Genomic DNA, 56,345 nt, shown 5'->3' with positions numbered 1-56,345 from the left:
CGGCAAGGTCAATGGCAAGCACGTGCTCGACGACCTGCGTCACCTGCTCAAGCTGTCCAACATCGGCTAGGAGCCTGCCATGGCCAGACCCGGATTCCGCATCGCTGTGTTCGCCACGCTGCTGGCACTGCTGGTCGTGCTGCTCGGTGCCTATACCCGCCTGACCCACGCCGGGCTAGGTTGTCCTGATTGGCCCGGCTGCTATGGCTTCATCAGCGTGCCTAACAGCGAAGCGCAGCTGGCCCATGCCGAGCTGCACTTCCCCGACCACCCGGTGGAAGAGGCCAAGGGCTGGGCCGAGATGGTCCACCGCTACTTCGCTGGCACCCTCGCCGTGGTGATCGCCCTGCTCGCCTTGCAGGCGCTGCGCCGGCATGCCCGCGATGGCCAGCCTTATCGCCTGCCCTTGCTGTTGCTGGGCGTGGTGCTGGCTCAGGCAGCGTTTGGCATGTGGACGGTCACCCTCAAGCTGTGGCCGCAAGTGGTCACTGCGCACCTGCTCGGCGGTTTTACCACCCTGAGCCTGCTGTTCCTGCTATCCCTGCGTCTATCGCGGGCCTTTGCGCCCTTGCCGAAACTGCCGCTCAGCCTACGGCGGATAGCCGCGCTGGCCTTGCTGGTAGTGATCGGTCAGATCGCCCTGGGTGGCTGGGTCAGTGCCAACTATGCGGCGGTCGCCTGCATCGACCTGCCCACCTGCCATGGCCAGTGGTGGCCGGCGGCAGACTTCAGCAACGGCTTCCACTTGACCCAGCATGTCGGCCCCAACTACCTCGGTGGGCAACTGGACAGCGATGCGCGCACGGCCATTCACATCAGCCATCGCCTGGGTGCACTGTTGGTGACCTGCGTGCTGTTGATGCTCAGCTGGAAGCTGCACCGCTGTGGCCTGACCGGCCTGGCTCGATGGGTATTGCTGGCGCTGGCGCTGCAGGTCGGCCTGGGCATCAGTAACGTGCTGTTCCACCTGCCGCTGGCCGTGGCCGTCGCGCATAACGCTGGCGGGGCGTTGCTGCTGCTGAGCATGGTGCTGGTGAACTACCGCATCCGTGTGGTCGACAAGGTCCGCGTCGGCGTCGGCCAGGGTTGGCGCCTGCGGCCTGTAGCCGGGGTAAGCATCAGCCATCACATGAGGAACGATTCGTGGCGACGCTTCTGAGCGCACGGCGTGCCGGCTGGCGCGATTACCTGGAGCTGACCAAGCCCAAGGTGGTGGTGCTGATGCTGATCACTTCGCTGGCGGGCATGTTCCTGGCGACCCGCGCCGGGGTCAGCGCAAGCGTGCTGCTGTTCGGCAACCTGGGTATCGCCCTGTGCGCGGGCAGCGCGGCAGTGGTCAACCACGTGGTGGACCGGCGCATCGACGCGCTGATGGCGCGCACCCACAAGCGCCCATTGGCCCAGGGCCGGGTCGAGCCGTTGCCGGCGTTGCTGTTCGCCCTGGCCCTGGCGCTGCTTGGCATGGCCCTGTTGCTGGTGTTCACCAACGCCCTCACCGCCTGGCTGACCCTGGCCTCCTTGCTCGGCTACGCGGTGCTCTACACCGGCTTTCTCAAGCGTGCCACACCGCAGAACATCGTTATTGGCGGCCTGGCCGGCGCCGCACCGCCGCTGCTTGGCTGGGTCGCCGTGAGCGGCCATGTCAGCGCCGAGCCACTGCTGCTGGTGCTGATCATCTTCGCCTGGACGCCACCGCACTTCTGGGCCTTGGCCATCCACCGCAAGGAAGAGTACGCCAAGGCCGATATCCCGATGCTGCCGGTCACCCATGGCGAGCGATACACCAAGCTGCATATCCTGCTGTACAGCCTGATATTGCTGGCGGTGAGCCTGCTGCCGTTTGCCATCCACATGAGTGGCCTGTTGTACCTGGCCTGCGCCCTGGTACTGGGCCTGCGCTTCCTGCATTGGGCCTGGGTGTTGTACCGTGGCAGCCAGCCGCACGCGGCGATCGGCACCTTCAAGTACTCCATAGGCTACCTGTTCGCGCTGTTCATCGCGTTGCTCGTCGACCACTACCTGTTGCTGAATCTATGACCCGAACCCAGAAAACCGTCTTCATCCTCGTCGCCCTGGTCGCGTTGATCCTGGGCCTTACCGTCAACAAGGTGCTCAATGGCCGTGGTCAGCTCAACCCGGCCGAGCTGATCGACGCCGGCATCATTCTGTTGCCGCAGAGCCGCGCGGTGGCCGACGTGACCATGACCAACCAGGATGGCCAGCCGGTGCAGCTGGACGACCTGAAGGGCAAATGGTCACTGTTGTTCTTCGGCTACACCTACTGCCCGGACATCTGCCCAACCACCCTGGCCCAGTTGCGCCAGGTGAAGAGCGAGCTGCCCAAGGAGGCAGTGGACCGGTTGCAGGTGGTGTTGGTGAGCGTGGACCCGAACCGTGATACGCCCAACCAGCTGAAGCAGTACCTGGGCTATTTCGACAAGGATTTCGTCGGCGTGGCGGGGTCGATCGACGATACCCAGAAGCTGGCCAATGCCTTGAGCATTCCGTTCATTCCGGCGGATACCAGCAAGCCGGGGTATACCGTGGATCACAGCGGCAACCTGGCGATCGTCGGGCCGGATGGCCGTCAGCGGGGGTTCATTCGGGCGCCGTTCAACAACCAGAAGCTGGTGGCGCAGTTGCCCGGCCTGGTAAAGCGGGATTGATGATGGCCTGTCAGGGCCTCATCGCTGGCCAAAGGGCCGCAGAGCGGCCCCGTGGGTTTCGGATCAGAACGCCGGAACCACAGCGCCTTTGTACTTCTCGTTGATGAACTGCTTCACCTCAGGCGAGTGCAGCGCTGCTGCCAGCTTCTTCATCGCGTCCGAGTCCTTGTTGTCCGGGCGGGCAACCAGGATGTTCACGTATGGCGAGTCGCTGCCTTCGATGGCCAGGGCGTCTTTTTCCGGGTTCAGCTTGGCTTCCAGCGCGTAGTTGGTGTTGATCAGGGCGATATCGACCTGGGTCAGCACGCGCGGGATGGTGGCCGCTTCCAGCTCACGGAATTTCACGCTTTTCGGGTTTTCGGCAACGTCCTTCACGGTCGACAGGATGTTGGTGTTGTCCTTCAGCTTGATCACACCGGCCTTGTCCAGCAGCAGCAAGGCGCGGCCGCCGTTGGTGGCGTCGTTGGGGATGACCACGGTGGCGCCGGAGGACAGCTCATCGAGCTTCTTGATCTTGGCCGAGTACACGCCCAGCGGCTCGATGTGCACGCCGGCTACGCTGACCAGGTGGGTGCCCTTGGCTTTGTTGAACTCATCCAGGTACGGCTGGTGCTGGAAGAAGTTGGCGTCCAGGCGCTTTTCGGCGACTTGTACGTTCGGCTGGATGTAGTCGGTGAATTCCTTGACCTTCAGCTCCACGCCCTCTTTCGCCAGCTGAGGTTTGACGAAGTTGAGGATCTCGGCATGCGGCACCGGGGTGGCGGCGACGGTGAGGGTTTCGGCGGCATTGGCCGAGAAGGCCGCGACAGCGGCGACAACAGCAAGCAGCTTCTTCATCAATCACTCCTTGTGAGGGCCGCGACGGCCCCCGAACGGGTCGGCCGGGCCGACCCCATTGGGGTTACTTACGGGAAAAATGCACGACCAGTTTGTCGCCCACGCTCTGCAGGACTTGAACCAGCACCAGCAACAGCACCACGGTCACCACCATCACGTCGGTCTGGAAACGCTGGTAACCGAAGCGGATGGCCAGGTCGCCCAGGCCGCCAGCGCCGACCACGCCGGCCATGGCGGTGTACGACACCAGGGTGATGGCGGTGACGGTAATGGCCGCGAAGATGCCCGGGCGGGCTTCCGGCAGCAGCGCGCTGGTGATGATCTGGCGGGTGGTGGCGCCCATCGACTGGGTGGCCTCGATGATGCCGCGGTCCACCTCACGCAGGGCGGTTTCTACCAGACGCGCGAAGAACGGCGTGGCCCCCACCACCAGCGGCGGGATGGCACCGGCGACACCCAGCGAGGTGCCGGTGATCAGTACGGTGAACGGGATCATCACGATCAGCAGGATGATGAACGGCAGCGAGCGCAGGATGTTGACCACCAGCGACAGCAGCGCATACACGCCCTTCTGCTCGAACATCTGCTTCGGCCCGCAGAGGAACAGCAGCACCCCCAGTGGCAGGCCGAGCAGCACGGTGAAGAACAGCGAGCCGAACAGCATGATCATGGTATCGACGGTGGCCAGCCAGATTTCGCTCCAGTCGACATTGGCGAAGAAATTCAGGGCGTCCATCAACGCAGTACCTCCATATGTACGTCAGCTGCCTTGAAGCGGGCGAACGCCGCTTCCATGTCACCGCCGATCAGGGCGAGGGTGAGCTGGCCATAGGGGACATCCTTGATGCGGTCGATACGCCCGGCGAGGATGCTGTAGTCCACACCGGTTTCGCGGGCTACGGTGCCCAGCAGCGGGGCGTAGGTGGCGTCGCCCTGGAAGGTCAGGCGCACGATACGGCCTGGCACGTGGGCGAAGTCGTCGCGCTGCTCGCCTTCGTCGACCTGTTCGTCTTCCTGGACGAAGCGCTTGGTGGTCGGGTGTTGCGGGTGCAGGAACACCTCGGCCACCGAGCCTTGCTCGACGATCTGGCCGGCATCCATTACTGCCACACGGTCGCAGACCCGGCGGATCACGTCCATTTCATGGGTGATCAGCACGATGGTCAGCTTCAGCTCACGGTTGATCTCGGCCAGCAGCTGCAGCACCGAAGCGGTGGTCTGCGGGTCGAGGGCGCTGGTGGCTTCGTCGCACAGCAGGATCTTCGGGTTGGTCGACAGGGCGCGGGCGATACCGACGCGCTGCTTCTGGCCGCCGGAAAGCTGCGCTGGGTACTTCTTGGCGTGGTCCGAAAGGCCGACACGGGCCAGCAGCTCGGTGACGCGCTTGTCGATTGCGCTGCGAGACAGCTCGCCGGCCAGGGTCAGTGGCAGGGCGACGTTGTCGGCGACAGTCTTGGAGGCCAGCAGGTTGAAGTGCTGGAAAATCATGCCGACCTGCTGGCGGAAGCCGCGCAGCTGGCTGGCGTTGAATGCGGTGACATCCTCGCCGTCGACGATGATCGTGCCGCCCGAAGGCTCTTCGAGGCGGTTGATCAGGCGCAGCATGGTGCTCTTGCCGGCGCCGGAATGGCCGATCAGGCCGAACACCTGGCCATCTTCGATGGTCAGGCTGGTCGGATTCAGTGCGGGGATTTCCTTACCGGCGACGCGGTAGGTCTTGTGTACCTGTTGGAACTCGATCACGTAGCGAACCTTGTGGGGCGCATGGAATTTGGGGCAGCGGTTAGCTGGGGTCGCGTATTTTAGCCTTTTCCCATAGCTGTTCTTAGCATTTATTTCGTAATGCACCAATCCCTAGGGCATATCGCGACAACCGGTAATCCTGATTGAACGCTCGGCAAAGCTCTCCAGTCACTACTTGCACAAGCCCGACACGGGCACGCCTGAAGACTGATAAGGAGAGCCGTGATGCCCAGCAAGAAACCGGATTCGCCGAAACAGAGCCAGCTCGCCGGTACCGACACCCCCGACCGGGCCAATACCAACAGCAAACTGCAGGCCCTGGAGGCGGCGCGTAGCGATGCCACCGGCCAGGCCTTGCGGACCAACCAGGGCGTGCGCATCGCCGACAACCAGAACACGCTCAAGGCCGGCCCCCGCGGGCCGTCGCTGCTCGAAGACTTCATCATGCGCGAGAAGATCACCCACTTTGACCACGAGCGCATCCCTGAACGTATCGTGCATGCCCGTGGCACCGGCGCGCATGGCTTCTTCCAGAGCTACGGCAATCACGCCGAGCTGACCAAGGCGGGCTTCCTTCAGGACCCTGAGAAGATCACCCCGGTGTTCGTGCGTTTTTCCACCGTGCAAGGGCCACGCGGGTCGGGCGACACGGTGCGCGACGTGCGCGGGTTCGCCGTGAAGTTCTATACCGATGAAGGCAACTTCGACCTGGTGGGTAACAACATGCCGGTCTTCTTCATCCAGGACGCGATCAAGTTCCCGGACTTCGTGCACGCGGTAAAGCCGGAGCCACACAATGAAATCCCCACCGGTGGATCGGCCCACGACACGTTCTGGGACTTCGTCTCGCTGGTGCCCGAATCCGCCCACATGGTCATCTGGGCCATGTCCGATCGCGCCATTCCGCGCAGCCTGCGGATGATGGAAGGCTTTGGCGTGCATACCTTCCGCCTTATCAATGTCCAGGGCGTGGCGAGTTTCGTCAAGTTCCACTGGAAGCCGCGCCAGGGCGTGCACTCCCTTTTGTGGGACGAGGCCCAAAAACTTGCAGGCAAAGACACCGACTTCCAGCGCCGGGACCTGTGGGAAGCCATCGAGACCGGCGATTATCCGGAATGGGAACTGGGCGTGCAGATCGTGCCAGAGGCGGATGAACACAAGTTCGACTTCGACCTGCTCGACCCGACCAAGATCATTCCCGAAGAGCTGGTGCCGGTTACGCCACTGGGCAAGATGGTGCTCAACCGCAATCCGGACAATTTCTTCGCCGAGGTTGAGCAGGTTGCTTTCTGCCCTGGCCATATCGTGCCGGGGATCGATTTCACCAATGACCCGTTGCTGCAGGGCCGCCTGTTCTCCTACACCGACACGCAGATCAGCCGCCTTGGCGGGCCGAATTTCCACCAGATCCCGATCAACCGGCCCGTTGCGCCAAACCACAACAATCAGCGCGATGCGCTGCACCAGCATGTGGTGCACAAGGGGCGAGCTTCCTATGAGCCTAATTCGATCGACGGCGGCTGGCCGAAAGAAACGCCACCGGCTGCTCAGGATGGGGGCTTCGAGAGCTACCAGGAGCGCATCGACGCGCACAAGATCCGCCAGCGCAGCGAGTCGTTCGGCGATCACTTCTCCCAGGCGCGGCTGTTCTTCCAGAGCATGAGCCCGACCGAGCAACAGCACATCATCAAGGCCTACAGCTTTGAGCTGGGTAAGGTGGAGCGGGAGCACATTCGCGCGCGCCAGGTGAATGAGATTCTTGCCAACATCGACCTGAAGCTGGCCGCTGCAGTCGCTGCCAACCTTGGCTTGCCGGCACCCAAGGCCGGTACGGTGCAGGTCAAGGGTAGCCAGCTGGCAAAATCGCCGGCCTTGAGCCAAATGAACCACCCTGGCGTGGTCGGCATCAAGGGACGCAAGATCGCGGTGCTGTTAGCCGATGGCGTAGACGGCGCGAGCGTCGACAAACTGGTCAAGGCGCTGGAAGCCGAAAGCGCCAGGCCGATGCTGCTGGGGCCGACTTCGGCGCCGGTGAAGGCGGCGGATGGCAAGGCATTGGCGGTGGATGCGTCGATGGAGGGGATGCCGTCGATCATGTTCGACGGGATTGTCGTGCCCAAGGGGGTGGACAAGGCCTTGGCTTCAAGCGGGCTGGCGAAGCACTTCTTGCTCGAAGGCTACAAGCATCTGAAGGCAATGGTGTTGACCAAGGACTTGTTGAACAGTCTTGGGCTCAAGGAGGATAAGGGATTGCTGCTGGGGGATGAGCAAAAGGCTGTGGATGCCTTTGTCAAAGCGGTCGAGGGGCATCGGGTTTGGGAGCGGGAAGCAGCTGCCGAGGCTGTGCCAGCCTAGGGGCTACTTTGTATAGGGGGCTGCAAGGCAGCCCCCGGCTTCTCAGCGCTGATGCGGGACGAGGACCACCTGAGCCGGCATCGACCGCTGAATCTCATGCTTCTGTTTCAGCTTGAACCCGCTGTCGATCTTGTGAACGCGCTTCTGAAGCAGATTCTTGAGCCAGGGCGCATCTTGGGTGCGCGGCACCTGGAACACCACCTCGCACTGATAATTGACCACGTCCTTGGCAATCTCGTCGAGCTGGCGGCGCATCGCATTGATGTCGGTGGTCTTCAGCGCGATCACGGTGCTCGGCGCCGTTGGGTCGATCACCCGCGCCTGGGGCTTGGCCTCGGCAGCCTTCAGGGCCGCTTCGGCCTTCTCCAGCTCGGCCTTGCGCGCCTGGGTCACGGCGTCGCCGCCGGTCACCGCCGGTGCCTGCGGCATCAGCGCCCGGGCCCGCGCCAGCGCGGTGGCAGCCGCATTGACGTCGCCCTTCTGCAGCTCGATCTGGCTGCGTTTCAGATAGGCCTCGGCCAGCTGGCGCTGGTTTTGCTCCAGGCGAGCGTCATCAGGCGACTGCGCCTGCAGGGCAGCCAGCTGGTCTTCGGCGGTGGCCAGCTCGTTGCTGGCGATACTCTGTTGCAGCTGCTGCCAGGCATCGGCTTGGGCAGGTGCATCGGCCTGCTCGACCGGCGCGCTGGAACACGCGGCCAGGAACAGGGAAAACGCGGCAACAAGCAGATAACGGGATGCGAACGGCTTCATTCCTGCGACTCTCTATTTGCGCAAAAAGCGAGCAAGTCTACACCCAGGTGCGCACGCTCGAAAATAAGTCTTACAGACCCTTTACCCGCGGAAAGGTTGCAGGGTGCACCTGTGTGCACCCCGTTTTTCAGCGTTTTGGCAGGGCCAGGCTCAGCAAGAATAGCACCGCCGCGCAGACCACGATCGATGGCCCGGCCGGGGTGTCCTTGAACCAGGACATGGCCAGGCCACCGCACACCGAGGTGATGCCGATCAGGGTTGCGGCCAGCGCCATCTGTTCTGGCGAGCGGGCGTGCCGCTGTGCCGCGGCAGCGGGAATGATCAGCAGCGAGGTGATCAGCAACACACCGACGATCTTCATGGCCACGGCAATGACCACCGCGATCAGCAGCATCAGGGCCATGCGCAGGCCCGCCACTGGCAGGCCCTCGACCATGGCCAGTTCTTCGTGCACGGTGATTGCCAGCAATGGCCGCCACAGCACGGCGAGCAGCAGCAGGACCAGCGCGCTGCCGCCCAGGATCCAGGCCAGGTCGGTGGTGCTGATGGCCAGCAGGTCGCCGAACAGATAGGCCATCAAGTCGATGCGCACGTCATGCATGAAACTCAGCACCACCAGGCCCAGCGACAGGGTGCTGGGGGCGAGGATGCCGAGCAGGGTGTCGGAGGCCAGCGGCTGGCGTTGCTGCAAGGTCACCAGCAAAATCGCCAGCAACAGGCAGCCCACGGTCACCGCCAGGGCCGGGCTGACATCCAGCACGAAGCCCATGGCCACGCCCAACAGGGCGGCGTGGGACAGGGTGTCGCCGAAGTACGCCATGCGCCGCCACACCACGAACGAGCCAAGCGGGCCTGCCACCACTGCCAGGGACAAACCCGCAAGCAAGGCGTAAAGAAGAAAATCAGCCATGCTTGCAGTGCTCTCCGTGAACATGGGCGCCAGGGGCGACGACCGAGCCGTGCAGGTCGTGGCTGTGGTCGTGATGGTGGTGGTAGACAGCCAGGCTCGGGGCGTTCTGGCCGAACAGCTCGACAAAGGCCGGGTCGTTGCTGACTTGCTCGGGGTGGCCCGAGCAGCACACGTGGCGGTTCAGGCAGACCACCTGGTCGGTGGCGCTCATGACCAGGTGCAGGTCATGGGAGACCATCAGCACACCGCAGCCGTGGCGGTCGCGCAAACGGGTGATGAGGTTGTACAGCTCGGTCTGGCCGACCACGTCGACACCTTGTACCGGCTCGTCGAGCACCAGCAGCTGTGGCTCGCGCAGCAGCGCCCGGGCCAGCAGCACGCGCTGCATCTCGCCGCCGGAAATGGTCTGGATCGGGCTGTCGATGACCTGTTCGGCACCCACTTCCTGCAGTGCCGACAAGGCAGCCGCGCGGTCTACCCCGGGCACCAGGCGCAAGAAGCGCAGCACCGACAGCGGCAGGGTGGCGTCCACCTGGATTTTTTGCGGCATGTAGCCGATGCGCAGCTTCGGCTTGCGCCAGACCTTGCCTCGGTGCGGCTTGAGCAGCCCGAGCACGGCGCGCACCAGGGTGGTCTTGCCGGCGCCGTTGGGGCCGATCAGGGTGACGATCTGGCCGGGCGCCACCGACAGGTCGATATTGTCGAGCACCGCCTCGCCGGCGAAGCTGACACCGACCTGCTCCAGGCGGATCAGGGCGTCGCTCATGCTGCGCTCCGGCAGTTGGCGCACAGGCCGACGATTTCCACCGTCTGGGTTTCGACGCTGAAGCCCACGCCCTTGGCGCTGTGGATGATGGCGTCGCTGATGCTGTCCTGCTCCAGTTCGATGGCCACATGGCATACACGGCAGATCAGGAACTGGCCCTGATGCGCGTGCTCTGGGTGGCTGCAACCGATGAAGGCGTTGAGCGAGGCGATGCGGTGCACCAGGCCGTTTTCCAGCAGGAAGTCCAGGGCGCGGTACACGGTCGGCGGCGCGGCGCGGCGGCCATCCTGCTCGCTGAGCACGGCAAGGATGTCGTAGGCGCCCAGCGGCTTGTGGCTCTGCCACACCAGCTCCAGCACACGCCGGCGCAGTGCGGTCAGGCGCAGGCCCTGGCGCGTGCACAGGGCATCGGCTTCGGACAAGGCGCTGTGCACGCAATGGGAATGATCGTGGGGACGGTGAGCCAGCGGCGTGATGGACATGGGCAGCGACGGTTCTGGATGGAGACGTTATTATGTTACCTGTTTATCACGAGTCGAGTATTCATCGTGTCCCGATTCCTAGTGCTTTTTGTCGCTTTCATCGCCTGCTCGGCACAGGCTGACGTGCGTGTACTGACCAGTATCAAACCGCTGCAGCAGATTGCCGCTGCCGTGCAGGATGGCGTGGGCAACCCGGACGTGCTGTTGCCGCCGGGCGCTTCACCGCACCACTACGCCCTGCGCCCGTCCGACGTGCGCAAGGTGGGTGATGCCGACCTGCTGTACTGGATCGGCCCGGACATGGAGAACTTCCTGCCGCGGGTGCTGGGCAGCCGCAGCAAGCCGACGGTGGCCGTGCAGTCGCTTTCAGGCATGAAGCTGCGTCACTTTGGTGAGGACAGCCACTCCCATGAGGAGGCGGACCAGGACGACCACGACCACGATCACCGCCCGGGTAGCCTGGATGCGCACCTGTGGCTGTCTTCGGTCAACGCCCGGGTCATCGCGACGAAGATGGCGGCGGACCTGGCGGCGGCCGACCCGGCCAATGCGGCGCGCTACCAGAGCAACCTGAAGGCCTTCATCGAGCGCCTGGATGCGTTGGATGCGCGGATCAAGGCGCGGGTAGCCGGGATCGCCAGCAAGCCCTATTTCGTGTTCCACGAGGCGTTCGACTACTTCGAGTCGGCCTATGGCCTGCAGCACACCGGCGTGTTCAGCGTGGCGTCCGAAGTACAGCCCGGCGCGCAGCATGTGGCGGCGATGCGCAAGCGCTTGCAGGAAGTGGGCAAGACCTGTGTGTTCAGCGAGCCACCGTTGCGGCCGCGTCTGGCCGAGACCCTGACGGCCGGGTTGCCGGTGCGCCTGGCGGAGCTGGATGCCCTGGGTGGCACCGACCCGGTGGATGCCAAGGGCTATGAGCGCCTGCTCGAGAAGCTGGGTGGTGACCTGGCTGGGTGCCTGGAGCAGTTGTAAGCCTGTACCGGATTCTTCGCGGGCTTGCCCGCGAAGAATCAGAACAGGAACTAGAGGGCGAACGGCAAGTGCAACGCCACTTGCTGGCGCTGCGCCAGGCGCACTTCGAACTCGCTCGGGTCGTGGATCATCACATCCATCCCGGCAAACGATTCCGCCGCAATCAGGCGCGACAGCCAGAAGCGCACGCAGCCTACCCGCAACATCTCCGGCCACAGCTCGGCTTCGGCTGCGGTAAACGGCCGCAACGCCGCATAGGCCGCCAGCAGTGCCTGAGCGCGCGGCACATCGATCGCGCCGTGCTCATTCAGGCACCAGTCGTTCACGGTGATGGCGATGTCATACAGCATCGGCCCGGAGCAGGCGTTGTAGAAGTCGATCACACCGGTCAGGTGGGTACCTTCGAACATCACGTTGTCGCGGAACAGGTCGGCATGCAGGTTGGCCCGTGGCAAGGCCAGGATCTGCGCCTTGTGCGCGGTGATCTCGTCCAGCGCAGGCTGCAACAGTGTGACCTGCTCGGCGCTCAGGCGCGGCAGCAGCTCTGCACCGGATGCCAGCATCCAGTCCAGGCCGCGGTCGGTGCGGCGCTCGATGATGTGCTCGCGGGTGGCCAGGTGAATGTGCGCCAGCAGTTCGCCGACCTGGGCGCAGTGCTGGGCGTTCGGCGCCTTGATGTGCTTGCCCGACAGCCGCGGTTGCAGCAAGGCCGGCTTGCCGCACAGCTCGCGCAGGGCATTGCCGTCACGGTCACGCAGGGCATAGGGCACCGGCATGTCGGCAGCGTGCAGCACGTCCAGCAACTCGATGAAGAACGGCATGTCCTCGACCGGGCCGCGCTCGACCAGCGTCAGGACGAACTCACCCTGTTCGAGGCTGACGAAGAAGTTGCTGTTCTCGGTACCGGCGGCAATGCCCTGGAAGTCGAGCAGACGGCCCAGCTCGTACGGTGCCAGAAAGGTTTCCAGCTCAGGCCGGGTCACGGGGGTGAAGACTGACATGATGAAAAAAAGCCCATACGGGCACTTCCGCCGGGAAGTGCCGGGTTGATGTGAACGGTGCGCGCGTCAGCTTACCACTCGAAAATCTTCCAGGACGGGATCAGCATGTCCGGCTGGTCGGAACGAATGAAATTGGCATCGGTGCCATCGGCGCGTACCAGGAAATACGGCTTGCCGTGTTTCGGCGTGATCTTGATCGCATACAGGAAGCCATTTTGACGGTATTCCTGGATGGTTTTATCGCCTTCCGTGCGAATGGTCACCTCGGGATCGGCCGAGGGGGCGTCTTCCGCCGCCAGGGTGACGACCGGCATGGTTGCCAACAGGCCGAGCAGTAACAGGCGATTGAGTTTACGCATGATAACCTAGTCCCTTTGTCGTCATTGATCCGGCTATTCTAGCTCCGGACCCGCCGAAAAGGTTGATTCTGCTCATGAGCCAAGCGCCCCTCGTCCTGGTGGACGGTTCCTCCTACCTGTACCGCGCCTTCCATGCGCTGCCGCCGCTGACCACTTCCAAGGGCATGCCGACCGGGGCGGTCAAGGGTGTGCTGAACATGCTCAAGAGCCTGCGCAAGCAATACCCCGACAGCCTGTTCGCGGTGGTCTTCGACGCCAAGGGCGGGACCTTCCGCGATGCCATGTTCGCCGAATACAAGGCCAACCGCCCGAGCATGCCCGACGACCTGCGGGTGCAGGTCGAGCCGCTGCACGCCAGCGTCCGGGCACTGGGGTACCCGCTGCTATGCGTAGAAGGCGTCGAGGCCGATGACGTGATCGGCACCCTCGCCCGCAGCAGCGCGACCCGGGGCCGCCCGGTGATCATCTCGACCGGCGACAAGGACATGGCACAGCTGGTGGACGGCCACGTGACCTTGGTCAACACCATGACCGGCAGTGTGCTGGACGTGGCCGGTGTGCACGAAAAGTTCGGCGTTGGCCCGGAACACATTATCGACTTCCTCGCCCTGATGGGCGACAAGGTCGACAACATCCCGGGCGTGCCTGGCGTCGGTGAGAAAACCGCTGTTGGCCTGCTGACCGGAATCGGCGGTGGCCTCAGCGACCTGTACGCCAACCTCGACAAGGTCCCGGCCCTGGCCATCCGTGGCGCCAAGACCTTGCCCGCCAAGCTCGAGGAGCACCGCGATGCAGCGTTCCTGTCCTATGAGCTGGCCACCATCAAGTGCGATGTACCGCTGGATGTGGAAGTCGAAGCGCTGGTCTGCGGCGAGCCTGACCGCGAAGCGCTGCTGGCGCTGTACACCGAGATGGAGTTCAAGAGCTGGATTGCCGATGTGCAGCGCGATGCGGCCAGGGCCGGCGATGTTGTCGCAGCGGTCGAAGTGCCGGCCGCCACGGTCGAGCCCAAGTACGAGACCATCCTCGATCAAGCCCGCTTCGACGCCTGGCTGGAGAAGCTGCGCCAGGCGCCGCTGTTCGCCTTCGACACCGAGACCACCAGCCTGGACGCCCAGCAGGCGCAGCTGGTTGGCCTGTCGTTCGCGGTCGAGCCCCATGAAGCCGCTTATGTGCCGCTGGCTCACGACTATGAAGGCGCACCGGCCCAGCTGGACCGCGAGGCTGTGTTGCTGGCGCTGAAGCCGCTGCTGGAAGACCCGGCCAAGGCCAAGGTCGGGCAAAACGCCAAGTACGACATCAACATCCTTGCCAACAACTCGCCAGCCATCGAGATGCGCGGTGTGGCCTACGACACCATGCTCGAATCGTACGTGCTCAATTCCACTGCCACCCGGCATGACATGGACAGCCTGGCGCTGAAGTACCTCGACCACACCACCATCGCCTTCGAGGACATCGCCGGCAAGGGTGCCAAGCAGCTGACCTTCAACCAGATCAACCTGGACAAGGCCGGCCCTTACGCCGCCGAGGACGCCGACATCACCCTGCGCCTGCACCACGCGCTGCAGGCGCGCCTGGCGCAGACGCCAAGCGTGCAGCCGGTGCTGATGGACATCGAGATGCCGCTGGTGCCGGTGCTGGCCAAGATCGAGCGCCAGGGCGCGCTGGTCGATGCTGCGTTGTTGCAGGTACAAAGCGGCGAGCTGGGCGTGAAGATGGTTGACCTGGAGCAGCGCGCCTACGCGCTGGCCGGCGAGGAATTCAACCTCGGTTCGCCAAAGCAGCTAGGCGCGATCCTCTATGACAAGCTGGGCATGCCGGTGCTGAGCAAGACCGCCAAGGGCCAGCCGTCCACTGCCGAAGCGGTGCTCGACGAACTTGCCGAGCAAGGCTACCCGCTGCCTGAGGTGCTGATGCAGTACCGCAGCCTGAGCAAGCTCAAGAGCACCTACACCGACAAGCTGCCAGGGCAGATCAACCCGCGCACCGGGCGTATTCACACGTCCTACCAGCAGGCAGTGGCCGCCACCGGGCGCCTGTCGTCGAGCGACCCGAACCTGCAGAACATCCCGATCCGCACCGCCGAGGGCCGACGCATTCGTCAGGCGTTCATTGCCAGCCCCGGCTACAAGCTGCTGGCGGCGGACTATTCGCAGATCGAACTGCGCATCATGGCCCACCTGGCCAAGGACGAAGGCCTGTTGCATGCCTTCCGCAACGATCTGGACGTGCACCGCGCGACGGCGGCGGAAGTGTTCAACGTAGCGCTGGAAGACGTCACCACCGACCAGCGCCGCAGCGCCAAGGCCATCAACTTCGGCCTGATCTACGGCATGAGTGCGTTTGGCCTGGCCAAGCAGATTGGCGTCGACCGCAAGCAGTCGCAGGACTACATCGACCGCTACTTCGCCCGCTACCCGGGCGTGTTGGCCTACATGGAGCGCACTCGCGCCCAGGCCGCCGAGCAGGGCTTCGTCGAAACCCTGTTCGGCCGTCGCCTGTACCTGCCGGACATCAACGCCAAGAACCCGGCCCTGCGCAAGGGCGCCGAGCGCACGGCGATCAACGCGCCGATGCAGGGCACAGCCGCCGACATCATCAAGCGCGCCATGGTCAACGTCGACAACTGGCTGAACGAGAGCGGCCTGGACGCACGGGTGATCCTGCAGGTGCACGACGAACTGGTGCTTGAGGTGCGTGAAGACCTGGTCGAGCAAGTGAAAGATGAAATTCGCACGCACATGAGCAACGCCGCGCAGCTGGATGTTCCGTTGGTGGTCGAGGCAGGTGTTGGTTCGAATTGGGACGAAGCTCACTGATTGAGCGGGGAAAGGTGTGTAGGATCTGCGACGTAGTGACGCGGATCCTGGCATGGCTCGATGCCATTAGTTCAGGAGTTGCATGAAACTATCGCAAATAGTTTTGAGCGCTCCGGAACTAAACCGGTGAAGCGGAACTCAGAGTAACTGAATGGCTGGTGAAGCCTTTCGATGCTCCTATGTTGTGTTAAGTGTTGGCAGATACCTGGACCCCGCCCTAGCGGTCCAGACTTGAACCCCGAACTTCCCCCTCCCCATACGAAGTCCGGGGTTTTTTTTGCCCGAAATTCGAGTATCGGTCCCTGCGGGCTGCCCACAGGGACCGGTATCTACAGATCAGGCAACCGGCTTGTCTTCCAGTTTCATCCAGTCAGCCAGCACCCGGTAGGCTTCTTCCAGGCCCAGGCGCTTGGGCGCCGAGAACAGCTGGATGGTCGCCGTGTCACCCCACCCTTTACGGATTTCCGACTGCACCTTGAGCAAGGTGTTCTTGCCAGCGCCGTGGGTGAGCTTGTCGGCTTTGGTCAGCAGAATATGCATCGGCATGCCACTGGCTCTGGCCCAGTCGAGCATCATCTTGTCGAAGTCGGTCATCGGGTGACGCACATCCATCATCAAGATGATGCCTTTCAGGCAGTCACGGCTGCCCAGGTAGGCTTCCAGGTGCTTCTGCCAGTGCTGCTTGAGCGGAATCGGGACTTTTGCATATCCGTAGCCCGGCAGGTCGACCAAACGCCGTTCATCGTCCAGACTGAAGAAATTCAACAGCTGGGTGCGCCCCGGGGTTTTCGAGGTACGCGCCAGGCTGGCATGAGTCAGGGTATTGAGGGCGCTGGATTTGCCGGCGTTGGAGCGGCCGGCGAAAGCCACCTCGTAACCCTGGTCGTCCGGGCATTGTTCGACCTTGGCAGCGCTGAGGGCGAATGTGGCTTTCTGGCAGAGGCCGAGGATGGGGTTCTTGACTTGCATGGGATATCCGATGTGGGTGTTGCCAAAGCCGAGGCTGGCAAGCGGTGTCGTTTCCGTTTGGATGGCGGAAGTATATAATGCCCCAGTTTTTGTGTGCTCATTCTCTCAGCGAAGGGGAATGTGCATGGGGTGTCGAACAATAGCTCGCGCATCAGAACGCAGCGCGTCCCCCAACCCTGTCAGGTCGTTTCGCTTGGCGAAATGGCTGCTAGCTGTCGGTATGTTCCTGCCGTTTTTCAGCGCACAGGCTACACAGGATCCCGAGGCGTTGTACAACCGCACGTGTGCGGCCTGTCACGCCGGGCAGTTGCCACAGGCGCCCCAGAAGGGTGACCCGGCAGCTTGGGAGCCAAGGCTGGCGCAAGGCATGGAGCAGCTGGTGGTGCATGTTACCCAGGGTTTCAAGGCTATGCCGCCGCGTGGATTGTGCATGGACTGCAGTGCCGAGGACTACCGTTTGGTCATCCTTTGGATGAGCGGCAGTCCCGATACATAACATTTCACCCTTAGCCGTGTTGGATTAGCTGATGAACAAACTAGTCGTGAGTCTGCTGTTGACCCTGGGTGTCGCAGGTGCGGCCACTGCTGCGCAACCTATCAAAGGCGATGCCGCCGCTGGCCAGGCCAAGACGGCCGTCTGTGGTGCTTGCCACAACCCGGACGGCAACAGCCTGGCGCCGAACTTCCCGAAACTGGCTGGCCAGGGCCAGCGCTATCTGGAAAAGCAACTGCACGACATCAAGTCGGGCAAGCGCACCGTGCTGGAAATGACCGGCATGCTGGCCAATTTCAGTGACCAGGACCTGGCCGATATCGCCGCCTGGTTCTCCAGCCAGAAAGGCAGCGTCGGTGCTGCCGATCCCAAGTTGGTCGAGCGTGGCCGGGCGCTGTTCAATGGTGGCAACCTGGAAAAAGGCATGCCTGCCTGTACCGGCTGCCACTCGCCCAACGGCGCGGGTATCGCCCTCGCCGGCTTCCCGCACCTGGGCGGCCAGCATTCGCAATACGTGACCAAGCAGCTCACTGACTTCCGCGAAGGCAACCGCACCAACGACGGCGATGCGATGACCATGCGCACCATCGCCGGCAAGCTGAGCAATCATGAGATCGAAGCGCTGGCCAGCTACATCCAGGGCCTGCATTAACATTCGGTTAATGCTGCAACGCTAAAGATGAAAGGGCGGCGCGGGCCGCCCTTTTTTCTGTCCGCAGCCGTTACACTACAGAACTCGGGCCCTTCGCCACCGGTCACAGCACAGGTCGCGTCGAGGCGACCAATGAATGCTCAGGAGTAAAGCATGCGTAAACTGATTCTCAGCGCCGCGCTGGTCGCTGCCAGCGTCTTCGGGATGACTGCCGTCCAGGCTGCAGAGCCTGCCACTGCCGGCAAGGAATACATCGAGCTGAGCAACCCTGTTCCGGTATCCCAGCCAGGCAAGATCGAAGTGGTCGAGCTGTTCTGGTATGGCTGCCCACACTGCTACCACTTCGAGCCGACTATCAACCCATGGGTCGAGAAGCTGCCCAAGGACGTCAACTTCAAGCGCGTACCGGCCATGTTCGGCGGCCCGTGGGACGCCCACGGCCAGATGTTCCTGACCCTCGAAGCCATGGGCGTCGAGCAGAAGGTTCATGCCGCAGTCTTCGACGCCATCCAGAACCAGCGCAAGCGCCTGACCGACCCGCAAGACATGGCCGACTTCCTCGCCACCCAGGGCGTCGACAAGGACAAGTTCCTCGCTACCTTCAACTCGTTCGCCATCAAGGGCCAGGTCAACCAGGCCAAGGAACTGGCGAAGAAGTACGAAATCACCGGCGTACCGAGCATGGTGGTGAACGGCAAGTACCGCTTCGACCTGGGTACCGCAGGCGGTCCGGACGGCGTGCTGAACGTCGCCGACCAACTGATCGCCAAGGAGCGCGCCGCTAAGTAAGCGGCGTACCCCATGCGCCGCTTCAGAACCGCGCGTGGCATTGGCCTGCACCAGCCGCAGGTCAACGAGCATCACCTGCAGGCCACAGGCCTGCCCGAGGATGGTCGTCTGCGGCTGCTGAGCTTCAACATCCAGGTCGGCATCAGCACCGAGCGCTACCGGCATTACCTGACCCGCAGTTGGCAGCACCTGCTGCCGCACACCGGGCGGGCCGGTAACCTGCAGAAAATCGGTCAGTTGCTCAACGACTTCGACCTGGTGGCCCTGCAGGAGGCCGATGGCGGCAGCCTGCGCTCTGGCTACGTCAACCAGGTGGAGCACCTGGCCCAACTGGGTTCCTTCCCTTACTGGTACCAGCAGCTCAATCGCAACCTCGGGCGTTTTGCCCAGCACAGCAATGGCGTGCTCAGCCGCCTGAAGCCGCAGCTCCTCGAAGATCACCCGCTGCCCGGCCCGGCCGGCCGGGGTGCGATCCTGGTGCGTTTTGGTGAGGGTGAGGATGCGCTGATCGTGGTCATGATGCACCTGGCCCTGGGTGCCAAGACGCGCGCCCTGCAATTGGGCTACATCCGTGAGCTGATTGGCGGCTACCGCCATCAGGTCCTGATGGGGGACATGAATACCCACGCAACCGACCTGCTCGAGCATTCGCCCCTGCGCGATCTGGGCCTGATCGCACCCCAGGTCGAAGCCACCTTCCCCAGCTGGCGCCCGCAGCGCTGCCTGGACCACATCCTGCTCAGCCCGAGCCTGACCCTGGAGCGGGTCGAGGTGCTGGCGCAGCCGATTTCCGACCATCTTCCCGTTGCGGTGGAGATCCGATTGCCTGATGCACTGACTGTGGATACGCTGCCGGTCTTGAGCTAGATCAGCTAAAGCGCGGCAAGCCCTCAAGTGTTCGCTGGGCGCGCCGACAGCGTGTAATTACACAGCCCACAGATGCATTACCCGTCGCGGATCCAGGCATGACCGAAGAAGCCGAGCGCTGGAAAGAAAAATACCTTAAAAGCATCGAACAGCAGGAAAAGCTCGAACGCCGCTGGGACGCGCGTCTCGACCTGCTGCGCCGTGGCCTGGTGCGCAGTACCCTGGCGGCCGAAGGCAGCGACAAGGTCGTCGACCAGTGCATGAAGGAAATGCGCGAGGTCATCCGCAGCGACAACATGGACGCCGGCCTTGCCGGGTTGATTCCGCGTCTGGAAAAGGCGGTGCTGGACTCCGAGCAGCGCCGGGAAACCCGCATGAATCAGGTCAGTGATGCCCTGAACGCGCTGGTTACCCAGCTGCAAGCTTTGCCACTGCCCGGTGAAGTTGCCCGGCCACTGAAAAAGCTGGCGAAGAAGCTCGATGGCGGGGTCGCCCAGTCACGCGAGTTACCGCCACTGCTGGGTGAACTCAGTGGCCTGCAAGGGCGTGCCCTTTCGTCGCTGAGCAAGCCGGATGACGAGGCCCGGCCGGGCTTCTTGCAGCGCCTGTTCGGTAACCGAGACAACGAGCCTCAGGCAGAGGCTGGTCAGTCTGCACAAGCTGCGCCTGAAATCGCGCCGGCCGAAGCCCAACCGCAGCCGGACGGGCCTGTACTGGTCGACTTGCCGCCGCGTGATGCGGACGAGCTGCAACCTCTGGCTGCCGCCGCGCCTGCCCCGGAGCCTGAGGAGGCTGCCCTTGTCGCCCAGCCGGAGCAGCTTGTAGAGCCTCACGGCGTTGAACAACCGGTAGTGGCCCAGCCTGAAGCTGAGCCGCAGGCCGATCATGCGCCCGAGGTGCAGGAACAGCCTGAGCCCCCGGCAGCCGCGGTGCCTGCGCCGCTCGAAGAAATCTTCGGTGAGGACGGCCCCTATTCCCTTCCCGATGCGGTGGAACCCCCTTACAGCCAGGTCGCTGCGCACATCGAGCAGACGCTGATCGGCCTGCTGGATGACCTCAGCCTCCCCGAGCGCCACAAGGCTCAGGCCCTGGTAATGCGCGAGCGGGTAGCACGCGGGCTGAACTGGTATGAACTGATCCCGGTCCTCGATGACCTGGCCGTGCTCATGCTGGCGATCACCGACAGCGGCCAGCACGAATTCGAAACCTACCTGCAGCAGCTCAATGAGCGCCTCGACAGCTTCCAGAGCCACCTGCACGAAGCCAGCGCCGGCCATGCCGACAACAGTTCCGCCGCGCGCGAACTCGACAGCCAGCTGCGTGAACAGGTCGATGGCTTGCAAAGCAGCGTGCAGGGCGCAGTGGATGTGGACAGCCTCAAGCACATCCTGGAAAACCGCCTGGAAACACTGCTGGGCACCATGGACGAGCACCAGCATGAACGTGACCGCCGTGAGCAGGAACTTGCCGGGCGCCTGCAGGGCCTGGCCGAGCGGGTGGCGAGCATGGAGCAGGAAGCGCTTGGCTATCGCGAACACCTGGAAGAACAACGGCAGAAGGCGCTGATCGATCCACTGACCGGCTTGCCCAACCGTGCAGCCTGGACCGAGCAGGTCGAGCGCGAAATGCTCGACTGGCAGGAAAGCGGCGGTCACCTGGCCATGGCAATCCTCGACCTGGACCACTTCAAGCGCATCAACGACAGTTACGGCCACCTGGCCGGCGACAAGGTGCTGAAGATCGTTGCCGACCAATTGCGCAAACGCCTGCGCCCACGTGATTTCATTGCCCGGTTCGGTGGCGAAGAGTTCGTGCTGTTGCTGCCGCAGACCTCGCCCGCCGCCGCTGTTCAAGTGGCCGAAGCGCTGCGCGCGGCGATCGAGGCCTGCCCGTTCCATTTCAAGGGTGAGCGCGTGGTCATCACCACATCCATCGGTTTGAGCGCCTTCCGTTCCGGCGAACGTGGCGACCAGGTGCTCAAGCGCGCCGATACCGCGTTGTACCGGGCCAAGGATCTAGGCCGTAACCGCGTGGAACAAAGCTGAACGGGTGGCACGCCCGCGCATACGTTATGCTATTGCGTTACTGCCTGATTAGCTTGGCTTCCCACATGAAAGCGTTTATTTCCGCATTGCTGATGCTCGTACTCGCCGGTTGCTCGACCGGCCTGCGCATCGACCGCAGCCACCCTTCCGCCAACCAGGACAACCGTATCCAGTTCGTCGTCCTGCACTACACCAACGCCTCGCTGGAGCGTTCGCTGGCATTGCTGACCCATGGCGAGGTCAGCGCCCATTACCTGATCGGCGACGGCCCAGGCACGGTCTACCAGCTGGTCGACGAAAACCGCCGCGCCTGGCATGCCGGTGACAGCCAGTGGCAGGGGCGCACCTGGCTGAATTCCAGCTCCATCGGCATCGAGATCGTCAACCCGGGGTTCGATGACACTGCCAATGGCCGCGTCTGGTACCCCTACAGCGAGGCGCAGATCCAGTCGTTGATCGCCTTGCTCAAGGACATCGTCAAGCGCAACAACATCGAGCCGCGTCACATCATCGGTCACAGCGATATTGCCCCATCGCGCAAGCTCGACCCAGGCCCGTTGTTCCCCTGGAAGCGCCTGGCAGATGCAGGCCTCGGCGTCTGGCCTGAGCCCAATGCCGTGGCCCGCCAGCAGGCTTATTTCAACGTCAATCCACCGACCATCGGCTGGTACCAGCAGGAGCTGGCGCGCTTCGGCTATGCCATCGAGCAGACCGGGCAGCTGGATGTCACCACGCAGCATGTGATCGCCGCCTTCCAGATGCACTTCCGCCCGCAGCGTTTCGACGGCATGCCGGACGCGCAGACCGCAGCCATGCTTTCGGTGCTCAATCGCATGCGCTAAGGCGAATTGCATTCGGGCGCCAAACGGCAGAGCCGATTCTCACTCCAGTTGCTATACCTTGTTAATCAACTGGATGCTGCCCATGTCTGCCCTGATTTCTGCGTTGCGCCAATTTTTTTACCGCCCCTGGATGCTGGCCTCCCTGGCAGCGTTGGCCAGCGCCGCAGTATTGCTGACCGCCAGCATCGGTATCGCGCTGCAGCAGATGAAGGAAAGCGAGAGCGCGCAGATGAACGCCCAGGGCGAGCGCTTTCTCGAACGCCTGGAGCAGGTGTTCGGCCAACTGCGCGAGGGCGTCGACGAACTGCAGGCGCAGTCGCTGCGCGGCTGCAGCCCGGCGATGATTTCGGTGTTGCAGCAGGTCGGCTTGGGCTCGCGCTTCATTTATGAAGCAGCTTATGTGGATGCCAATGTCGCTTGCTCCAACCGGGGCGGGGCAAGGGCATTCGTGCCAACGCGCGCGCCGGATATTCAGGGCCCGACCTACAGCTACTGGCTCAATACCACCACTGAACCCAACGAAAACCTCGCTGCCTTGATGCTGGCGCGGGGTAATTTCCTGGTTTCCACTTCACGCGGGCACCTGACCGACGTGGTCGACCTGCCACCAGGCGGCAGCTTGCTGGTGGTGCTGGACAACGGCACCCGTGCAATCCCTGTGCTGGGCCCGCCCCAGGCCTGGCCGCCGACCAGTGGCTGGCCACCGCCCAGCCAGAAGTCTTTGTTCGAGCTGCGCGATCGGCTGGTCTATCGCATGCCGACCAAGTCGCCGGACTACCAACTGGTGCTGATTGCACCGCGGGCCAGCCTGCCGTTACGCATGAACGGCATGCTCTGGCTGCTGTTCCCTGGCAGTGTGCTGGCGGCCTGCTGCATCGGCTGGCTGGTGCTGCAGCTGATCCTGCAGCGGCGCTCGATGAGTTCCGAACTGCAAAATGCCCTGCGCCGGGGTGAGCTGCAGGTGCTGTATCAGCCGATCATCGAGCTCGACAGCCGTCGCTGTGTCGGTGCCGAGGCCTTGGTGCGCTGGCGTCGTCCGGACGGCTCGTTGACCAGCCCGGACTTGTTCATTCCACTGGCGGAAAACACCGGGCAGATCCGCCAGATCACCGACTTCGTGCTGCAACGCGTGTTGGAGCAGCTGGGCCAGTTGCTGCGCTCGCATCGCAATCTTTATATCTCGGTGAACCTGGCGGCCTGCGATGTGATGGTACCGCGCATTGGCCGGGTGGCAGCGCGGCTGCTGGCGTTGCACCGCGTCGCGGCCAGCCAGATTGCCTTTGAAGTCACCGAGCGCGGGCTGATCGACGTGGTGGTAGCGCGGGATAACTTGCAGGCCCTGCGTGCGGTCGGGCATCAGGTGCTGATCGACGATTTTGGCACGGGCTATTGCAGCCTGGCCTACCTGCAGACCTTGCCGGTGGACTGCCTGAAGATCGACAAGGCGTTCATCGATGCCCTGGGGCACGACGCCGCCAGCAGCGGTGTGGCGCCGCACATCATTCGCATGGCCCATGACCTGCATCTGCGGGTGATTGCCGAGGGCATCGAGTGTGAGGCGCAGGCAGTGCTGCTCAACAGCGAGGGGGTAAATTACGGGCAGGGCTGGCTGTTTGCCCATCCGCTCAATGCCCGGCAGTTCGCCGAGCTGGTGACCCGCGGCCGGCAGCCACGGCGGGCGCGGATCGATGATGAGCCCTGAGCGCTGGCAAGGTCAGACTGGCAAGGCCATATAGAATTGAGTGCCCTGGCCTGGTCGGGAAAACACCCCCATGCGCCCGCCATGCAACTGCACGATCTCCTTGCACAGTGCCAGCCCCAACCCGGCGCCGCCTTTCTTGCGCCCGACCTGTACGAACGGTTCGAAGATCCTCCCCTGTTGCCCGTAGGCAATGCCTTCTCCATTGTCCTCGACACTGATGATCACCCGCTCCGCGTGGCGCCGGGCAAGCAGGCGGATGCGCCCACCATTGGCGGTATGGCGGATGGCGTTGTGCAGCAGGTTGTCCAGCACCCGGTCGAGTTGCGCCACGTCGGCCTGAATGCGCGGCAGCGGAGGCTCCAGGGCTTTGATCAGCTCGATCTGCTTGTTGGCGGCCTGGTCGCTGAAGCGTGCTTGCGCCCTGTCGAGCAGTTCGTCGATGGCGCATGGGGCAAGCTCGAGCTTCTGCAAGCCGCTCTGGTAGCGCGAGAAGTTGAGCAGGTCGTTGATCAGCTGGGTCAGGCGCTGCATTTCCTCGCCGATGGTCTCCAGCAGATCGCTCTCGCGAGCCTCGGGCGGGAATTTCAACCGCTCGCGCAGCAGGCCAAATGCCATGTGCATGCCGGTGACCGGGGTGCGCAATTCATGGGAAGCACGTAGCACGAACTCACTGCGCACGCGCTCGAAAGCGCGTTGCTCGGTGACATCGTGCAACACCATCACCGCACCCAGAATCGGCCCTTGCGGATGGCTGACCGGGGTAAGGCTGTAGGTCAGCAGGCGGGTTTCTTCGTCGACCTCGATGCTCAGGTCTTCCGGTGGCCGATCCAGGCTGCCGCCACGCAATACCTGGCGCAGCTGTTGTTCCAGCTCCGGGCGCTGCAGGGCGTCGGCCAGGCCGCTGCCGACCCGGCTGTCGCTCCAGCCCAGCTGCCGCTGGGCGACCGGGTTGAGGTGTTCGAGATGCCCTTGGCGGTCGATGATCAGCAAGCCATCGTCGATGCTGTCGAGCACGGCCTGCAGCCGCTGCTGGCCGGCCAACAGTTCATCGACATTGGTTGCCTGGTGCTTGCGCAGGGCATCGGCCATCAGCCCGAAGCGGCGGGTCAGCTGGTTGAGCTCGATGGCCTGGGTGACCGGCAAGGTGATGTCGAAATCCCCTTGGCCTAGCTGGTCGGCAGCCTTGGCCAGCGCTTCGATCGGCTGGCCGAAGCGGCGGGCGATGTTGTGCGCGGTGACGAAACCGAGCACCACCACTACCAGGCCCATCAGGCCGAGTACCCCGCTGACCAGCAAGGCGCGGTCACGGGTGTGCTCTTCGCTGCGGGTGATGTAGTCGAGGGCTTGCTTGTGCGAATCGATCAGGTCGGTGCGCACCTGGTTGAATGCCGCGCCCAGTGGCTGCTCTACACCCATGCTGCGGGCCGGTGCCGGGCTGTCGCGGTAAGCCTGCAGGAAGGCTTGGTAGTTGCTGCTGGCCTTGCTGAAACCGGTGCGTTCGCCGCCTAGCGCCAGCCCTTGGTTGAGCAGCTCCTGGAAATTGTCCTGCAGGGGGCGCAGGCTGTCCGGTGCGGTGTCCTCGTCCAGCAGCAGTGTCAATTGCTCGCCGAGGTTCTGCCGCAGTTTCAAGCCCACTTCCAGCGCATGGGTGGTTTCGCGCACCGACTGTTGCTGCACCGTGGCCATCTGCAGCACGCTCACCAACCCCAGCAACAAGCCCAGCAGGGCCACGGTCACCAGGGCCGAGATGCTGAGGAAGAGCCGCGTGCGCAGCTTCATCGGCAGCTTCACAGGTTGTACTGCTTGCGTTTGCGGTAGAGCGTGGAGGCGTCGATGCCGAGGGTCTTGGCAGCCTGGTCGAGGGTGTCGCTGGCAGCCAGCACTGCGCCGATGTGCGCGCGCTCCAGCTCATCCAGGCTCATGGCTGCGCCTACCCGAGGCGCATTGCCTGCCGGTTGTTCGCCCATCCCCAGGTGGATGATCTCCACGCGTTCCTGAGGGCAGATGATGCTGGCGCGTTCAATCACGTTGCGCAGTTCGCGGATATTGCCCGGCCAACGGTAGTTGAGCAGCGCGCTGCGCGCCTCGTCGCTGAAACCACGGGCCGGACGGGAGTATTCCTTGACGAAGCGGGCCAGGAAGCGGTCGGCCAGGGTCAGGATGTCCTCGCTGCGCTCGCGCAGCGGCGGCAGGTGCAGGGTAATGACGTTGAGGCGGTACAGCAGGTCTTCGCGGAAACGGTTCTCGCGCACCATGTCGTCAAGGTTGAGGTTGGTCGCTGCGAGGATGCGCACGTCGGCGCGGCGGGTGACCGGGTCGCCCACCCGCTCGTATTCCTTGTCCTGGATGAAGCGCAGCAGCTTGGGCTGCAAGGTCAGGGGGAAATCGCCGATTTCATCGAGGAACAGCGTGCCGCCGTCCGCCTGGTTGACGCGACCCAGGGTGCTTTCGCTGGCGCCGGTAAACGCCCCGCGGGTATGGCCGAACAATTCGCTTTCCATCAGTTCGGCATTCAGCGACGGGCAGTTGATGGTCACGCAGGCCTTGCGTGCTCGCTTGCTCCAGCCGTGGATGGCGCGGGCCAGTTCGCCCTTGCCGGTGCCCGACTCGCCGAGAATGAGGATGTTGGCATCGGTGCTGGCCACCTGGCGGGCGGTTTCCAGCACGGCCATCATCGCCGGGCTGTGCGAGTCGAGGCCGTCCTTGGGTTTGCGCACTTCGCCTTCGAGGGCCTCCAGGCGCGCCGAGAGTTGACGGACTTCCAGCTGCTTGGCGGTGGCCAGGCGCAACTGATCGGGGCTGCAGGGCTTGACCAGGTAATCGGCGGCGCCGGCCTGGATGGCATCGACTGCGGTGTCGATCGCTGAATGCGCGGTGACGATCACCACCCGCATCCACGGCGCCTGAATGCGCATCTGCGCCAGCACATCCAGGCCGTTGTCCTCGCCCAGGCGCAGGTCGAGGAAGCACAGGTCGAACACCTGGCGCTGCAGCAAGGCGTCAGCCTGTGCGGCGCTGTTGGCCGTGGCCACGCTGTATCCCTCGTCTTCCAGGCAGTAGCGGAAGGTGCGCAGGATCGCGGACTCGTCATCCACCAGCAGAATGCGGCCTTGGTTGTCCTGGGCTGGTTCCATTTCCTGCGCTCCTTCGGGTAGATCTTCAATTAGTGTGGGAAAAATCGGGCAAGTTGCACGGTCAATTGTGAAGGAATCTGTCCTTTGCATGCTAGCCAATGGCCAAACCGTGCCGTGACGCCGGATATCTCGATGATTTTCTTAGAGCAGCGCGCTGGCACATTGGTTGCGATGATTTTCTGCTTTTGCCAACTTAAAGGAGGTACACCCGTGTCCCCTACCATCCGAATGGCCGTGTTGGCGGCCACCCTGCTGTCCGTTTGCACACCTGCGTCCGCCGACCCTGTTCAGGACGCTCGCCTGGAGGGTTCGCTGCAAACTGCGCTGGCCCTCAACCGGATGCTCAACCCGTTTCGCATCAAGGCCGAGGTCGATGGCCCGCGGGCTCGCCTGTCCGGTGAAGTCGAGAATAGCGTCGAGCGCGAGTTGGCCGCGCAGGTGGCCTTGGCCACACGGGGTATCGAGCAGGTCGACAACCAGTTGCGGGTCAACCCTGAACTGGTCGAGCGCCCGCTGGAGCTGCGCGCCTACGCCCAGCGGCTGGAGGATGTGACCTTGGCGGCGGTGATCCGCGCGCGCTTGCTGTGGAGCCGGACCACGGAGAAAGCCCCGATCGAAGTGCAAAGCAGCGATGGCGTGGTGACCCTGCGTGGCAAGGTCGACACTGCCGAGGCCAAGGAACTGGCGGGCGTGGTGGCGCGCACCACCGCCGGCGTACACCTGGTCAACAACCTGGTCAGCCTGGATACCGCCGCAATGGCCAAGGCCAGGGAGAACCCTGCGGGCGCTGCGAGCGGGCCGCAGCCAAGCGATAGCTGGGTGGTCGACAAGATTCAGACCAGCTTGCGCTTCAGCCGCAATCTGGACGGCCTGAATATCAAGGTGGCCAGCGAACAAGGCATGGTCCGGCTGACCGGTGAGGTGGTCAGCAGCGAGCAGAAGACCATCGCCGTGGCTATCGCCCGGCAGATCATCGGGGTGCGGGGTGTCGACGCTGATCTGCTCAAAGTGGCGACCAAGGTCGAGGGTTGAATCGTGCAATTCGCACGACGCCAGCAGGGGCATCGTGCAGGATACGTCCTCAATGGCATTGTACGATAATCATAACTAATTGATTTTAAAGGATTTTAATTGATTAGATGGGCTGGCATGCAGGCTGCAATTACTTGTTCAGGTTTGAACAGAAAAATTACAGTAGGAGAAGCCGGCATGAACCGCCCATCCGTCAAACGCTCGCTGAATGTCGCACTCCCCGTGCGCCAGTTCCTGTTCCTCGGGATGGCATTGCTGCTGACTTTGGCCGCCGGCCTCTTCTATTACAGCTGGCAGACCGCGCGCCTGGCTGATCAGGTGGCAGCGCAAACCGCGCTGCTGACGCAGATTCAGGCAAGCCGCGCCAACACCCTGGTAAAAGCCGCCGAACCTGCCGGGCAGCGGCCTGCCGCCAATACTTCACCGGCCACTGTGGATAACGTCGCGCCCCAGCAGCGCTGGGTGTTCTGAGACGCTGGCCGGACCGATTTCAAAAAAAGAAAGGAGAAGCATCATGCTTAGCTGGGCTATCACTTTCCTCATCATCGCCATTGTCGCCGCTGTGCTTGGCTTCGGTGGTATCGCTGGCGCCGCTACGGGTATCGCGAAGATCCTGTTTATTGTCTTCCTGGTCCTGTTCGTAGCCTCCTTCTTCTTTGGACGTGGACGAGGTTGAAGATGAGCAGGAAGCTATGCGCAGCCCTGGCTGCTGCTGCCTGGCTGTCGGGCGGTAGTGCAACGGTGCTGGCGGCCAACGATGGCCAGGTCCGGGTCGAGCAGTTGCTCGGCTCGGACCCCGAATACCGGGAAACCTGGCAAGACACGATCAAAGGCGAGGAACGCTTGCCCGATTGGGTGATCAACCTGAGTGGCAGCGGCCAGGAGCAGATGTCTGCGGTGACCGAAGACGGCGACAAGTATCTGGTCGGCCCGCTGTGCGAGTCGCCGCAGAACTGCACCTACAAGCGCCTGATCGTGGCGTTCAGCTGGGACAAGGACGATGCCTACGGAATGCTTGTGGAAGTGCCCGAAGGCTTGCCGAGTGACAAGTCGCCCACCCGCCATGCGCAGTACCGCTGGCTGGGTAAACCGGACGACGGCATGAAGGCTATGTTGCAGGAGCAACTCAAGCGCGATCCGAAGTGGTACTGACCAGCGGTCGCGCGCTGTCATGCAATAGAAGCGGAACCTTTCTATCTTTCTCGCTTCTATGATGCGCCGCCCCGAGGAGGGGTAGCGCATGACCAGGGGGCCGGGCTGTTCTGATTGTTGCAGGATCGGAGTGGCCTAGGGGTACAGGGAGTACCTCCAGCATTGGGCCGGGTCAGGAAAAGGCAGAATCGGAAGCTTCAGGCCGGGGGTGTCTGACAAACACCGCAACCGGGCCTGGCTTCCGAGGCGCCATGTCCCCTTTTGCTGATTCCTTTCAGGTTTTGACCTACAAGACACATTTTGTCTTGACCGTACATCCATTTTTTTTCGTCCGATACGGTGGTCGCGCAAGTGGCATTTCGGCCATTCGGTTTGTCGAACAAGCCGTTTTTATCCCCGCCAACACACCGCCAAAACTGCCGAATTATGGCGGTTTGGTCTTGTTCGGATTTCCGAACGTTATAAATCAATGACTTACGTGTGCTGGGATTTGACTCGTTTTGTTATGCCGAATCTGCATGGGGTATGCGTTTCCGGCATTAGATTTCGGCCTTCCCCATCGCAATAGTTGCCGCCTTTTTCGCTGGCCCGAGCGCCCTGTCGCTCGCTCGCGGTGTCCTTACACGAGGTCCCCGGACGGAAGCCAAAAGCTCACCGTGACGTTGCCAACGGCTCTGTTACGCGCTTTTCCGGTCGGTACCCGTGACCACTACAACAAAGGGTAAAGACATGAAGAAGGCAAAACTGAGCCTCGCCTGGCAGATCGTCATCGGTCTGCTCCTGGGCGTTGCTGTCGGCGCGCTGCTGAACCACTTCAGCGCGGAAAAGGCCTGGTGGATCAGTAACGTCCTCCAGCCTGCCGGTGACATCTTCATTCGCCTGATCAAGATGATCGTCGTCCCGATCGTGATTTCGTCGCTGATCGTGGGCATCGCCGGGGTTGGCGATGCGAAGAAACTGGGCAGCATCGGCCTGAAGACCATCCTCTACTTCGAGGTGGTGACCACCATCGCCATCGTAGTCGGCCTGGTGTTGGCCAACCTGTTCCACCCAGGCGCCGGCATCGACATGAGCACCCTGGGTACCGTCGACATCTCCAAGTACCAGGCCACCGCGGCCGAGGTGCAGCATGAGCACGCGTTTATCGAGACCCTGCTCAACCTGATTCCGTCGAACATCTTCGCAGCGCTGATGCGTGGCGAAATGCTGCCGATCATCTTCTTCTCGGTGATGTTCGGCCTTGGCCTGTCGAGCCTGCAGGCCGACCTGCGCGAGCCGCTGGTACGTACCTTCCAGGCCGTGTCGGAGACCATGTTCAAGGTCACCCACATGATCATGAACTACGCCCCGATCGGCGTGTTCGCCCTGATTGCCGTGACCGTTGCCAACTTCGGCTTCAGCTCGCTGCTGCCGCTGGCCAAGCTGGTAGTGCTGGTGTACTTCGCCATCGCCTTCTTCGCCTTCATGGTGCTGGGCCTGGTGGCGCGCCTGTTCGGCTTCTCGGTGATCAAGATCATGCGCATCATGAAAGATGAGCTGATCCTCGCCTACTCCACCTCCAGCTCCGAAACCGTGCTGCCGCGCGTGATCGAGAAGATGGAGAAGTACGGTGCGCCGAAGTCGATCTGCTCGTTCGTGGTACCGACCGGCTACTCGTTCAACCTCGACGGTTCGACCTTGTACCAGAGCATCGCGGCCATCTTCATCGCCCAGCTGTACGGCATCGACCTGTCCTGGAGCCAGCAGCTGCTGCTGGTGCTGACCCTGATGGTCACCTCCAAGGGCATCGCCGGTGTACCGGGCGTTTCCTTCGTGGTGCTGCTGGCGACCCTGGGCAGCGTAGGCATCCCGCTGGAGGGCCTGGCCTTCATCGCCGGTGTCGACCGCATCATGGACATGGCGCGTACCGCCCTGAACGTGATCGGCAACGCCTTGGCAGCCCTGGTGATCGCCCGTTGGGAAGGCATGTACGACGCCGCCAAGGGCGAGCAGTACTACGCCTCGCTGATGGCGGACAAACAGCAGGCTGCGGTTATTGGCGAAGCGGCCAAGCGCTGAGCCTGACCTGCTGAACCACAAAGCCCCGACTTGTCGGGGCTTTTTGTTGGCTGTGAGTTTACCGCGGTCTGCAGGGGATCTCGGTCGCCAGTGATAGGCCCCGATACGCTATCATTCGGGCAATTTTCAGGGGGAACACACGGATGCTCAACGGCCTTTGGCTCGGCTTTTTCCTGGTGGCGGCCGTCTCCGCCCTGGCCCAATGGCTGGTCGGTGGCAATGCCGGCATCTTCGCCGCAATGGTCGAGAGCATCTTCGCCATGGCCAAGCTGTCGGTGGAGGTCATGGTCCTGCTGTTCGGCACCCTGACCCTGTGGCTGGGCTTCCTCAAGATCGCTGAAAAGGCCGGCATCGTCGAATGGCTGGCCAAAGTACTCGGGCCGCTGTTCGCCCGCCTGATGCCGGAAGTGCCGCCTGGCCACCCGGCGCTGGGCCTGATCACCATGAACTTCGCCGCCAACGGCCTGGGTCTGGATAACGCCGCCACGCCGATCGGCCTCAAGGCCATGCGCGCGCTGCAGGAGCTCAACCCCAGCAGTACCACGGCGAGCAACGCGCAGATCCTGTTCCTGGTGCTCAACGCCTCGTCGCTGACCCTGCTGCCGGTGACCATCTTCATGTACCGCGCCCAGCAAGGCGCCACCGACCCAACCCTGGTGTTCCTGCCGATCCTGCTGGCGACCAGTGCCTCGACCCTGGTCGGCCTGCTGTCGGTGGCGGTGATGCAGCGTCTGCGCCTGTGGGACCCGGTGGTGCTCGCCTACCTGATCCCCGGTGCGCTGCTGCTGGGCGGCTTCATGGCCTTCCTGGGCACCCTGTCGGCGGCAGCGCTGGCCAGCCTGTCGTCAATCCTTGGCAACCTGACCTTGTTCGGGGTGATCACCCTGTTCCTGGTGATTGGCGCACTGAAGCGGGTGCAGGTGTACGAAACCTTCGTCGAGGGCGCCAAGGAAGGTTTCGACGTGGCCAAGAGCCTGTTGCCCTACCTGGTAGCCATGCTGGTCGCCGTGGGAGTGCTGCGGGCGTCGGGCGCACTCGAGCTGGCCTTGGACGGCATTCGCCACGCGGTCAACTGGATGGGCCTGGATACCCGCTTTGTCGAGGGCCTGCCGACGGCGCTGGTCAAGCCGTTCTCCGGCAGCGCGGCGCGGGCCATGCTGATCGAGACCATGCAGACCCACGGCGTCGATAGCTTCCCGGCCTTGGTGGCAGCGACCATTCAAGGCAGCACCGAAACCACCTTCTACGTGGTGGCGGTGTATTTCGGCGCAGTCGGTATCCAGCGTGTGCGCCACGCCGTCGGCTGTGCCCTGCTGGCCGAGCTGGCCGGTGTGATCGCAGCCATCTGCGTCTGCTACTGGTTCTTCGCCTGAGCCTGATTCTGGGCCTGGCCGCTTTGCGCTACGGTCCAGTTCACCACCAGCCCGGCCAGTTGATCGCTGGCCGCGCCAAAGCCGGCGACTACGGCTGACACCTGGGTATCAGCCAGGGGCTGGCGCACTTCGAAGCGCTTGCTGCTGAGGATGCGCTGGCTGCGCCCTTGCACCAGGCGTGCGTCGTAACGGATCACCACTTCCACCTTGCCCCCCGGCTGATACTCGCTCTGGAACGCCTGCAGCTCACCGCTGAGCTCGTAGTCGGCCTGCAGGTTGCTGTCGTCAGCGCTCAGCCGCTGCACCCGGCCGTCGCGCTGGAAACCATCGAGCAGGCGGTTGCGCACCAGCAGCGGCACCGGGTCGCTCCAGCGGGCGCCCTTGTAGCTGCTGATCACATCGCCTTGAGGCAGCACGGCGATGCGTGGCCCGGCCAGCACTTCGCTGGCCAGCGGCTTGTTCAGGCGCAGCGACCAGTCCACCGGGCTGGCGCTGTGGCTGGCCTGGTTGACCGGCAGGCGGTAGATATCCACCGGCTCGCTCTGCGGCAGGATCGAGCAGGCGCTGGCCAGGCTCAGGGTGGCTGCGAGGGCCAGCAGGCGCAGCGATGGGGTCATGGCTGGAACTCCTTGTTGTTGTCACGGCCAAGCAGGTAGCCGCTCGGGTCGGCCTCCAGGCGCCGGGAAATACCCTTGAGCGAGTTGAGGGTTTCGCGCAGCTCGCGGATGGCCGGGCTCAGCTGGTTGAGCCCTTGGGCGCCGTCGTCGATGGACTGGCGGTTGTCCTGCAGCAGGCTGTTGAGGGTCGCGGCGCTTTCGGCCAGCGACTGCATGGCCTGCTCGGCGCTGCCGATGGCTTGCTTGCCTTGGCTACCGAGCAGGCCGTTGGCGTTGCGCATCAGTGCCTGGGTTTCGGCCAGGGTGGCATTGGCCTGTTTGCCGACCTGGGCCAGCTGGGCGATCGCCTCGCTGATGCCGCCGTTCTGGTTGGCGAAGGCGCCCGTGGTCTGGTCGAGGTTGGCCAGAGTGTTGCTCAGGTGCTCGATGTTGCTGTCCGAGAACATCTGCGTGGCGTTGTGCAGCAGCATGTTGATGTTGGTCACCAGGTCACTGCTGTCGTTGAGCAGGCGGGAGATCGGTGACGGCGAGGCGACGATCACCGGCAGCTTGCCGTCCTTGCCCTTGAGCTCCGGGCTGTGTGGCGTGCCGCCGCTGAGCTGGATGAACGAGTTGCCGGTGACCCCGGCCAGGGTCAGCTTGGCCTGGGTGTCTTCCTTGACCGGGGTGTCACCGCTCAGGCGCACCCGGGCCAGCACCCGGCGCGGGTCTTTCGGGTCCAGGCGCAGGCTGGTGACATCGCCGACCTTGATGCCGTTGTATTGCACCGGGCTGCCACGGGACAGGCCCGAGACCGCTTCGTTGAAGATCACTTCGTAGTCCTTGAAGGCATCGTCGACACTGGACTTGGTCAGCCACAGGCCGAACAGCATGGCGCCGGCCACCACCAGGACGGTGACCAGGCCAATCAGGACGTGATGAGCTCGGGTTTCCATTGTTCAGCGCTCCTGCCTGGCACTGGCGGCGGCGTGTTCGGCCGCGCGCCCGCGTGGGCCGTGAAAGTATTCGTGGATCCAGGGGTCGTTGGTCTGCTCGACCTCGGCCAGGGGGCCGGCAACCAGCACCTTCTTCTGTGACAACACGGCGATGCGATCGGTGATGGTGTAGAGGGTGTCGAGATCGTGGGTGATCAGGAACACGCTCAGGCCCAGGGCATCGCGCAGGGTCAGGATCAGCTGGTCGAAGGCGGCGGCGCCGATCGGGTCGAGGCCGGCGGTGGGTTCGTCGAGGAACAGGATGTCCGGGTCCAGCGCCAGGGCGCGAGCCAGGGCTGCGCGCTTGATCATGCCGCCGGAGAGCGACGCGGGGTATTTGTCGGCAGCGGAGATCGGCAGGCCCGCCAGGGCCAGCTTGACCCCGGCCAGGTGCTCGGCATCGGCGCGCGACAAGCCTGCGTGCTCGATCAGCGGCAGGGCGACGTTTTCGGTGACAGTCAGCGACGAGAACAGCGCGCCTTTCTGGAACAGCACGCCAAAGCGGCGCTCGACCAGTGAGCGCTGTTCCTCGCGCAAACCGGCCAAGTCTTCGCCGAATACCTTGACCTGCCCTTCGTTGGGGCGTCGCAGGCCGATGATGCTGCGCAGCAGCACCGACTTGCCGCTGCCCGACCCGCCGACCACTGCGAGGATTTCGCCACGGTACAGGTCGAGGTCGAGGTCCTTGTGCACCACCTGGCTGCCGAAGCGATTGCAGATGCCCCGTGCCTCGATCACCGCTTCCCGGCCACTCACCAGCCCATCTCCATGCAGAACAGCGCCGCCACCGCATCCAGCACGATGACCACGAAAATCGATTGGACCACGCTGGAGGTGGTGTGAGCGCCGACCGATTCGGCGCTGCCGCTGACTTTGAAGCCTTCGAGGCAGCCGATGGCGGCGATCAGGAAGGCGAAGATCGGTGCCTTGGCCAGCCCGACCAGGAAGTGCTGCACGCCGATGTCGGATTGCAGCAGCGACAGGAACATGGCCGGCGAGATGCCCAGTGACAGGGCGCAAACCACCGCACCGCCGACGATGCCGCAGATCATCGCGACGAAGGTCAGCAACGGCAGCGAGATCAGCAGTGCCAGTACCCGCGGCACCACCAGCAGCTCTATGGGGTTGAGGCCCAGGGTGCGGATGGCGTCGACCTCTTCATTGGCCTTCATCGAACCGATCTGCGCGGTGAAGGCACTGGCGGTGCGCCCGGCCATGAGGATGGCGGTCAGCAGCACGGCAAATTCGCGCAGGAACGAGAAGGCCACCAGGTCGACGGTGAAGACGGTTGCACCGAAGTCGGCCAGCACCGTGGCGCCGAGGAAGGCCACCACGGCGCCGACCAGGAAGGTCAGCAGGGCGACGATGGGGGCAGCGTCCAGCCCGGTCTGCTCGATGTGCGCAATCACCGGGGTGACGCGCCAACGGTGTGGCTGCAGCAGGCGACGCAGCAGGGTGTCGATGATCAGGCCGAGGAAGCCGAGCAGCTGCAGGGTGTCCTGCCACAGCTTACCGACCGCGCAACCGATACGCTCCAGCAGCACCAGCAGCACGTTGCGCTCGGGCTGCTTGATCGGGATGCAGTAGTCCTGCACCGAGCAGTAGACATTCTTGAGCAAGGCGCGGCTGGCTTCGGGCAGGTCGTTGGTGCAGTGCGAGAGGCGCTCGGAGCCCAGCAGTTCGGCCAGCAGCGAGGCGCCGGCGGTGTCCAGGCGGCCCAGCTGGCTGAGGTCGGCAAGGGTGTCCGCGCCATACTGCGTGCGCAGGCGCTCGCTGTCGCGCTTGAGGCTGGCGTAGTGGGCCAGGGTCCAGTCACCGGCGATCCGCAGGCAGGCCGGCTGGCAGCTGGTGTCCAGGGTGGCGCTGGGGGTGGTCATAGGCTCCATGCATCCGGCTGGGCTAGAGGCTGATCATAGCGCAGCGGACATGGAGCGGTTTGTTGAATATGTGCTGTCCTGCATCCGTGTTACGGCGCAGGTGCGTCGTCCACCACCTTGAAGCGCAGCACGCCGATCACCTGGCCATCCTCGGTCAGCACGCGGACCTGCCACTTGCCCACCGGGTTGGGCGGAAAGTTCTGCTTGTGGGTCCAGGCACGGTAGCCCTCCTTGCGCCCGCCATGGATATCCAGGGCAATGCGATCGACCTCCTGGCCGTCCTTCTGCCACACATGGTAAATGCGCTCATCCAGGCCCCGCGGTGCGTTGATCGCGGTGTAGGCGTAAAGGCCGTTGCTGCGGATGCGGCTGGCGACAATTTCTTCCAGCGATTCGCCGGGTTGGCGATTGAGTACTTCGGTGCTGACCGCTACGTCCGTCATCCACAGCGTTGCGGGTGGCACCCACGAACGCAGCAACCAGCCACTAGCGCCTACAGCCAGGGTAACCAGTACCAGTGCCACGCCGCGGCGCCAGGTATTGACCGGGAAGCTGCTGAGCAGGCTTGGGAACGACAGCGCCATGGCGGCAATCAACGCCAGCTTGTAACTCTGTGCGGTGGTCAGGTGCAGGATGATCGGCAGCGCGGTGAGCAGCGCGGCGAACAGCGTCAGGGTGTGCAGCGCGAGGAACAGCCAGCGCCGGGGTGCCAGCCACTTGTAGTAGAGCGGGTCGATGATCGAGATGAGCCCGGCGGCGCCTAACAGGCCGGTGAATACCAGCTGGCCGCTGTTCCAGGTGGTGGTGATGAAGAAGAACGGCAGGACGAAGAACAGGCTTTCCTGGTGGATCATCTGCGTCGCGTAGCGCAGCAGTGGCTGCGGGATTTCGCGGTTGAAGGTGCGCGCGAACAGGCCGGTCAGGGTGTTTTCCAGCATCAGCCAGACCCAGCTGACCAGCATGAGGATGGCGATCCAGCTGGCCAGGCTGGCCTGGCGGTCGACCAGGATGAAACTGCCGATACCGGAAAGGAAGCCACCGAGTGCGATCACGCCGGGGTAGCGTTTGAGCAGCTCGATGACGCGCTGGACGAAGTGGGGTATTGGGGGCATGGGTCTACGACAAGAATGTGAAGTGGTTGTGCCGGCCTGCGAAAGGGCCGGTACTGGCAAAAGGATACCGCCGATTCACTGCTGCCGTGTAGCACCACTCGGTCGTTCCGGCTTGTGCCGCCGCCAGCGCAGCAGCCCCAGCGCCAGTATCAGCCCCACCAGCAAGGCAACCAGGCCATAAAGCTCGTCATACCCCAGGAACGGCTTTTCGATCCGCAGGTAGCCCTGATCCTTGAGCAACTCCTTCAAGGCCGCGTTGGCCTCTTCCAGCGTTACCTGGCGCAATTGGCGGGCCGGGTCGGCAAAGCGGCCGTTGTTGTAATCGTTCAGCGCCCCCCAGTAATAATCGGCCAGCGCACTGTTGCCCTGGGTGCTCCAGCTTTCCTTGGCCACGGCAGCATCCTTGATGCGGGCGAAGGTATCCGGGTCGAGGCCTTCCTTGCGCAAATGATCGAACAGCTGCTGCATGACCTTCACGGCCTGGTTGATATCATCGCGCTCAAGGTCGGCATTGAGGCTGAGCATGCCACTGTCGCCAAAGCTCTCGCGTTGTACGGACGGCCCATACGACAGGCCGTTGCGCAGGCGCAGCTGGTCGTATACGGCCCAGTCGAGGTAGCGCGACAGCAGGTCAAGGGTCTGCTGATGGTCACTGTCCAGCACCGGTTCGATGAACAGCCAGTGCAATTTGACGCTATCGCCCAGCAGGCCATGGGTCAGGTCGCGGCGCTGCTCGGCCTGTTTGCTGATGCTTTCGAGGGTGCGCCGCTCTTCCGGCTCGGTGGCAGGCAGTTCGCCGAAGGTGCGCTCCAGATAGGCCGGCAGCAGGCGATCCAGGCCGCCGACGACGATCAGGCTCATGTTGTTGGCGGCGTACCAGTGGTCACGCAGGGTTTTCACCTGCTCCAGGGTCATGTCCGCGACGTTGGAGCGTTCGGGGCATTTCAGGCCCAGCTCGGTGGCCAGCTGGTCGCTGGCCGGGTGGCCGATGTCCTGGCGGTCGAGCCAGCGCTGCAAGTGGCCATAGTGGCCGCCATCCTCGCGTTCGATGATGTGCTTGGCCGTGGCCAGGGCCTTGGCGTCGATGCGGGTGTCGCGGATGATCGCCAGTAACAGGTCGAGCACCTTGCGCTGGTTGCGCGCTGGCGCCTCGATGACGAAGGTGGTGTCGGCGCTGCTGGTGTAGGCGTTCCACTCGCCACCCAGGCTCTGCAAGCGTTCTTCCAGGCCGCCTTCGCCGGTCTCGTCGATGCCAGTGAACAGCAGGTGTTCGAGCAGGTGCGGCAGCTCTTTCTGCTCGCAGTCGAAGTCATCCAGGCCCACCCCCACCACCAGGCGGATCGCCACATGGTCACGCTCGTAACCGGACTTCAGGATCACCTGCAGGCCATTGGGCAACAGGTAACCCTCGACCCGCGAGCGATCGAGGGCAAATGAGGGCAGGCTGCAGATCAGCAGGCAAACGAACATCAGGCAACGCATGGGCGAGCGACGGTCTCCAGGTGTGCGAGATCAGGACAGGTGGGCATCTTCCGGGACGCTGTCGAGCAGCAGCCCGCCAGTGTCCGAGCCACCCAGTACCACATAGGCACTGCTGCAGAACAAAGAGTTCAACCGCTTCATGTCGGCGATCAGCTCCAAGTGTAGCGAACTCGTCTCGATACTTTGCACTACCTTACGCTGCAAACGGCTGACATGGGCATGCGCCAGGCGCCGTTCCTGGGCGCGGAAGCGGCGTTTTTCACGCAGTAGCAGGCGCGCGCTTTCCGGGTCGGCGCTGAGGAATACCGACAGGCCCAGACGCAGGTTGGCCAGCAATTGCTCCTGTAGCCCGGTGAGTTCTTCCAGGCCGACCTGGGAAAACTCCCGGCGCTGGCTGGTTTTCTGCTGCTGCACCTTGCGCAGCATGCGCTCGATCAGGTCGCAGGCCATCTTCAGGTTGATCGCCAGTTCGATGATTTCGGCCCAGCGCCGGTTGTCCTGGTCGCTGAGGTCTTCCCGTGGCATCTGCGCGAGGTACAGCTTGATCGCGCTGTACAGCGCTTCGGCATCCTCGCTCAAGGCCCGCACCTGCTGGGGTATGGCAGTGTGGGTGCCGCGCAGGGCGCCGAGCATGGCCTCCAGCAGGCTGTCGACGATGTCGCCCAGGCGCAGGGTTTCCCGCGCGGCATTGGCCAGGGCCAGGCTGGGCGTGGTCAGCGCCGAGGCATCGAGATGACGCGGGCGTATCTGGCCATTGCTGGCCTCGCGTTCGGGCAGCAACGCATTGCACAGGCGGCCCATGGGTTTGACCGTCGGCAGCATGATCAGGCAGCGCAGGGTGTTGTAGAGCAGGTGGAAGCCGATCACCAGCTCCTGCGGGCTGAAGCTCAGGCTGTCCATCCACTCTACCAGTGGGTGCAGCACAGGGATGATCAGCACCAGGCCAATCAGCTTGTACAGCAGGCTGCCCAGGGCCACACGGCGACCTGCGGCGTTCTGCATGCTGGTGCTGATGAAGGCCAGCAGGCCGCTGCCGATGTTGGCGCCTACCACCAGGCCGATGGCCACCGGCAGGCTGATCACTTCGGCGCCGGCCAGGGTGGCGGTGAGCAGCACGGCAGCCAGGCTGGAATACGAAACCATGGCGAACAGCGCGCCGACCAGGGCGTCGAGCATGATGTCGCCGGTCAAGGACGCGAACAGCACCTTCACGCCTTGTGCGTGGGTGATCGGCGCTGCCGCCTGCACGATCAGCTGCAGGGCCAGGATGATCAGGCCCAGGCCGATGCCCACGCGGCCCAACTGGCCGGCACGGGTCTGCTTGCGCGAGAGGAAGAAGATCACCCCGAGGAACACCAGCAGCGGCGACAGCCACGACAGGTCGAAGGTCAGTACCCGGGCCATCAGCGCGGTACCCACGTCGGCACCGAGCATGATCGCCAGCGCCGGGGTCATGGCCATCAGGCCCTGGCCGACGAAGGAGGTGACCAGCATGGCGGTGGCGTTGCTGCTCTGCACCACGGCAGTGACCACGATGCCGGCAATGAATGCCAGCGGCCGGCGGTTCATGTTCTGGCTGAGTACACGGCGCAGGTTGGAGCCGAACACCCTGAGGATGCCGGTACGGACGATATGCGTGCCCCACACCAGCAAGGCCACGGCGGAGAGCAGGTCAAGCAGGGTCAGCATGGTCGAGCCCCCCTTTGTTCTCGGGCTCCAGCAGTGGAGCCAAAATATGTGAAGCCGTAAGCCTGGCCCGGGGGTGGGTGTTTTGATCCAGTGCTTACTCAAGCTTTAGTTGTTTTGCGGACCTCGCGCCAGCTTGGCACGCTCTGCAAGCATTTGAAATGTTTGTGTCATGAAAGCTTGCACATGAAAAAGGGCCCCGGAGGGCCCTTTTTGCTGCGCGTCCTGATCTTATTGACCCGGAATGTCCTTACGCAGTTTCACCGGCTCATGTTCCTTGCCTTGCTTGCGAGCCATGGCGGTGCGCATGCGGATGTTGATCGCCTCCACGGCCAGCGAGAAGGCCATGGCAAAGTAGACGTAGCCCTTTGGCACGTGCACGTCGAAAGATTCGGCGATCAGCACGGTACCGACGACGATCAGGAACGAAAGTGCGAGCATTTTCAGCGACGGGTGTTTGTCGATGAAGTCGCTGATGGCGCCGGCGCAGGCCATCATCACCAGCACCGCGACGACGATGGCAGCAATCATCACTGGCACGTGCGAGACCATGCCGACGGCGGTGATCACCGAGTCCAGCGAGAACACGATGTCGATGATGGCGATCTGGATGATGGTGTACAGGAACTTGCCGCCAGCGCCCTTGGGTTCGTCGGCGCTCTCTTCCTCGCCTTCCAGGCCGTGATAGATCTCTTGCGAGCTTTTCCACAGCAGGAACAGGCCGCCGCAGAACAGAATCAGGTCACGACCGGAAATGCCCTGGCCGAATACCACGAACAGATCGGCGGTCAGGCGCATGACCCAGGTGATCGACAGCAGCAGCATGATGCGGGTGACCATGGCCAGGGCCAGGCCGAAGATCCGGGTGCGCGGCTGCATGTGCTTGGGCATGCGGCTGACCAGGATCGAGATCATGATGATGTTGTCGATCCCGAGCACGATCTCAAGCGCTGTGAGGGTAAAAAAGGCAACCCAGATTTCCGGGCTGGTCAGCCATTCCATGTGTATTCCTTCAAACGATAAAGGCGATGCACCCCTTCAGGGGCGCATCGCATTGGGTGATGCGTGTTAATTAAAGACTACTGAACAGCGGGAAAATGCCCATCAGCAGCGCGGCGAACATTATGCATAGGCATACCAGCACTGCCCACTTGAGCGTGAAGCGCTGGTGATCACCGAACTCGATACCGGCCAGGGCCACCAGCAGGTAGGTCGAAGGCACCAGTGGGCTGAGCAGGTGAACCGGCTGCCCGACAATCGAGGCACGGGCCATTTCCACTGGGCTGATGCCGTAATGGCTGGCCGCTTCCGACAGTACCGGCAGCACACCGTAGTAGAAGGCGTCGTTGGACATGAAGAAGGTGAACGGCATGCTCACGATCGCAGTGATCACCGCCAGGTACGGGCCCAGTGCTTCAGGGATGACCGCCAGCAGGCTCTTGGACATGGCCTCGACCATGCCGGTACCGGACAGGATACCGGTGAAGATGCCCGCGGCGAAGATCAGACCGGTCACGGCCAGCACACTGCCGGCGTGAGCGGCGATGCGGTCTTTCTGTTGCTGCAGGCACGGGTAGTTGACGATCATGGCGATGCTGAAGGCGATCATGAACAGTACCGGCAGCGGCAGCAGGCCAGCGATCAGCGCGACCATCAGGCCGGCGGTCAGGGCACCGTTGAAGTAGATCAGCTTGGGGCGACGCGCTTCCGGGAACTGCGACACGCTGATTTCGCTGTGGTCGATGTCGTCCGTCGGCAGGTGCAGTTCACCCAGGCGGGCACGTTCGCGCTTGCCGTACAGGTAGGCGATGGCGAGGATCGCCAGCACACCGAAGGCCATGGCCGGGATCATCGGCACGAAGATGTCCGACGGGTCTACATGCAGGGCGCTGGCAGCGCGGGCGGTCGGGCCACCCCATGGCGTCATGTTCATCACCCCGCCGGCGAGGATGATCAGGCCGGCCATGATCCGCGGGCTCATGCCCAGGCGGCTGTACATCGGCAGCATGGCGGCGCAACAGATCATGTAGGTGGTGGCGCCGTCACCGTCGAGTGAGACCACCAGGGCCAGCACCGCCGTGCCGACCGAGACTTTCAGCGGGTCACCCTTGACCAGCTTGAGGATCTTGCGCACGGCCGGGTCGAACAGGCCGGAGTCGATCATCAGGGCGAAATAGAGAATGGCGAACATCAGCATCACGCCGGTGGGCGCAAGCTTGCTGATGCCTTCGAGCATCATCGGGCCGATCTTGGCGGAAAAACCGCCGAACAGGGCGAACAGGATCGGTACCAGGATCAGCGCGATCAAGGCCGACAGGCGCTTGGTCATGATCAGGTACATGAAGGTGATGACCATGGCAAAGCCGAGGAAGGTCAGCATGGCAATACTCCAGGCGTGGCGCGGCGAAAGGAATGGCTATTCGGGCGGATCAGCGCGTTTGGCGCTGCACGGGGAGCATGCGGAGGGGGGCTACATAAAGGCGTGCGGAAAGGCGGGCGCAGGAATACATCAGAATCACCATTGTTGTTGTTGATGGGCCGGGCGCGGAGACTTCCGGGTGCCCTGGCTGACCGGTCTTGTGCCGGTAGTGGCGGCTATCCTAGGGGGACAAGCTTTCAGCCAGCTTTCGCCGGGAAAACGGCGACGGGAGGTAGGTGATGCTGGATGTAACCGAGGGTGGCTGCCATTGCGGGGCCTTGCGTTATCGGCTGCAGGGTGACCTGACGGATGTCGCCCATTGCCATTGTTCGATCTGTCGGCGGGTCAGCGGCGGGCTGGTGGTGACCTGGGTCACCCTGCCCCGCACCGGTTTCCGCTGGTTGGCCGGGCGGCCCCAGTGCTATGTGGCGCCGGCCAGTTGCAAGCGGTATTTCTGTGGGGAATGCGGGGCGCATGTGGCGTTGGTGACCGAACATAGCCCGGGAAGTATCGATGTGACGGTGGCGACGCTGGATCACCCGGAACGGGCGCCGGCCAGGCGACACATCTGGATTGGCAGCCGGTTGCCCTGGCTGCACCTGGATGAGCAGTTGCCGGGGGAGGCGCAGGAAAGTCTGTAAGCCTTTGTGTTGCCTGTACCGGCCTCATCTACAGGGTGAGGCCGGTACAGGGTTCAGGGCAACTGCAGGCCGCCAGCTGCCTTGTGCAAGGCCCGCAAATGCTCGCCAATGTGCTTCACGTTGGCCTCGACCGCGGCAATTTCCTTCGCCCGTGAAGGCTCCAGCAGCGCCCTCACCTCTTTGTCCAGGTCGCTGCTCAGGCGCAGCAGCTTGGCCTGTCGCTCGGCGCTGACCTGCTCCAGGTGCTTGCGCTCTTCCGGCTGTGGCAACCCATAGCCCTTGGCATCCAGCAACTCGGCCGGGCGGCTGAGGAAGCCGCTGTTGGCAAGCATCTGCTTCAGGGTCTCGTCGGCTTTGTTGATGCTGCCGTCCTTCAGCGCTGCGGCGTTCAGGTAGCGCTGTTTCACTTCGTCCTGAGCCAGCAGCAACTGCCGGCGCAGGCTGGCCTGCTCGAGTAGCAGCAAGGCCGCGCTGGTGCGCAGGTCGGCCTTGTCGAACCACGCGCGCCTCTGCTCTGGATCCTGGGCCAGCCAGTCCTCGACCTCGGTCTGCTTGATCGGCAACTGCTTCCTCAGCACATCGAACATGGCCTGGTAGCGGTCGCGGTAAGAGTCGAAGCGATAGCCCAGGCGCAGGGCCTCTCGCGGGTCATCGAGCACGCTGGTATCGGCCAGTCCCCTGCCCTTGAGCACGGCCAGCAACCCATTGGGCATGATGCTGTCGAGATCATTCAGGCGTGGGTTGGCCGTGCCGCTGCGCAGCAGCTTCAACGATTCCACCGCGCAGTTGTTGGACAGGAACCAATAATTGCCGTCGTAGCTCCAGTGCATCTCGGCGGCCTGGCGCACCAGGTTCTCGATTTCGTCGCGGTTGAGCTTGAGTGGTACCGAGGCTAGGCTGCGCAGTTCGGTCTTGGTGTATTCATCGATCACCTGGCCCAACGGCAGCACGAACAGCCGTGAGGGATAGGTGCCGACCAGGCCGTCCCAGCTGGACAGCTGCACGTCGTTGACGAACGCACGGTAAGACAGCACCAGGCTCTGGTCGAGGTCCAGGCGGCAGTCCGGGCCACGTGGACGACCGGGTTTGCAGATCACCAGGCGCAGCATGCTGTGGCCCCAGCGGCTGACCAGGTTCTGGTTGGCCTCAGCCAGCAGGAAGTCGACCTCGTAGACCCGCTCGGGGTCGATCTCGCCCAGCGGCTGGCGGGCGAAGTCGCTGCCGGCATTGATGAACGGCAGGCCTTTGGCACAGGTGTTCTGCTGTGGCGCCCAGCTGAAGTGGTCACGCAGGTAGCGGTTGAGCGCCGGTCGACGGCAGCCGTAGCTCGGGTCGAGGAGGAAATACTCCATGTTTACCGCGATGTATTCCTTGGGGCTGCTCAACTCGTAGCTGTCGGGGCTGCGCATGAGCTGGGCGTTGTGCTGCTCACGCTCGCCACGGCGACCGACGTATTGCGGCCAGCCAGCCAGGTCGAGCAGGCGCGGGTCGTCGCTGAGGGTAAAGCGGCGTTCGGCCTGGCCGCGGCACTCTTCCGGCTGGCCGATCTTGCCCAGCGTGCCTTGCTGGCGCGCGCAGCGGGCGATCATCGAGCGTTCGGCGCTTGGCCACAGGCGGGCACGATCATAAATATGGGTGAGCTCATGCAGGACAGTGGCCAGCAGCTCTTCACGCACCGTGCCATGGGGGCGGTTGGTGCGCTCGGTGGCAGCACTGCCGTCAGTCAGGCTGGGCAGCAGGCGGCGGTTGAGTTCGAGGGTCGATACCAGCGAAGCCTGGCCATAGGCATCGGCTGGCATGTTGTCGCTCCAGCTGACCGTGACGCGCCGGTCCAGGCGTTGTTTAAACAGTGGCGGCAGCTTGACCATGGCCTCGTCGAGCAGGGCCTGGCTGGCTTGGGTCTGTTGCGGGTCGAGGCCTGCCGCCTGCAGTTCGAGCTGCAGGTCGGCCAGGGCGGGCGTGCCCAGCAGCGTCAGGGCGCAGCCGAGCAGCCAGGCACGCACGCGGTTCACAGCGCGAGGATGGCTTCGGCCAGTACTTGGTCGCTGGCGTCGCGCGCTTCAGGTACACGCTCGCGCAGGGTGCTGAATGCAGCTTCGAGCTGCGCACCACGGATATCGCCATTGCTGGCGACAAAGCTGGCGGCGTCGTCATGGGCTTCGCGCACGACTTTGGCGTCGCGGATCGAAGTGGTGGTGTCAGAGGTGAAATCGATCGAGCGGCCAAAGGCGCGCACGATGATGTTGCTGGTGGCCACCAGGGTCTGTGCATGGGCCAGGTCGGCCAGCAGCAACATGCCGAGGGTAGCGGCAATCAGCGGTTTACGCATGGAGCATCTCCGAAAAATACAGGGAGTCAGGGATAGTTATTGGACGAGAATTGCTTCTGCCAGTTCAAGGTCACCGACGGAGTGCCGGGCGCAGTTGTGGCGCAGCGAGTCGAGTGCCGCTTCCAGGCGTGCACCACGGATCAGGCCATCGCTGGCAACGAATGCCGCAGCATCGTCGCGGGCCTGCCTGACCAGTTTGCGGTCGAAGGGGGCGGCGGTGACCTGGCTGGTAACGTAGCCCGTGATGACCAGGCCTTGTGTGGTGGTGTCCATGGCGTGGGCACTGGCCATGGCAGTGGCGGTGAACAGCAACGGCAACAGATAACGCATGAGCTTTCTTGACGGCAGGGGGAGTGAACGGCAAAGGCTAGCCCAGGTGCGTGGCCGCTAGCCAACGCACCTGCTTTGCATAGCCTTGATCAGATCGCGAGGATGGCCTGAGCCAGCTGCGCATCACTGGCTTGCAGTTGCGGCATGGTCGAACGGATGTGCAGGAAGGCACTTTCCAGCCGCGCACCACGAATGGCGCCTTGGGTACCGACGAAGCTGGCGGCGTCATCACGGGCGGCCTGCACGATCTTGTCATCGCGGAACGATGAGGTCAGGTCGGAAGTGGCGTCGGTGGAGGCGGCGAAGGCGCGTACCACGGTATCGGTGGTAACAACAAAACTGCTGGCTTGGGCGGTGCTGGCCAGGCCGAGCAGCAGGGCGGCTCCAATCAGGTATTTACGGGTCATGTTCTAGGACTCCTGGATAGGGTTCTGCTTAATCGGACGCTTGCACAGCTCGTTGCGTTACGTGTTTGACAACGGGTTCTACCAGACTGCTGAGCGAAGCGTATCACGCGGTGATGTTTCTGGATGTTAATAGGAGCGGAAGCGGACAACTGTTATGGTAAATTTAATAATTATCATAACTGTACAGGTTGTGCGCGGAACGGCTCTGAAACGTAGCTTGCGGGCAATAAAAAACCCGCTGCAGTCGCCTGCAACGGGTTGGGGAATTCGCGGTGCCGGCCGCAGCCGGCAAACCGGAGCTTAGCGCCAGAACGGCTTGCTCAGCTCTTCGTAACGCTGCGACTCGCTGATACCGGCGTCGGCCAGCAGGCGGGCATCCAGGCGAGCCAGTTGACGGCGGCTGGCCATGCGACGCTGCCACAGCAGCAGAGTGGAGATAGCGCGCAGTGGCAGGGAAGCCTGGGACTGCTGGGCATTGCTTTCAAAAACCAGACCGGAACTGAGGGTACGTTCCATGATGTTTCATCCTTCCGCTTATGGCGGGATTAGGTAGTGATTTAACTGATGCCAATGATCCTCCTCTGCTGTCCATAACAGTAGATACAGTTCAACAGTAATGCGATGGGCCAGTTAACTGTTTAACCCGACTGTTGCACTCGAAATAGGCGAAACTGTACCGGTCCGCACTGAGTTGGTGCATTCTGACGAGGTTCAGAAGATTTGAAAGGCAGAGGGGCGCGAAAATAGCAGTACAGTAGTACAGTTTGTGATGGTGAATTAAGCGAAGTGTTCAGGCGGGGGTGGTTTGACTGTACTGGCCCTGTCGCCGGCGTGGCGACGACAAGGCCCGAACAGTTGAGGTGGCTGGATCAGCTGGCGAGCATGCGCCCGGTTTCTTCCAGGTTCTCGTGCCAGCTCAGTGCTTCACGCAGGATGTGCGGGGTGTGGCCACCACGCTGGCAGGCGCGATCGAAGTAATCGTTCAGCGCTGCGCGGTAGTCCGGGTGCACACAGTTGTCGATGATCGCCCGCGCCCGCTCACGCGGTGCCAGGCCACGCAGGTCGGCCAGGCCTTGCTCGGTGACCAGAATGTCGACGTCGTGCTCGGTATGGTCAACGTGGCTGACCATTGGCACCACGCTGGAAATGGCACCGCCCTTGGCGATCGACTTGGTGACGAATACCGCCAGGTGGGCGTTGCGGGCGAAGTCACCCGAACCGCCAATGCCGTTCATCATCCTGGTGCCGCAGACGTGGGTCGAGTTGACGTTGCCGTAGATGTCGAACTCCAGCGCTGTGTTGATGCCGATGATGCCCAGGCGGCGGACCACCTCAGGGTGGTTGGAGATCTCTTGCGGGCGCAGGACCAGTTTGTCCTTGTAACGCTCCAGGTTGCCGAACACATCGGCATTGCGACGGGTCGACAGGGTGATCGAGCTGCCCGAGGCAAAGCTCAGCTTGCCGGCGTCGATCAGGTCGAAGGTCGAGTCCTGCAGCACTTCGGAGTACATGGTCAGTTCTTCGAACGGCGACTCGATCAGGCCACACATCACTGCGTTGGCGATGCTGCCGATACCGGCCTGCAGCGGGCCGAGCTTGTTGGTCATGCGGCCAGCTTGCACTTCTTGCTTGAAGAAGTTGATCAGGTGGTCGGCAATGCCCTGGGTTTCGTCATCTGGTGGCAGCACAGTGGATGGCGAATCCGGCTGGTCGCTGATGACGATGCCGACGATCTTGGCCGGGTCGATCGGGATCGCGGTGCTGCCAATGCGATCGTCAACCTTGACCAGCGGGATTGGCGTGCGGGTCGGGCGATAGGTCGGGATATAGATGTCGTGCAAGCCTTCGAGATTGGCATTGTGTGACAGGTTGATCTCGACGATCACTTGTTTGGCGAAGATCGCGAAGCTGGCCGAGTTACCCACCGAGGTGGTTGGCACGATGTGGCCCTGTTCGGTGATGGCCACGGCTTCGATGACCGCGATATCCGGCAGCTTGAGCTGCTGGTTGCGCAGCTGCTCGACGGTTTCCGACAGGTGCTGGTCGATGAACATCACCTGGCCGTCGTTGATGGCCTTGCGCAGGGTGCTGTCGACCTGGAACGGCATGCGACGGGCCAGCACGCCGGCTTCGGTCAACTGCTTGTCGAGGTCGTTGCCCAGGCTGGCGCCGGTCATCAGGCTGATTTTCAGTGGCGACTGCTTGGCGCGTTCGGCCAGGGCATGCGGCACAGCCTTGGCTTCGCCGGCGCGGGTGAAACCGCTCATGCCGACGGTCATGCCGTCCTCGATCAGGCCAGCGGCATCAGCCGCACTCATTACCTTGCTGTGCAGGGAGGACAAGCGGATACGATCACGGTACATGGATTGTTATCTCGGGCTACTGAAACTACTGAAGCGCAGTCTAGAGATTTCGCCCATTGCCGTCCCACGACCATGGTCGTATGAGAAGCATTGAAATAGAGCCGTTGATCCGGATCAACAAAAGGAAAGCCCCGGCAGATTCTGACCGGGGCTTCCTTTATATCAGCGGGTTTGCAACAGCCGCTGTCACTCCACCGCTTTCACCATGTCTTCGATGACCTTCTTCGCGTCACCGAACACCATCATGGTCTTGTCCAGGTAGAACAGTTCGTTGTCCAGGCCGGCATAGCCGCTGGCCATCGAGCGCTTGTTGACGATGATGGTCTTGGCCTTGAAGGCTTCGAGGATCGGCATGCCGGCGATTGGCGACTTCGGATCGTTCTTCGCCGCCGGGTTGACCACGTCGTTGGCGCCCAGCACCAGCACCACATCGGCCTGGCCGAACTCGGCGTTGATGTCTTCCATCTCGAACACCTGGTCGTACGGCACTTCGGCTTCGGCCAGCAGTACGTTCATGTGCCCAGGCATGCGCCCTGCCACCGGGTGGATCGCATACTTCACGGTCACCCCGTTGTGGCTCAGCTTCTCGGTCAGTTCCTTCAGGGCGTGCTGGGCACGGGCCACCGCCAGGCCGTAACCCGGAACGATGATCACGCTGTCAGCGTTGCTCAGCAGGAAGGTGGCGTCGTCGGCAGAGCCGGACTTCACCGGGCGCTGTTCTTTCGAGCCTTGCGCCGCGCCGGCATCGGTATCGCCGCCAAAGCCGCCGAGGATGACGTTGAAGAACGAGCGGTTCATCGCCTTGCACATGATGTACGAGAGGATGGCACCGGACGATCCGACCAGGGAGCCTGCGATGATCAGCATCGAGTTGTTCAGCGAGAAACCGATACCGGCCGCTGCCCAGCCCGAGTAGCTGTTGAGCATCGACACCACCACCGGCATGTCGGCACCCCCGATCGGAATAATGATCAGCACGCCCATGATGAAGGCCAGGACCAGCATCAGGGTGAAGGCACTGTAGTGGCCGGTGAAGGTGAACAGCAGGCCCAGGGCGATGGTGGTCAGGCCCAGAATCAGGTTCAGCTTGTGCTGGCCGGCAAACTGTACCGGTGCGCCCTGGAACAAGCGGAACTTGTACTTGCCCGACAGCTTGCCGAAAGCGATTACCGAACCGGAGAAGGTAATGGCACCGATGGCCGCGCCAAGGAACAGTTCCAGGCGGTTGCCGGTGGGGATCGGGTCGCTGATGGCCGTAACGATGCCCATCGACTGCGGCTCCAGCACGGCGGCAATGGCAATGAACACCGCGGCCAGGCCGATCATGCTGTGCATGAAGGCGACCAGTTCCGGCATCTTGGTCATCTCGACACGCTTGGCCATGACCGAACCGGCAGTACCGCCGACCAGCAGGCCGACGATGACGTAGCCGATGCCGGCAGTCGCGCCGCCGTTGCCAACAGAGAGGGCGCCCAGCTTATAGATGAGGCCAACCGTCGTGAGGATCGCGAGCCCCATGCCGATCATGCCGAACAGGTTGCCGCGCCGCGACGTGGTCGGGTGCGACAGGCCCTTGAGCGCCTGGATGAAACACACCGAGGCGACGAGGTAGAGGAGCGTTACCAGATTCATGCTCATGCTTACTTCTGCGCCTCGTTCTTGGTTTTCTTCTTGAACATCTCAAGCATGCGGCGGGTGACCAGGAAGCCACCGAACACGTTGACCGCGGCCAGGGCCACCGCCAGGGTGCCCATCAGCTTGCCGGCCGGGGTCACTGTCAGGGCCGCCGCCAGCATGGCGCCGACGATGACGATCGCCGAAATGGCGTTGGTAACCGCCATCAGCGGGGTGTGCAGTGCCGGGGTGACGTTCCACACCACGTGGTAGCCCACATAGATGGCCAGCACGAAGATGATCAGGTTGTAGATGCCATGGGAAATCAGCATGTCTTCCATTGTCGTGCTCCTTAGCCGTTCTTGCGGACAACCTGGCCGTCGCGGCACATCAGGCAGGCCGCGACGATGTCGTCTTCGAGGTTGATGACCAGCGCGCCGTCTTTGTCGAACAGCAGCTTCATGAAGTCCAGCAGGTTGCGCGCATACAGCGCCGAGGCATCGGCACCCACTTGGGCCGGCAGATTGGTCGGGCCGACGATGATCACGCCGTTTTCCTGCACCACCTGGTCGGCGACCGTCAGCGGGCAGTTGCCGCCCTGGGCTGCCGCCAGGTCGATGACCACAGAGCCAGGTTTCATCTGTGCGACCGTTTCGGCGCTGAGCAGGGTCGGTGCCTTGCGGCCGGGGATCAGCGCGGTGGTAATGACGATATCGGCCTGCTTGGCACGCTCGTGGACCGCCTGGGCCTGACGTTGCATCCAGCTGGCCGGCATAGGCCGGGCATAGCCGCCGACGCCTTCGGCGCATTCACGCTCTTCGTCGGTCTCGTAGGGCACGTCGATGAACTTGGCGCCCAGCGATTCGATCTGCTCCTTCACCGCCGGGCGTACGTCGGATGCCTCGATCACCGCACCCAGGCGCTTGGCGGTGGCGATGGCCTGCAGGCCGGCAACACCTGCCCCCAGGATCAGCACGCGCGCGGCCTTAACGGTACCGGCGGCGGTCATCAGCATGGGCATGAAGCGAGGATAGTGGTGGGCCGCCAGCAACACGGCCTTGTAACCGGCGATGTTGGCCTGCGACGACAGCACATCCAGGCTCTGGGCCCGTGAGGTGCGTGGCGCGGCTTCCAGGGCGAAAGCGGTAATCCCGCGTTCAGCCATCTTGCCGATCAGCTCGCTGTTGAAGGGGTTGAGCATGCCTACCAGGAGGCTGCCACTGTTGATCAGAGCCAGTTCCTGGTCGTTGGGAGCGACCACCTTGAGCACCAATTGGGCGCCGTAGGCATCGGCTGCGCTTCCCAGGGAAGCCCCCACGGCCTCATAGGCACTGTCCGGAATGCTGGCGTTGAGCCCTGCCCCCCGTTGGACGGTGACCTGATGGCCCTGGCCAATCAGTTTCTTGATGGTTTCGGGGGTCGCAGCGACCCTTGTCTCACCGGTCTGCGTCTCGAGAGGAACACCAATGTGCACGACTATTTCTCCTGCGGTGACCTTTTGTCTTTGTAAAAGCCAGCACACTACGGATGGTGCGCTGGGGCGGCTGTTGAGCGCCGAACCCGCCGAATCCAAGGCGGGCGAAGCATTTTGCAGACGAACCAAGGGGCCTTCAACCGGTTCTGGAGCGAAACGAAGTTAAAACTACAAGTCACCCTGTGACCGTATGTCGCAAGCGATAGGCTACAGCCCGTCAAACATGGGCTATTGGCAGATTAGGGGAAAAATAGAAATTTTTTGCGATGATTTCGCTGATGGGCTCGTGAATGTCGTAAAACCCTCTGAAAGCCGCGTGTTTAGCGGTTTGGAAGGGGTTTTTCGATTCACCTGAACAGTTTTCGCTTATGCGACAAAAACGTATATCTGTAGGTGTTTAAAATAATTGACTACAAAGGTAGGTCAGGCACTTTCGTCTTTGTGCGAGGCGGTATAGAGCTGTGCCTGGCTCACCAGCCAGTCACGGAAGGCCCGCAGTGACGCGGACTCTACCTTGCGGTCGGGAATCATCAGATAGTAGGCCTTGTCGCTGGACAGCGCGTATCTGTTAGCGACCACCAACCTGCCCTCCTCCAGTTCACGCTGGATCAGGAACGGCGGGATCAGTGCGATGCCCATTTCGTGCATCGCCGCCTGAGCCAGCATGGAGAATAGTTCATAGCGCGGGCCTGTCATGTCGCCTGCGATATTCAGGCCCAGGCCATTGAACCACTGGCGCCAGGCGTAGGGCCGGGTGGTCTGTTGCAGCAGTGGCAAGCTGGCGATGCGCTGGGCATCGAGCATGCCCTGCCCGTTCAGCAAGGCCGGGCTGCACACCGGCACGGGGTTTTCGCCCATCAGGCGATGGGACTGGGTGCCGGACCAGTCGGCATCACCAAAGTAAATGGCGGCGTCGAACGGGGTGTCGGCGAACAGGAACGGGCGGGTACGGTTGGTCAGGTTGACAGTGACCTCGGGATGACGTTGCTGGAAGTCCTTGAGCCGTGGCAGCAGCCATTGGGTGCCGAAGGTAGGCACTACAGCCAGTTCGATCACGTTGGCGCCCTGCTGTCGCATCACCGACAGCGTGTCGCGCTCTACCGCATCCAGCTGCGCGGCCACCTGCCGGCTATAGGAAAGCCCGGCCTCGGTGAGTTTCACGCCGCGACGTGAGCGCCTGAACAGTTCCACATTGAGAAACGCTTCAAGTCCGCCGATCTGGCGACAGACGGCGCCCTGGGTCAGGGCCAGCTCCTGGGCTGCCTTGGTAAAGCTCTCGTGGCGTGCGGCCGCTTCGAAGCAGACCAGTGCTGTGGTGCTGGGAATCTTGCGGCGCATGTACGACAACCTCACTCATGGGGCCATGAATATGGCGTTTTTGACTATTTCGGAGTGACAAAATATCACTGATGCGTGCGCAATCCTCGTTTGTCGTGGTGCCGGATCAGGCCTAGCATCAATGGCACAAGAAACCGCTCCCCTATTTCGAGGATTTCGCTCATGGCCGGTAAAGCAAGCTTCAACTGGATCGACCCGCTGCTGCTGGATCAGCAGCTCACTGAAGAAGAGCGCATGGTGCGTGACAGCGCTTATCAGTTCGCCCAGGACAAGCTGGCCCCGCGCGTGCTGGAAGCCTTCCGTCACGAGCAGACCGACCCGGCGATCTTCCGCGAGATGGGTGAAGTCGGCCTGCTCGGTGCGACCATTCCCGAGCAATACGGTGGCAGCGGCCTGAACTATGTGTGCTACGGCCTGATTGCCCGCGAAGTGGAGCGCATCGACTCTGGCTACCGCTCGATGATGAGCGTGCAGTCTTCGCTGGTGATGGTGCCGATCAACGAATTCGGTACCGAAGCGCAGAAGCAGAAATACCTGCCCAAACTGGCCTCTGGCGAGTGGATTGGTTGCTTTGGCCTGACCGAGCCTAACCATGGCTCCGACCCAGGCTCGATGATCACCCGTGCCAGGAAGGTTGATGGCGGCTATCGCCTGAGTGGCAGCAAGATGTGGATCACCAACAGCCCGATCGCCGATGTGTTCGTGGTCTGGGCCAAGGATGATGCCGGCGATATCCGCGGCTTTGTTCTGGAAAAAGGCTGGGAAGGCCTCAGCGCCCCGGCGATCCATGGCAAGGTTGGCCTGCGTGCTTCCATCACCGGTGAGATCGTCATGGACAACGTGTTCGTCCCTGAGGAGAACATCTTCCCGGATGTGCGCGGCCTCAAAGGTCCGTTCACTTGCCTGAACTCGGCGCGTTATGGCATTTCCTGGGGTGCGCTGGGTGCGGCTGAAGCCTGCTGGCACACCGCTCGCCAATACACCCTGGATCGTCAGCAGTTCGGTCGTCCGCTGGCGGCCAACCAGCTGATCCAGAAGAAGCTGGCTGACATGCAGACCGAGATCACACTGGCCCTGCAAGGCTGCCTGCGCCTGGGGCGCATGAAGGACGAAGGCACTGCGGCGGTGGAAATCACCTCGATCATGAAGCGCAACTCTTGCGGCAAGGCCCTGGATATTGCCCGTATGGCCCGCGACATGCTTGGCGGCAACGGCATTTCCGATGAGTTCGGCGTGGCGCGCCACCTGGTCAACCTTGAGGTGGTCAACACCTATGAGGGTACCCATGACGTGCATGCGCTGATCCTCGGGCGTGCACAGACCGGCATCCAGGCCTTCTACTGATAAGGAGCCAGCCCATGGGCGCGCTATCTCATCTGCGGGTGCTGGACCTCTCCCGTGTGCTGGCGGGGCCTTGGTCTGGCCAGATCCTGGCGGACCTGGGTGCTGACGTGATCAAGGTCGAGCGCCCTGGCAGCGGCGACGATACTCGCTCCTGGGGGCCGCCCTTCCTCAAGGATGCCGAGGGGGAGAACACCAGCGAGGCGGCCTATTACCTGTCGGCAAACCGCAACAAGCGCTCGGTGACCATCGATTTCACCCAGCCGGAAGGCCAGCGCCTGGTGCGGGAGCTGGCGGCCAGGTCGGATATCGTCATCGAGAACTTCAAGGTAGGTGGGCTGGCGGCCTATGGGCTGGATTACCCGAGCCTGAGGGCGATCAACCCCAAGCTTATCTATTGCTCGATCACAGGCTTCGGCCAGACGGGGCCGTATGCCAAGCGTGCGGGGTATGACTTCATGATCCAGGGGCTGGGCGGGCTGATGAGCCTGACCGGGCGCCCGGATGGAGAAGACGGTGCCGGGCCGGTGAAGGTAGGTGTTGCACTGACCGATATTCTCACCGGGCTGTACTCGACGGTGGCGATTCTGGCTGCCCTCGCCTACCGCGATCAGCATGGGGTTGGTCAACATATCGACATGGCGTTGCTCGATGTGCAGGTGGCGTGCCTGGCCAACCAGGCGATGAACTACCTGACCACGGGCAGTCCGCCGCGGCGGTTGGGTAATGCTCACCCTAACATTGTGCCTTATCAGGATTTCCCGACGGCGGATGGCGATTTCATCCTCACTGTGGGTAACGATGGCCAGTTCCGCAAATTCGCCGAGGTGGCTGGCCAGCCGCAGTGGGCGGATGACCCGCGTTTCGCTACTAATAAGCAGCGGGTGGCAAACCGGGCCGAGCTGATTCCACTGATTCGCCAGGCGACGGTATTCAAGACCACTGCCGAATGGGTGAGTCAACTGGAGGCCGCCGGGGTGCCATGCGGGCCGATCAACGATCTGGCGCAGATGTTCCAGGATCCACAGGTGTTGGCGCGGGGGCTGGCGGTAACCATGCCCCATGTGCTGGCTGGGAGCGTGCCGCAGGTGGCCAGCCCGATTCGGCTGTCCGAAACGCCTGTAGAGTATCGGCGTGCGCCGCCGCTGCTGGGCGAGCATACCGAGGCGGTGCTGGGTGATGTGCTGGGAATGGATGCCGATGCTGTAGGGCGTTTGCGCAGTGCTGGCGTGCTTTGACTCTATATAGAGCGGTTGAAGAGCGGGGAGGCCGTCAGGCCTCCCCGCTTTGCTTTTCAGCGATATTGAAGTTTCTTCAAAATAAGGGTTGACGCGCCTTCGAATCCCCTTATAATGCGCCCCACTTCCGACGTAGTCGAAACGGAAAACTCCTTGAAATTCAATGAGTTGGATGAATCAGGTGGTGTCGGAAGCGCTTCGGTTGAATGATCGATAGCGGTTGAGATGAAGGTTGACAGCGGTTTCAAATGCTGTATTATTCACCTCCCGCAACGAGAGATCGAAGCGAGTTAAGTGTCTGAAGTTAAACGAGTTTCTCGCAAAAAACT

The 56,345-nt window shown here is 62.9% G+C and carries 53 protein-coding genes and 1 pseudogene (1 of these 54 running past the window's edge); 23 read left to right on the top strand and 31 right to left on the bottom strand.

Translation table 11 applies throughout. The features are described 5' to 3' along the window. The 4 genes in view from F6X59_RS23735 to F6X59_RS23720 are tightly spaced (at most 9 nt apart) and all read left to right on the top strand, a layout consistent with a single transcriptional unit that may run on beyond the window. Positions 1–70, top strand: the final stretch of a protein-coding gene (locus tag F6X59_RS23735) for a hypothetical protein (protein ID WP_152958442.1). The gene continues 512 nt to the left of window position 1, outside the view; the window shows 70 of its 582 coding nt (coding positions 513–582); the start codon falls outside the window, past its left edge; it ends in the stop codon at positions 68–70. A gap of 9 nt (positions 71–79) precedes the next feature. Further along, positions 80–1,159 carry a heme A synthase gene (locus tag F6X59_RS23730; protein ID WP_152958440.1) on the top strand — a complete coding sequence of 360 codons (1,080 nt, stop codon included), beginning with the start codon at positions 80–82 and terminating at the stop codon, positions 1,157–1,159. Then, positions 1,144–2,037 (top strand): heme o synthase, encoded by an 894-nt coding sequence (gene cyoE / locus F6X59_RS23725; RefSeq protein ID WP_346652414.1) that lies wholly within the window; start codon positions 1,144–1,146, stop codon positions 2,035–2,037. The genes F6X59_RS23730 and cyoE overlap by 16 nt, the downstream gene beginning before the upstream one ends. Further along, on the top strand, positions 2,034–2,666 hold the full coding sequence (locus F6X59_RS23720) for an SCO family protein (RefSeq protein WP_152958438.1): 633 nt from the start codon (positions 2,034–2,036) through the stop codon (positions 2,664–2,666). Before cyoE ends, F6X59_RS23720 begins: the two co-directional genes overlap by 4 nt. A 63-nt stretch (positions 2,667–2,729) precedes the next feature. On the opposite strand, the gene F6X59_RS23715 is transcribed toward F6X59_RS23720, so the two are convergent. The 3 genes from F6X59_RS23715 to F6X59_RS23705 form a co-directional block, all read right to left on the bottom strand. Then, on the bottom strand, positions 2,730–3,503 hold the full coding sequence (locus tag F6X59_RS23715) for a MetQ/NlpA family ABC transporter substrate-binding protein (RefSeq protein WP_152958436.1): 774 nt from the start codon (positions 3,501–3,503) through the stop codon (positions 2,730–2,732). 64 nt (positions 3,504–3,567) lie between these two features. After that, a complete protein-coding gene (locus tag F6X59_RS23710; RefSeq protein ID WP_152958434.1) occupies positions 3,568–4,239 on the bottom strand; it encodes a methionine ABC transporter permease in 672 nt (223 codons plus the stop codon). Beyond that, entirely contained in the window at positions 4,239–5,246 is a 1,008-nt protein-coding gene (locus F6X59_RS23705) for a methionine ABC transporter ATP-binding protein (protein ID WP_372240504.1), read from the bottom strand. Before F6X59_RS23705 ends, F6X59_RS23710 begins: the two co-directional genes overlap by 1 nt. Before the next feature lie 225 nt (positions 5,247–5,471). Here F6X59_RS23705 and katE point away from each other — a divergent pair, with 225 nt between their 5' ends. Further along, on the top strand, positions 5,472–7,601 hold the full coding sequence (katE, locus tag F6X59_RS23700) for a catalase HPII (RefSeq protein WP_152958432.1): 2,130 nt from the start codon (positions 5,472–5,474) through the stop codon (positions 7,599–7,601). A gap of 42 nt (positions 7,602–7,643) precedes the next feature. Here katE and F6X59_RS23695 read toward each other — a convergent pair whose 3' ends face one another. From F6X59_RS23695 to zur, 4 genes are all read right to left on the bottom strand, one after another. Further along, on the bottom strand, positions 7,644–8,351 hold the full coding sequence (locus F6X59_RS23695) for a PA5502 family lipoprotein (protein ID WP_152958430.1): 708 nt from the start codon (positions 8,349–8,351) through the stop codon (positions 7,644–7,646). Between the two features lie 127 nt (positions 8,352–8,478). Beyond that, a complete protein-coding gene (gene znuB / locus F6X59_RS23690) occupies positions 8,479–9,261 on the bottom strand; it encodes a zinc ABC transporter permease subunit ZnuB (protein WP_152958429.1) in 783 nt (260 codons plus the stop codon). Next, complete coding sequence (znuC, locus tag F6X59_RS23685; protein ID WP_152958427.1) at positions 9,254–10,027, bottom strand: zinc ABC transporter ATP-binding protein ZnuC; 774 nt, start codon at positions 10,025–10,027, stop codon at positions 9,254–9,256. The genes znuB and znuC overlap by 8 nt, the downstream gene beginning before the upstream one ends. Continuing rightward, positions 10,024–10,509 (bottom strand): zinc uptake transcriptional repressor Zur, encoded by a 486-nt coding sequence (gene zur / locus F6X59_RS23680; protein WP_152958426.1) that lies wholly within the window; start codon positions 10,507–10,509, stop codon positions 10,024–10,026. Before zur ends, znuC begins: the two co-directional genes overlap by 4 nt. 18 nt (positions 10,510–10,527) lie before the next feature. Between zur and F6X59_RS23675 the strand changes: the two genes are divergently transcribed. Continuing rightward, positions 10,528–11,484, top strand: coding sequence for a zinc ABC transporter substrate-binding protein (locus F6X59_RS23675; protein WP_152958425.1), 957 nt, complete (start codon positions 10,528–10,530; stop codon positions 11,482–11,484). A 50-nt stretch (positions 11,485–11,534) separates the two neighbouring features. Here the strand turns inward: F6X59_RS23675 and F6X59_RS23670 are convergent, their stop codons facing one another. Together F6X59_RS23670 and F6X59_RS23665 are read right to left on the bottom strand one after the other, a co-directional pair. Further along, positions 11,535–12,485 carry a homoserine kinase gene (locus F6X59_RS23670; RefSeq protein ID WP_152958424.1) on the bottom strand — a complete coding sequence of 317 codons (951 nt, stop codon included), beginning with the start codon at positions 12,483–12,485 and terminating at the stop codon, positions 11,535–11,537. A 71-nt stretch (positions 12,486–12,556) separates the two neighbouring features. Then, positions 12,557–12,844, bottom strand: a complete 288-nt coding sequence (locus F6X59_RS23665; RefSeq protein WP_152958423.1) for a DUF2782 domain-containing protein — start codon at positions 12,842–12,844, stop codon at positions 12,557–12,559. Positions 12,845–12,918: 74 nt separating this feature from the next. On the opposite strand from F6X59_RS23665, the gene polA reads away from it, so the two are divergent. After that, positions 12,919–15,666, top strand: a complete 2,748-nt coding sequence (gene polA, locus F6X59_RS23660; protein ID WP_152958422.1) for a DNA polymerase I — start codon at positions 12,919–12,921, stop codon at positions 15,664–15,666. 336 nt (positions 15,667–16,002) lie between these two features. Here polA and yihA read toward each other — a convergent pair whose 3' ends face one another. After that, the gene (yihA, locus tag F6X59_RS23655) at positions 16,003–16,635 is read right to left on the bottom strand and encodes a ribosome biogenesis GTP-binding protein YihA/YsxC (RefSeq protein WP_152958421.1); all 633 of its coding nucleotides are present in this window, start codon (positions 16,633–16,635) and stop codon (positions 16,003–16,005) included. A gap of 193 nt (positions 16,636–16,828) precedes the next feature. Between yihA and F6X59_RS23650 the strand changes: the two genes are divergently transcribed. From F6X59_RS23650 to F6X59_RS23620, 7 genes and pseudogenes are all read left to right on the top strand, one after another. Beyond that, a complete protein-coding gene (locus F6X59_RS23650; RefSeq protein ID WP_152958420.1) occupies positions 16,829–17,131 on the top strand; it encodes a cytochrome c5 family protein in 303 nt (100 codons plus the stop codon). 31 nt (positions 17,132–17,162) lie between these two features. Beyond that, positions 17,163–17,780, top strand: a complete 618-nt coding sequence (locus tag F6X59_RS23645; RefSeq protein WP_152958419.1) for a cytochrome c — start codon at positions 17,163–17,165, stop codon at positions 17,778–17,780. Positions 17,781–17,933: 153 nt separating this feature from the next. Beyond that, a complete protein-coding gene (gene dsbA / locus F6X59_RS23640; RefSeq protein ID WP_152958418.1) occupies positions 17,934–18,569 on the top strand; it encodes a thiol:disulfide interchange protein DsbA in 636 nt (211 codons plus the stop codon). A gap of 34 nt (positions 18,570–18,603) precedes the next feature. Continuing rightward, positions 18,604–19,436: pseudogene (locus tag F6X59_RS23635) on the top strand (endonuclease/exonuclease/phosphatase family protein). A gap of 98 nt (positions 19,437–19,534) precedes the next feature. Next, entirely contained in the window at positions 19,535–21,481 is a 1,947-nt protein-coding gene (locus F6X59_RS23630; RefSeq protein ID WP_152958416.1) for a GGDEF domain-containing protein, read from the top strand. A gap of 65 nt (positions 21,482–21,546) precedes the next feature. Continuing rightward, positions 21,547–22,323: an N-acetylmuramoyl-L-alanine amidase gene (locus F6X59_RS23625; RefSeq protein WP_218572259.1), complete on the top strand. Its 777-nt coding sequence runs from the start codon at positions 21,547–21,549 to the stop codon at positions 22,321–22,323. Positions 22,324–22,405: 82 nt separating this feature from the next. Beyond that, entirely contained in the window at positions 22,406–24,025 is a 1,620-nt protein-coding gene (locus F6X59_RS23620) for an EAL domain-containing protein (RefSeq protein WP_152958414.1), read from the top strand. Between the two features lie 12 nt (positions 24,026–24,037). On the opposite strand, the gene F6X59_RS23615 is transcribed toward F6X59_RS23620, so the two are convergent. Continuing rightward, positions 24,038–25,804: a KinB sensor domain-containing domain gene (locus F6X59_RS23615; protein WP_152958413.1), complete on the bottom strand. Its 1,767-nt coding sequence runs from the start codon at positions 25,802–25,804 to the stop codon at positions 24,038–24,040. Between the two features lie 8 nt (positions 25,805–25,812). Beyond that, a complete protein-coding gene (algB, locus tag F6X59_RS23610; protein ID WP_152958412.1) occupies positions 25,813–27,159 on the bottom strand; it encodes a sigma-54-dependent response regulator transcription factor AlgB in 1,347 nt (448 codons plus the stop codon). Positions 27,160–27,387: 228 nt separating this feature from the next. Between algB and F6X59_RS23605 the strand changes: the two genes are divergently transcribed. From F6X59_RS23605 to F6X59_RS23580, 6 genes are all read left to right on the top strand, one after another. After that, the gene (locus F6X59_RS23605; RefSeq protein WP_256669406.1) at positions 27,388–28,191 is read left to right on the top strand and encodes a BON domain-containing protein; all 804 of its coding nucleotides are present in this window, start codon (positions 27,388–27,390) and stop codon (positions 28,189–28,191) included. 177 nt (positions 28,192–28,368) lie between these two features. Beyond that, positions 28,369–28,662: a hypothetical protein gene (locus tag F6X59_RS23600; RefSeq protein ID WP_152958411.1), complete on the top strand. Its 294-nt coding sequence runs from the start codon at positions 28,369–28,371 to the stop codon at positions 28,660–28,662. A 43-nt stretch (positions 28,663–28,705) separates the two neighbouring features. After that, complete coding sequence (locus tag F6X59_RS23595; protein WP_003252966.1) at positions 28,706–28,867, top strand: DUF1328 domain-containing protein; 162 nt, start codon at positions 28,706–28,708, stop codon at positions 28,865–28,867. Between the two features lie 2 nt (positions 28,868–28,869). Then, entirely contained in the window at positions 28,870–29,343 is a 474-nt protein-coding gene (locus F6X59_RS23590; RefSeq protein ID WP_152958410.1) for an inhibitor of vertebrate lysozyme family protein, read from the top strand. A 729-nt stretch (positions 29,344–30,072) separates the two neighbouring features. Next, on the top strand, positions 30,073–31,401 hold the full coding sequence (gene gltP / locus F6X59_RS23585; RefSeq protein WP_152958409.1) for a glutamate/aspartate:proton symporter GltP: 1,329 nt from the start codon (positions 30,073–30,075) through the stop codon (positions 31,399–31,401). Between the two features lie 143 nt (positions 31,402–31,544). Continuing rightward, complete coding sequence (locus tag F6X59_RS23580; RefSeq protein ID WP_152958408.1) at positions 31,545–32,774, top strand: nucleoside recognition domain-containing protein; 1,230 nt, start codon at positions 31,545–31,547, stop codon at positions 32,772–32,774. Here the strand turns inward: F6X59_RS23580 and F6X59_RS23575 are convergent. The 9 genes from F6X59_RS23575 to F6X59_RS23535 form a co-directional block, all read right to left on the bottom strand. After that, positions 32,756–33,391 carry an ABC-type transport auxiliary lipoprotein family protein gene (locus tag F6X59_RS23575; RefSeq protein WP_152958407.1) on the bottom strand — a complete coding sequence of 212 codons (636 nt, stop codon included), beginning with the start codon at positions 33,389–33,391 and terminating at the stop codon, positions 32,756–32,758. The two genes, F6X59_RS23580 and F6X59_RS23575, sit on opposite strands and share 19 nt — an antisense overlap. Next, on the bottom strand, positions 33,388–34,326 hold the full coding sequence (locus tag F6X59_RS23570; protein WP_152958406.1) for an MlaD family protein: 939 nt from the start codon (positions 34,324–34,326) through the stop codon (positions 33,388–33,390). The genes F6X59_RS23575 and F6X59_RS23570 overlap by 4 nt, the downstream gene beginning before the upstream one ends. A gap of 3 nt (positions 34,327–34,329) precedes the next feature. Continuing rightward, positions 34,330–35,121, bottom strand: coding sequence for an ATP-binding cassette domain-containing protein (locus F6X59_RS23565; protein WP_346652425.1), 792 nt, complete (start codon positions 35,119–35,121; stop codon positions 34,330–34,332). Further along, entirely contained in the window at positions 35,118–36,251 is a 1,134-nt protein-coding gene (locus F6X59_RS23560) for an ABC transporter permease (protein WP_152958405.1), read from the bottom strand. Before F6X59_RS23560 ends, F6X59_RS23565 begins: the two co-directional genes overlap by 4 nt. Positions 36,252–36,331: 80 nt before the next feature. Next, positions 36,332–37,354, bottom strand: coding sequence for a DUF5924 family protein (locus tag F6X59_RS23555; protein WP_152958404.1), 1,023 nt, complete (start codon positions 37,352–37,354; stop codon positions 36,332–36,334). A gap of 75 nt (positions 37,355–37,429) precedes the next feature. After that, positions 37,430–38,836: a pitrilysin family protein gene (locus tag F6X59_RS23550; protein WP_152958403.1), complete on the bottom strand. Its 1,407-nt coding sequence runs from the start codon at positions 38,834–38,836 to the stop codon at positions 37,430–37,432. 30 nt (positions 38,837–38,866) lie between these two features. Beyond that, complete coding sequence (locus F6X59_RS23545; RefSeq protein ID WP_152958402.1) at positions 38,867–40,525, bottom strand: Na/Pi cotransporter family protein; 1,659 nt, start codon at positions 40,523–40,525, stop codon at positions 38,867–38,869. 228 nt (positions 40,526–40,753) lie between these two features. Continuing rightward, entirely contained in the window at positions 40,754–41,524 is a 771-nt protein-coding gene (locus F6X59_RS23540; RefSeq protein WP_085676644.1) for a TerC family protein, read from the bottom strand. A 70-nt stretch (positions 41,525–41,594) separates the two neighbouring features. Beyond that, positions 41,595–42,902: a CitMHS family transporter gene (locus F6X59_RS23535; RefSeq protein WP_152958401.1), complete on the bottom strand. Its 1,308-nt coding sequence runs from the start codon at positions 42,900–42,902 to the stop codon at positions 41,595–41,597. A gap of 278 nt (positions 42,903–43,180) precedes the next feature. Here F6X59_RS23535 and F6X59_RS23530 point away from each other — a divergent pair, with 278 nt between their 5' ends. Further along, positions 43,181–43,582 (top strand): GFA family protein, encoded by a 402-nt coding sequence (locus F6X59_RS23530; RefSeq protein ID WP_152958400.1) that lies wholly within the window; start codon positions 43,181–43,183, stop codon positions 43,580–43,582. Between the two features lie 53 nt (positions 43,583–43,635). On the opposite strand, the gene F6X59_RS23525 is transcribed toward F6X59_RS23530, so the two are convergent. The 10 genes from F6X59_RS23525 to F6X59_RS23480 form a co-directional block, all read right to left on the bottom strand. Then, positions 43,636–45,594 (bottom strand): DUF4105 domain-containing protein, encoded by a 1,959-nt coding sequence (locus tag F6X59_RS23525; RefSeq protein WP_372240501.1) that lies wholly within the window; start codon positions 45,592–45,594, stop codon positions 43,636–43,638. Then, a complete protein-coding gene (locus F6X59_RS23520) occupies positions 45,591–45,911 on the bottom strand; it encodes a DUF2388 domain-containing protein (RefSeq protein WP_085676648.1) in 321 nt (106 codons plus the stop codon). Before F6X59_RS23520 ends, F6X59_RS23525 begins: the two co-directional genes overlap by 4 nt. Before the next feature lie 36 nt (positions 45,912–45,947). Beyond that, positions 45,948–46,241 carry a DUF2388 domain-containing protein gene (locus F6X59_RS23515; RefSeq protein ID WP_152958399.1) on the bottom strand — a complete coding sequence of 98 codons (294 nt, stop codon included), beginning with the start codon at positions 46,239–46,241 and terminating at the stop codon, positions 45,948–45,950. Positions 46,242–46,330: 89 nt separating this feature from the next. After that, positions 46,331–46,648, bottom strand: coding sequence for a DUF2388 domain-containing protein (locus tag F6X59_RS23510; RefSeq protein WP_152958398.1), 318 nt, complete (start codon positions 46,646–46,648; stop codon positions 46,331–46,333). 300 nt (positions 46,649–46,948) lie between these two features. Then, the gene (locus tag F6X59_RS23505; RefSeq protein WP_054884336.1) at positions 46,949–47,164 is read right to left on the bottom strand and encodes a DUF1127 domain-containing protein; all 216 of its coding nucleotides are present in this window, start codon (positions 47,162–47,164) and stop codon (positions 46,949–46,951) included. A gap of 353 nt (positions 47,165–47,517) precedes the next feature. Beyond that, entirely contained in the window at positions 47,518–49,011 is a 1,494-nt protein-coding gene (locus F6X59_RS23500; protein WP_152958397.1) for an acetyl-CoA hydrolase/transferase family protein, read from the bottom strand. A 186-nt stretch (positions 49,012–49,197) separates the two neighbouring features. Then, complete coding sequence (locus F6X59_RS23495) at positions 49,198–50,649, bottom strand: NAD(P)(+) transhydrogenase (Re/Si-specific) subunit beta (RefSeq protein ID WP_152958396.1); 1,452 nt, start codon at positions 50,647–50,649, stop codon at positions 49,198–49,200. Positions 50,650–50,651: 2 nt separating this feature from the next. Continuing rightward, complete coding sequence (locus F6X59_RS23490; protein ID WP_003256966.1) at positions 50,652–50,966, bottom strand: NAD(P) transhydrogenase subunit alpha; 315 nt, start codon at positions 50,964–50,966, stop codon at positions 50,652–50,654. Positions 50,967–50,977: 11 nt separating this feature from the next. After that, complete coding sequence (locus F6X59_RS23485; protein ID WP_015268506.1) at positions 50,978–52,099, bottom strand: Re/Si-specific NAD(P)(+) transhydrogenase subunit alpha; 1,122 nt, start codon at positions 52,097–52,099, stop codon at positions 50,978–50,980. A gap of 423 nt (positions 52,100–52,522) precedes the next feature. Continuing rightward, a complete protein-coding gene (locus F6X59_RS23480; RefSeq protein WP_152958395.1) occupies positions 52,523–53,437 on the bottom strand; it encodes a LysR family transcriptional regulator in 915 nt (304 codons plus the stop codon). A gap of 162 nt (positions 53,438–53,599) precedes the next feature. Between F6X59_RS23480 and F6X59_RS23475 the strand changes: the two genes are divergently transcribed. After that, complete coding sequence (locus tag F6X59_RS23475) at positions 53,600–54,781, top strand: acyl-CoA dehydrogenase (RefSeq protein WP_027917221.1); 1,182 nt, start codon at positions 53,600–53,602, stop codon at positions 54,779–54,781. Positions 54,782–54,795: 14 nt separating this feature from the next. Further along, positions 54,796–56,016, top strand: a complete 1,221-nt coding sequence (locus tag F6X59_RS23470) for a CaiB/BaiF CoA-transferase family protein (protein ID WP_152958394.1) — start codon at positions 54,796–54,798, stop codon at positions 56,014–56,016. The last annotated feature ends 329 nt before the right edge of the window (positions 56,017–56,345 follow it).

The sequence above is a fragment of the Pseudomonas sp. MN1F genome (genome assembly GCF_009391885.1).
GTDB lineage: Bacteria > Pseudomonadota > Gammaproteobacteria > Pseudomonadales > Pseudomonadaceae > Aquipseudomonas.
Note: the sequence above shows the minus strand (reverse complement) of the source record. Positions and strands in the feature narration are given on the sequence as shown.

Bases quoted from the DNA above. Each gene is read 5' to 3' on its own strand.
- F6X59_RS23730 (WP_152958440.1), top strand. From the start codon at position 80: ATGGCCAGACCCGGATTCCGCATCGCTGTGTTCGCCACGCTGCTGGCA.
- F6X59_RS23720 (WP_152958438.1), top strand. From the start codon at position 2,034: ATGACCCGAACCCAGAAAACCGTCTTCATCCTCGTCGCCCTGGTCGCG.
- F6X59_RS23715 (WP_152958436.1), bottom strand. From the start codon at position 3,503: ATGAAGAAGCTGCTTGCTGTTGTCGCCGCTGTCGCGGCCTTCTCGGCC.
- F6X59_RS23710 (WP_152958434.1), bottom strand. From the start codon at position 4,239: ATGGACGCCCTGAATTTCTTCGCCAATGTCGACTGGAGCGAAATCTGG.
- katE (WP_152958432.1), top strand. From the start codon at position 5,472: ATGCCCAGCAAGAAACCGGATTCGCCGAAACAGAGCCAGCTCGCCGGT.
- F6X59_RS23695 (WP_152958430.1), bottom strand. From the start codon at position 8,351: ATGAAGCCGTTCGCATCCCGTTATCTGCTTGTTGCCGCGTTTTCCCTG.
- znuB (WP_152958429.1), bottom strand. From the start codon at position 9,261: ATGGCTGATTTTCTTCTTTACGCCTTGCTTGCGGGTTTGTCCCTGGCA.
- znuC (WP_152958427.1), bottom strand. From the start codon at position 10,027: ATGAGCGACGCCCTGATCCGCCTGGAGCAGGTCGGTGTCAGCTTCGCC.
- zur (WP_152958426.1), bottom strand. From the start codon at position 10,509: ATGTCCATCACGCCGCTGGCTCACCGTCCCCACGATCATTCCCATTGC.
- F6X59_RS23675 (WP_152958425.1), top strand. From the start codon at position 10,528: ATGGAGACGTTATTATGTTACCTGTTTATCACGAGTCGAGTATTCATC.
- F6X59_RS23670 (WP_152958424.1), bottom strand. From the start codon at position 12,485: ATGTCAGTCTTCACCCCCGTGACCCGGCCTGAGCTGGAAACCTTTCTG.
- F6X59_RS23665 (WP_152958423.1), bottom strand. From the start codon at position 12,844: ATGCGTAAACTCAATCGCCTGTTACTGCTCGGCCTGTTGGCAACCATG.
- polA (WP_152958422.1), top strand. From the start codon at position 12,919: ATGAGCCAAGCGCCCCTCGTCCTGGTGGACGGTTCCTCCTACCTGTAC.
- yihA (WP_152958421.1), bottom strand. From the start codon at position 16,635: ATGCAAGTCAAGAACCCCATCCTCGGCCTCTGCCAGAAAGCCACATTC.
- F6X59_RS23645 (WP_152958419.1), top strand. From the start codon at position 17,163: ATGAACAAACTAGTCGTGAGTCTGCTGTTGACCCTGGGTGTCGCAGGT.
- dsbA (WP_152958418.1), top strand. From the start codon at position 17,934: ATGCGTAAACTGATTCTCAGCGCCGCGCTGGTCGCTGCCAGCGTCTTC.
- F6X59_RS23630 (WP_152958416.1), top strand. From the start codon at position 19,535: ATGACCGAAGAAGCCGAGCGCTGGAAAGAAAAATACCTTAAAAGCATC.
- F6X59_RS23625 (WP_218572259.1), top strand. From the start codon at position 21,547: ATGAAAGCGTTTATTTCCGCATTGCTGATGCTCGTACTCGCCGGTTGC.
- F6X59_RS23620 (WP_152958414.1), top strand. From the start codon at position 22,406: ATGTCTGCCCTGATTTCTGCGTTGCGCCAATTTTTTTACCGCCCCTGG.
- F6X59_RS23615 (WP_152958413.1), bottom strand. From the start codon at position 25,804: ATGAAGCTGCGCACGCGGCTCTTCCTCAGCATCTCGGCCCTGGTGACC.
- algB (WP_152958412.1), bottom strand. From the start codon at position 27,159: ATGGAACCAGCCCAGGACAACCAAGGCCGCATTCTGCTGGTGGATGAC.
- F6X59_RS23605 (WP_256669406.1), top strand. From the start codon at position 27,388: ATGGCCGTGTTGGCGGCCACCCTGCTGTCCGTTTGCACACCTGCGTCC.
- F6X59_RS23600 (WP_152958411.1), top strand. From the start codon at position 28,369: ATGAACCGCCCATCCGTCAAACGCTCGCTGAATGTCGCACTCCCCGTG.
- F6X59_RS23595 (WP_003252966.1), top strand. From the start codon at position 28,706: ATGCTTAGCTGGGCTATCACTTTCCTCATCATCGCCATTGTCGCCGCT.
- F6X59_RS23590 (WP_152958410.1), top strand. From the start codon at position 28,870: ATGAGCAGGAAGCTATGCGCAGCCCTGGCTGCTGCTGCCTGGCTGTCG.
- gltP (WP_152958409.1), top strand. From the start codon at position 30,073: ATGAAGAAGGCAAAACTGAGCCTCGCCTGGCAGATCGTCATCGGTCTG.
- F6X59_RS23580 (WP_152958408.1), top strand. From the start codon at position 31,545: ATGCTCAACGGCCTTTGGCTCGGCTTTTTCCTGGTGGCGGCCGTCTCC.
- F6X59_RS23575 (WP_152958407.1), bottom strand. From the start codon at position 33,391: ATGACCCCATCGCTGCGCCTGCTGGCCCTCGCAGCCACCCTGAGCCTG.
- F6X59_RS23570 (WP_152958406.1), bottom strand. From the start codon at position 34,326: ATGGAAACCCGAGCTCATCACGTCCTGATTGGCCTGGTCACCGTCCTG.
- F6X59_RS23560 (WP_152958405.1), bottom strand. From the start codon at position 36,251: ATGGAGCCTATGACCACCCCCAGCGCCACCCTGGACACCAGCTGCCAG.
- F6X59_RS23555 (WP_152958404.1), bottom strand. From the start codon at position 37,354: ATGCCCCCAATACCCCACTTCGTCCAGCGCGTCATCGAGCTGCTCAAA.
- F6X59_RS23550 (WP_152958403.1), bottom strand. From the start codon at position 38,836: ATGCGTTGCCTGATGTTCGTTTGCCTGCTGATCTGCAGCCTGCCCTCA.
- F6X59_RS23545 (WP_152958402.1), bottom strand. From the start codon at position 40,525: ATGCTGACCCTGCTTGACCTGCTCTCCGCCGTGGCCTTGCTGGTGTGG.
- F6X59_RS23540 (WP_085676644.1), bottom strand. From the start codon at position 41,524: ATGGAATGGCTGACCAGCCCGGAAATCTGGGTTGCCTTTTTTACCCTC.
- F6X59_RS23535 (WP_152958401.1), bottom strand. From the start codon at position 42,902: ATGCTGACCTTCCTCGGCTTTGCCATGGTCATCACCTTCATGTACCTG.
- F6X59_RS23530 (WP_152958400.1), top strand. From the start codon at position 43,181: ATGCTGGATGTAACCGAGGGTGGCTGCCATTGCGGGGCCTTGCGTTAT.
- F6X59_RS23520 (WP_085676648.1), bottom strand. From the start codon at position 45,911: ATGCGTAAACCGCTGATTGCCGCTACCCTCGGCATGTTGCTGCTGGCC.
- F6X59_RS23515 (WP_152958399.1), bottom strand. From the start codon at position 46,241: ATGCGTTATCTGTTGCCGTTGCTGTTCACCGCCACTGCCATGGCCAGT.
- F6X59_RS23510 (WP_152958398.1), bottom strand. From the start codon at position 46,648: ATGACCCGTAAATACCTGATTGGAGCCGCCCTGCTGCTCGGCCTGGCC.
- F6X59_RS23505 (WP_054884336.1), bottom strand. From the start codon at position 47,164: ATGGAACGTACCCTCAGTTCCGGTCTGGTTTTTGAAAGCAATGCCCAG.
- F6X59_RS23500 (WP_152958397.1), bottom strand. From the start codon at position 49,011: ATGTACCGTGATCGTATCCGCTTGTCCTCCCTGCACAGCAAGGTAATG.
- F6X59_RS23495 (WP_152958396.1), bottom strand. From the start codon at position 50,649: ATGAGCATGAATCTGGTAACGCTCCTCTACCTCGTCGCCTCGGTGTGT.
- F6X59_RS23490 (WP_003256966.1), bottom strand. From the start codon at position 50,966: ATGGAAGACATGCTGATTTCCCATGGCATCTACAACCTGATCATCTTC.
- F6X59_RS23480 (WP_152958395.1), bottom strand. From the start codon at position 53,437: ATGCGCCGCAAGATTCCCAGCACCACAGCACTGGTCTGCTTCGAAGCG.
- F6X59_RS23475 (WP_027917221.1), top strand. From the start codon at position 53,600: ATGGCCGGTAAAGCAAGCTTCAACTGGATCGACCCGCTGCTGCTGGAT.
- F6X59_RS23470 (WP_152958394.1), top strand. From the start codon at position 54,796: ATGGGCGCGCTATCTCATCTGCGGGTGCTGGACCTCTCCCGTGTGCTG.